The sequence below is a fragment of the Rhodosalinus sp. K401 genome, from assembly GCF_041365735.1.
GTDB lineage: Bacteria > Pseudomonadota > Alphaproteobacteria > Rhodobacterales > Rhodobacteraceae > Rhodosalinus.
Genome location: NZ_JBGFSI010000016.1, coordinates 1 through 55,145, shown reverse-complemented (window position 1 = coordinate 55,145; position 55,145 = coordinate 1). Strand labels below are relative to the sequence as shown.

The 55,145-nt window shown below is 71.4% G+C and carries 54 protein-coding genes (1 of these 54 running past the window's edge); 12 read left to right on the top strand and 42 right to left on the bottom strand.

Annotated elements, in window-relative coordinates:
* The 11 genes from AB6A66_RS15075 to AB6A66_RS15025 form a co-directional block, all read right to left on the bottom strand.
* Window positions 1-809: the 5' end (the start) of an Ig-like domain-containing protein gene (locus tag AB6A66_RS15075; RefSeq protein ID WP_371056533.1), read on the bottom strand. 11,746 nt of this gene lie to the left of the window's left edge; 809 of the gene's 12,555 nt are visible here — the first part of the coding sequence; its start codon is at window positions 807-809; the stop codon falls past the left edge of the window.
* A 570-nt stretch (window positions 810-1,379) separates the two neighbouring features.
* Complete coding sequence (locus AB6A66_RS15070; RefSeq protein ID WP_371056532.1) at window positions 1,380-2,696, bottom strand: acetyl-CoA carboxylase biotin carboxylase subunit family protein; 1,317 nt, start codon at window positions 2,694-2,696, stop codon at window positions 1,380-1,382.
* Between the two features lie 174 nt (window positions 2,697-2,870).
* Window positions 2,871-3,998, bottom strand: coding sequence for an NAD(P)/FAD-dependent oxidoreductase (locus AB6A66_RS15065; protein WP_371056531.1), 1,128 nt, complete (start codon window positions 3,996-3,998; stop codon window positions 2,871-2,873).
* Entirely contained in the window at window positions 3,995-5,014 is a 1,020-nt protein-coding gene (locus AB6A66_RS15060; RefSeq protein ID WP_371056530.1) for a histone deacetylase family protein, read from the bottom strand. The genes AB6A66_RS15065 and AB6A66_RS15060 overlap by 4 nt, the downstream gene beginning before the upstream one ends.
* The gene (locus AB6A66_RS15055; RefSeq protein WP_371056529.1) at window positions 5,011-5,478 is read right to left on the bottom strand and encodes a GNAT family N-acetyltransferase; all 468 of its coding nucleotides are present in this window, start codon (window positions 5,476-5,478) and stop codon (window positions 5,011-5,013) included. Before AB6A66_RS15055 ends, AB6A66_RS15060 begins: the two co-directional genes overlap by 4 nt.
* Window position 5,479: 1 nt before the next feature.
* The gene (locus AB6A66_RS15050; RefSeq protein WP_371036359.1) at window positions 5,480-6,406 is read right to left on the bottom strand and encodes a 3-keto-5-aminohexanoate cleavage protein; all 927 of its coding nucleotides are present in this window, start codon (window positions 6,404-6,406) and stop codon (window positions 5,480-5,482) included.
* On the bottom strand, window positions 6,406-7,749 hold the full coding sequence (locus AB6A66_RS15045) for an aspartate aminotransferase family protein (protein ID WP_371056528.1): 1,344 nt from the start codon (window positions 7,747-7,749) through the stop codon (window positions 6,406-6,408). Before AB6A66_RS15045 ends, AB6A66_RS15050 begins: the two co-directional genes overlap by 1 nt.
* 4 nt (window positions 7,750-7,753) lie before the next feature.
* A complete protein-coding gene (locus AB6A66_RS15040) occupies window positions 7,754-8,833 on the bottom strand; it encodes an ABC transporter ATP-binding protein (RefSeq protein WP_371056527.1) in 1,080 nt (359 codons plus the stop codon).
* A 172-nt stretch (window positions 8,834-9,005) separates the two neighbouring features.
* The gene (locus AB6A66_RS15035) at window positions 9,006-10,148 is read right to left on the bottom strand and encodes a PotD/PotF family extracellular solute-binding protein (protein WP_371056537.1); all 1,143 of its coding nucleotides are present in this window, start codon (window positions 10,146-10,148) and stop codon (window positions 9,006-9,008) included.
* Between the two features lie 52 nt (window positions 10,149-10,200).
* Window positions 10,201-10,995, bottom strand: coding sequence for an ABC transporter permease (locus tag AB6A66_RS15030; RefSeq protein ID WP_371056526.1), 795 nt, complete (start codon window positions 10,993-10,995; stop codon window positions 10,201-10,203).
* A complete protein-coding gene (locus AB6A66_RS15025; RefSeq protein WP_371036363.1) occupies window positions 10,995-11,861 on the bottom strand; it encodes an ABC transporter permease in 867 nt (288 codons plus the stop codon). The genes AB6A66_RS15030 and AB6A66_RS15025 overlap by 1 nt, the downstream gene beginning before the upstream one ends.
* A 103-nt stretch (window positions 11,862-11,964) precedes the next feature.
* On the opposite strand from AB6A66_RS15025, the gene AB6A66_RS15020 reads away from it, so the two are divergent.
* Window positions 11,965-12,933, top strand: a complete 969-nt coding sequence (locus AB6A66_RS15020) for a LysR family transcriptional regulator (RefSeq protein WP_371056525.1) — start codon at window positions 11,965-11,967, stop codon at window positions 12,931-12,933.
* Window positions 12,934-12,968: 35 nt separating this feature from the next.
* Here the strand turns inward: AB6A66_RS15020 and AB6A66_RS15015 are convergent, their stop codons facing one another.
* The 9 genes from AB6A66_RS15015 to AB6A66_RS14975 all read right to left on the bottom strand — a co-directional run bounded on the left by AB6A66_RS15015 (window position 12,969) and on the right by AB6A66_RS14975 (window position 20,326).
* A complete protein-coding gene (locus AB6A66_RS15015; protein ID WP_371056524.1) occupies window positions 12,969-13,961 on the bottom strand; it encodes a hypothetical protein in 993 nt (330 codons plus the stop codon).
* Window positions 13,942-15,372 (bottom strand): MBOAT family protein, encoded by a 1,431-nt coding sequence (locus AB6A66_RS15010; protein ID WP_371056523.1) that lies wholly within the window; start codon window positions 15,370-15,372, stop codon window positions 13,942-13,944. Before AB6A66_RS15010 ends, AB6A66_RS15015 begins: the two co-directional genes overlap by 20 nt.
* 21 nt (window positions 15,373-15,393) lie before the next feature.
* Entirely contained in the window at window positions 15,394-15,933 is a 540-nt protein-coding gene (locus AB6A66_RS15005; RefSeq protein WP_371056522.1) for a hypothetical protein, read from the bottom strand.
* 25 nt (window positions 15,934-15,958) lie between these two features.
* The gene (locus tag AB6A66_RS15000; protein ID WP_371056521.1) at window positions 15,959-16,516 is read right to left on the bottom strand and encodes a hypothetical protein; all 558 of its coding nucleotides are present in this window, start codon (window positions 16,514-16,516) and stop codon (window positions 15,959-15,961) included.
* On the bottom strand, window positions 16,513-16,809 hold the full coding sequence (locus AB6A66_RS14995; protein ID WP_371056520.1) for a type II toxin-antitoxin system MqsA family antitoxin: 297 nt from the start codon (window positions 16,807-16,809) through the stop codon (window positions 16,513-16,515). Before AB6A66_RS14995 ends, AB6A66_RS15000 begins: the two co-directional genes overlap by 4 nt.
* Window positions 16,796-17,764, bottom strand: a complete 969-nt coding sequence (locus AB6A66_RS14990) for an alpha-ketoacid dehydrogenase subunit beta (protein ID WP_371056519.1) — start codon at window positions 17,762-17,764, stop codon at window positions 16,796-16,798. Before AB6A66_RS14990 ends, AB6A66_RS14995 begins: the two co-directional genes overlap by 14 nt.
* A gap of 26 nt (window positions 17,765-17,790) precedes the next feature.
* A complete protein-coding gene (locus tag AB6A66_RS14985) occupies window positions 17,791-19,008 on the bottom strand; it encodes a thiamine pyrophosphate-dependent dehydrogenase E1 component subunit alpha (RefSeq protein WP_371056518.1) in 1,218 nt (405 codons plus the stop codon).
* Between the two features lie 104 nt (window positions 19,009-19,112).
* Entirely contained in the window at window positions 19,113-19,895 is a 783-nt protein-coding gene (locus AB6A66_RS14980) for a Crp/Fnr family transcriptional regulator (RefSeq protein ID WP_371056517.1), read from the bottom strand.
* The gene (locus AB6A66_RS14975) at window positions 19,892-20,326 is read right to left on the bottom strand and encodes a host attachment protein (protein WP_371056516.1); all 435 of its coding nucleotides are present in this window, start codon (window positions 20,324-20,326) and stop codon (window positions 19,892-19,894) included. Before AB6A66_RS14975 ends, AB6A66_RS14980 begins: the two co-directional genes overlap by 4 nt.
* Before the next feature lie 289 nt (window positions 20,327-20,615).
* Here AB6A66_RS14975 and AB6A66_RS14970 point away from each other — a divergent pair, with 289 nt between their 5' ends.
* From AB6A66_RS14970 to AB6A66_RS14960, 3 genes are all read left to right on the top strand, one after another.
* Window positions 20,616-21,290, top strand: a complete 675-nt coding sequence (locus tag AB6A66_RS14970) for a Crp/Fnr family transcriptional regulator (RefSeq protein WP_371056515.1) — start codon at window positions 20,616-20,618, stop codon at window positions 21,288-21,290.
* A 77-nt stretch (window positions 21,291-21,367) separates the two neighbouring features.
* On the top strand, window positions 21,368-24,298 hold the full coding sequence (locus AB6A66_RS14965; protein ID WP_371056514.1) for a cation-translocating P-type ATPase: 2,931 nt from the start codon (window positions 21,368-21,370) through the stop codon (window positions 24,296-24,298).
* Window positions 24,283-25,431 carry a methionine adenosyltransferase domain-containing protein gene (locus AB6A66_RS14960; protein WP_371036376.1) on the top strand — a complete coding sequence of 383 codons (1,149 nt, stop codon included), beginning with the start codon at window positions 24,283-24,285 and terminating at the stop codon, window positions 25,429-25,431. The genes AB6A66_RS14965 and AB6A66_RS14960 overlap by 16 nt, the downstream gene beginning before the upstream one ends.
* Here AB6A66_RS14960 and AB6A66_RS14955 read toward each other — a convergent pair.
* The 12 genes from AB6A66_RS14955 to AB6A66_RS14900 form a co-directional block, all read right to left on the bottom strand.
* Complete coding sequence (locus AB6A66_RS14955; RefSeq protein WP_371056513.1) at window positions 25,428-25,913, bottom strand: hypothetical protein; 486 nt, start codon at window positions 25,911-25,913, stop codon at window positions 25,428-25,430. The two genes, AB6A66_RS14960 and AB6A66_RS14955, sit on opposite strands and share 4 nt — an antisense overlap.
* Window positions 25,900-26,184, bottom strand: a complete 285-nt coding sequence (locus AB6A66_RS14950; protein ID WP_371036378.1) for a DUF5132 domain-containing protein — start codon at window positions 26,182-26,184, stop codon at window positions 25,900-25,902. Before AB6A66_RS14950 ends, AB6A66_RS14955 begins: the two co-directional genes overlap by 14 nt.
* Window positions 26,185-26,302: 118 nt before the next feature.
* Window positions 26,303-27,106 (bottom strand): hypothetical protein, encoded by an 804-nt coding sequence (locus tag AB6A66_RS14945; RefSeq protein ID WP_371056512.1) that lies wholly within the window; start codon window positions 27,104-27,106, stop codon window positions 26,303-26,305.
* Window positions 27,107-27,140: 34 nt separating this feature from the next.
* Window positions 27,141-27,488: a hypothetical protein gene (locus tag AB6A66_RS14940; protein WP_371056511.1), complete on the bottom strand. Its 348-nt coding sequence runs from the start codon at window positions 27,486-27,488 to the stop codon at window positions 27,141-27,143.
* A 96-nt stretch (window positions 27,489-27,584) separates the two neighbouring features.
* Window positions 27,585-28,610, bottom strand: a complete 1,026-nt coding sequence (locus AB6A66_RS14935; protein ID WP_371056510.1) for a hypothetical protein — start codon at window positions 28,608-28,610, stop codon at window positions 27,585-27,587.
* Between the two features lie 20 nt (window positions 28,611-28,630).
* Window positions 28,631-30,685: a dynamin family protein gene (locus AB6A66_RS14930; protein ID WP_371056509.1), complete on the bottom strand. Its 2,055-nt coding sequence runs from the start codon at window positions 30,683-30,685 to the stop codon at window positions 28,631-28,633.
* Between the two features lie 96 nt (window positions 30,686-30,781).
* A complete protein-coding gene (locus AB6A66_RS14925; RefSeq protein WP_371056508.1) occupies window positions 30,782-31,987 on the bottom strand; it encodes a hypothetical protein in 1,206 nt (401 codons plus the stop codon).
* Window positions 31,984-32,910, bottom strand: a complete 927-nt coding sequence (locus AB6A66_RS14920) for a PP2C family serine/threonine-protein phosphatase (protein ID WP_371056507.1) — start codon at window positions 32,908-32,910, stop codon at window positions 31,984-31,986. The genes AB6A66_RS14925 and AB6A66_RS14920 overlap by 4 nt, the downstream gene beginning before the upstream one ends.
* Window positions 32,894-33,736 carry an FHA domain-containing protein gene (locus AB6A66_RS14915; protein WP_371056506.1) on the bottom strand — a complete coding sequence of 281 codons (843 nt, stop codon included), beginning with the start codon at window positions 33,734-33,736 and terminating at the stop codon, window positions 32,894-32,896. Before AB6A66_RS14915 ends, AB6A66_RS14920 begins: the two co-directional genes overlap by 17 nt.
* The gene (locus tag AB6A66_RS14910; protein ID WP_371056505.1) at window positions 33,733-35,091 is read right to left on the bottom strand and encodes a serine/threonine-protein kinase; all 1,359 of its coding nucleotides are present in this window, start codon (window positions 35,089-35,091) and stop codon (window positions 33,733-33,735) included. The genes AB6A66_RS14915 and AB6A66_RS14910 overlap by 4 nt, the downstream gene beginning before the upstream one ends.
* Before the next feature lie 159 nt (window positions 35,092-35,250).
* Complete coding sequence (locus tag AB6A66_RS14905) at window positions 35,251-35,910, bottom strand: hypothetical protein (protein ID WP_371056504.1); 660 nt, start codon at window positions 35,908-35,910, stop codon at window positions 35,251-35,253.
* Window positions 35,907-38,372: a Lon protease family protein gene (locus tag AB6A66_RS14900; RefSeq protein ID WP_371056503.1), complete on the bottom strand. Its 2,466-nt coding sequence runs from the start codon at window positions 38,370-38,372 to the stop codon at window positions 35,907-35,909. The genes AB6A66_RS14905 and AB6A66_RS14900 overlap by 4 nt, the downstream gene beginning before the upstream one ends.
* A gap of 155 nt (window positions 38,373-38,527) precedes the next feature.
* On the opposite strand from AB6A66_RS14900, the gene AB6A66_RS14895 reads away from it, so the two are divergent.
* Window positions 38,528-39,355: a bifunctional allantoicase/(S)-ureidoglycine aminohydrolase gene (locus tag AB6A66_RS14895; protein ID WP_371056502.1), complete on the top strand. Its 828-nt coding sequence runs from the start codon at window positions 38,528-38,530 to the stop codon at window positions 39,353-39,355.
* Here the strand turns inward: AB6A66_RS14895 and AB6A66_RS14890 are convergent.
* Complete coding sequence (locus AB6A66_RS14890; RefSeq protein WP_371056501.1) at window positions 39,342-39,830, bottom strand: ureidoglycolate lyase; 489 nt, start codon at window positions 39,828-39,830, stop codon at window positions 39,342-39,344. The two genes, AB6A66_RS14895 and AB6A66_RS14890, sit on opposite strands and share 14 nt — an antisense overlap.
* On the bottom strand, window positions 39,827-41,236 hold the full coding sequence (puuE, locus tag AB6A66_RS14885) for an allantoinase PuuE (protein ID WP_371056500.1): 1,410 nt from the start codon (window positions 41,234-41,236) through the stop codon (window positions 39,827-39,829). The genes AB6A66_RS14890 and puuE overlap by 4 nt, the downstream gene beginning before the upstream one ends.
* Window positions 41,237-41,309: 73 nt before the next feature.
* On the opposite strand from puuE, the gene uraH reads away from it, so the two are divergent.
* Both uraH and AB6A66_RS14875 read left to right on the top strand, forming a co-directional pair.
* Complete coding sequence (gene uraH / locus AB6A66_RS14880) at window positions 41,310-41,666, top strand: hydroxyisourate hydrolase (protein ID WP_371036392.1); 357 nt, start codon at window positions 41,310-41,312, stop codon at window positions 41,664-41,666.
* 122 nt (window positions 41,667-41,788) lie between these two features.
* Complete coding sequence (locus AB6A66_RS14875; protein WP_371056499.1) at window positions 41,789-43,021, top strand: urate hydroxylase PuuD; 1,233 nt, start codon at window positions 41,789-41,791, stop codon at window positions 43,019-43,021.
* A gap of 23 nt (window positions 43,022-43,044) precedes the next feature.
* Here the strand turns inward: AB6A66_RS14875 and ureG are convergent, their stop codons facing one another.
* The 8 genes from ureG to AB6A66_RS14835 are packed head-to-tail and all read right to left on the bottom strand — an operon-like array spanning window position 43,045 to window position 48,106.
* Window positions 43,045-43,680 carry an urease accessory protein UreG gene (gene ureG / locus AB6A66_RS14870; protein WP_371036394.1) on the bottom strand — a complete coding sequence of 212 codons (636 nt, stop codon included), beginning with the start codon at window positions 43,678-43,680 and terminating at the stop codon, window positions 43,045-43,047.
* Entirely contained in the window at window positions 43,677-44,333 is a 657-nt protein-coding gene (locus AB6A66_RS14865) for an urease accessory protein UreF (RefSeq protein ID WP_371036395.1), read from the bottom strand. Before AB6A66_RS14865 ends, ureG begins: the two co-directional genes overlap by 4 nt.
* Window positions 44,323-44,772 (bottom strand): urease accessory protein UreE, encoded by a 450-nt coding sequence (locus AB6A66_RS14860; RefSeq protein ID WP_371036396.1) that lies wholly within the window; start codon window positions 44,770-44,772, stop codon window positions 44,323-44,325. The genes AB6A66_RS14865 and AB6A66_RS14860 overlap by 11 nt, the downstream gene beginning before the upstream one ends.
* 9 nt (window positions 44,773-44,781) lie before the next feature.
* Window positions 44,782-46,491, bottom strand: a complete 1,710-nt coding sequence (gene ureC, locus AB6A66_RS14855; RefSeq protein WP_371056498.1) for an urease subunit alpha — start codon at window positions 46,489-46,491, stop codon at window positions 44,782-44,784.
* Complete coding sequence (locus AB6A66_RS14850; protein WP_371056497.1) at window positions 46,491-46,796, bottom strand: urease subunit beta; 306 nt, start codon at window positions 46,794-46,796, stop codon at window positions 46,491-46,493. Before AB6A66_RS14850 ends, ureC begins: the two co-directional genes overlap by 1 nt.
* Entirely contained in the window at window positions 46,793-46,960 is a 168-nt protein-coding gene (locus AB6A66_RS14845) for a hypothetical protein (protein WP_371056496.1), read from the bottom strand. Before AB6A66_RS14845 ends, AB6A66_RS14850 begins: the two co-directional genes overlap by 4 nt.
* Before the next feature lie 16 nt (window positions 46,961-46,976).
* Entirely contained in the window at window positions 46,977-47,279 is a 303-nt protein-coding gene (locus AB6A66_RS14840; protein WP_371036400.1) for an urease subunit gamma, read from the bottom strand.
* A 2-nt stretch (window positions 47,280-47,281) separates the two neighbouring features.
* The gene (locus AB6A66_RS14835) at window positions 47,282-48,106 is read right to left on the bottom strand and encodes an urease accessory protein UreD (protein ID WP_371056495.1); all 825 of its coding nucleotides are present in this window, start codon (window positions 48,104-48,106) and stop codon (window positions 47,282-47,284) included.
* A 408-nt stretch (window positions 48,107-48,514) separates the two neighbouring features.
* Here AB6A66_RS14835 and AB6A66_RS14830 point away from each other — a divergent pair, with 408 nt between their 5' ends.
* The 5 genes from AB6A66_RS14830 (at window position 48,515) to xdhB (ending at window position 55,124) form a co-directional block, all read left to right on the top strand.
* The gene (locus AB6A66_RS14830) at window positions 48,515-49,519 is read left to right on the top strand and encodes an ABC transporter substrate-binding protein (RefSeq protein ID WP_371056494.1); all 1,005 of its coding nucleotides are present in this window, start codon (window positions 48,515-48,517) and stop codon (window positions 49,517-49,519) included.
* A 60-nt stretch (window positions 49,520-49,579) separates the two neighbouring features.
* Window positions 49,580-50,383, top strand: a complete 804-nt coding sequence (locus AB6A66_RS14825; RefSeq protein ID WP_371056493.1) for an ABC transporter ATP-binding protein — start codon at window positions 49,580-49,582, stop codon at window positions 50,381-50,383.
* On the top strand, window positions 50,380-51,147 hold the full coding sequence (locus AB6A66_RS14820; RefSeq protein ID WP_371056492.1) for an ABC transporter permease: 768 nt from the start codon (window positions 50,380-50,382) through the stop codon (window positions 51,145-51,147). Before AB6A66_RS14825 ends, AB6A66_RS14820 begins: the two co-directional genes overlap by 4 nt.
* A gap of 174 nt (window positions 51,148-51,321) precedes the next feature.
* Window positions 51,322-52,755 carry a xanthine dehydrogenase small subunit gene (gene xdhA, locus AB6A66_RS14815; protein WP_371056536.1) on the top strand — a complete coding sequence of 478 codons (1,434 nt, stop codon included), beginning with the start codon at window positions 51,322-51,324 and terminating at the stop codon, window positions 52,753-52,755.
* On the top strand, window positions 52,752-55,124 hold the full coding sequence (gene xdhB, locus AB6A66_RS14810; protein WP_371056491.1) for a xanthine dehydrogenase molybdopterin binding subunit: 2,373 nt from the start codon (window positions 52,752-52,754) through the stop codon (window positions 55,122-55,124). Before xdhA ends, xdhB begins: the two co-directional genes overlap by 4 nt.
* Window positions 55,125-55,145 lie beyond the last annotated feature (21 nt).

Here is a 55,145-nt window from a genome sequence, read left to right as displayed (position 1 = left end):
CCGACAAGGCGCACCACGTCCGTGCCGGCGCCACCGTAGAGGTCATCGCTGGCATCGAGATCGCCCGAGGCCGGGTCCACGAAGAAGAAATCCTGGCCCGCGCCGCCGATCACTCGATCCGTGCCGCCCCCGACGCGGTAGAGAACCGTGTCCGCCAGAACGCCGCTCGCATTCACGACCTCGTCGCCTGGACCGGTGGCCGTGACGCTGATCTGACCGGTGTCGCCCAGCCCGTCTACCAGTTCGACGGTCGCGCCGGCCCCCAGTTCGAACACGTCGATACCGCTCACGTTGGCGAGATCGGCGGCGGTCAGCGTCATGCCCGGGTCGAGCTGGAACGTGTCGCTGCCTGCGCCCCCGGCGATCGTGTCGCCCGAGGTGATATCGCCGCCTGCGATCTGGAACAGCTCGGCCACCGCGCCACCGGCGTAGCTGTCGTCACCGAGCCCGAGGTTGACGCGAAGCTGGATCGAAGGCGCCGACACGGCGCTGGAATCGATGACGTCGTTCCCGTCGCTTGCCAGCAGGCTGAAGGCCGGCGCGTCGGCAGACGCCACGAACGCGTCCGGCAGGGTGAGTTCCGTGGGGGCCGTGAGGACCACGCGCTCGAACCCGGCGACATTGGCGAAATCGTCGGCGACGAGAACGCCCCCGTCCGTAAAGCGCAGGCGATCGACGTCCTGCGGGCTGGACGAGCCGGTGAGCACATCCGCATTCGACAGGTTTTCGATCGTTCCGAAAACGACATTGACCTCGCCGGTCACGCCAGTGAAGAAATCCGCCCCGGACGTCAGTTCAAAAGATGCCATATCGTGCCCGCTCCCGGTTTCGACCCGCACCGCGAGGGACCGCGGCGCCTTTCAATTCGCGTCGGCCGGTCAGAAGGAGGATTTCGGAAAAAGGCTCGGCGCCGTCCCGGAAGGAACACGCTTTGAGTGTGCCCGATTCACTGCCCTTCACACCGCGTGGCTTCAGCCATTCTCGCCGGAGACCTGCCTCAAAATTATTTTTACCATTTGTTAACGATTTCTCAACCTTGTTGTGGGCCGCCGGGAGCAAATCATCACAACTTGAGCAGATTTTTGAATAGCTTCAATGCGATGTCCGATTTCGGCGCGCATCGAAATCGGCATCTTTCGCGAGAAGTCTACGTGGAAAGATAACCTGAAATTGCATTTACTTTTCAAAAATATATCGAAAAGAGAATTCCACGCCCCAAGCGGACCGGACATGTCATTTCCATGAGGGGCACTCCCACGCGGACGCACGGCTTGCCGAATGATGGCGAGCACCGAATCCGGCCAGGATCGCAGGGACGGCGCCGGGCTGCGTTTCCCGGGCTGCCGGTCAGCGCGACAGACGAGCTCCGACCGCCGCGCTCAATGCCCTTCCTTTCCGGTTTCCGCCGTACGGATGTCCATCGCGTCGAAAAGCTCTTCGAAGTCGGCGTGCAAGGCTTCGCGGCTCGACGCGCCCAGGAATATGGCCGCGAGTTCGTGGCTGTATTCGTCACGGTGCTTCAACTCGCCCAGCCGCAAGCCTTCTTGCACATAAAGCTGGATCCGCGCGCCGGGAAAACGCTCCTCGAGGGCGCGGATCTCGTCTTCGCCGGGCGCGTGCGTCACGACCTCGTCGTCGGAATGGCCGTAAAACCGCGGCATGAACTTGGCGGCGTAACGGAATTCACCGCGACGGGCGGGGTAATCGGGCTTTCGCCCCAGCGCCACGTCGAGCATGACCTCCTTGTGGGGCACACCCTCCACCATGTCGAAGATCGGGCTGTGCGACTTGGAAATGCGCGCGTTGATTTCCAGCAGCGACAGGCTGTCCTCTTCCTCGTGGTAGAAATACTCGATGTTGAACGGCGAATTGTCGAGGCCGATGGCCGCGACGACCTCCGCGGCCGAGGCGCGCATGCGCGCTTTCACCGGCTCGGGAAGCGCGGAGGGATACTCGTACCGCTCCAGGCTGGACCGGTTCGGCCCCCGGATCGAATCCACGATCCCGTAGATCTCCGTCTCGCCCCGAAACACGTAGCCCTCGAGTGTGCATTGCGCGCCCTGTGAAATGATTTCCTCGGCGATGCACTGCGCCGCGCCCGCCTCGGCGATCTCGGCGGGCAAATCGGCATATCCCATCAGCACCTCGAGCGGCTCCGCGAACCGCGAGATTCCCGACCGCGTCTGCGCGAGCGCGTGGGCGTAGTCCTCCCGGTTCTCGACCCGAAATCCGAGGATCGAGGAATGGGCGACGACCGGCTTCAGCCAGAACGGATAGTCGAGCGGCGGCGCGTCCGGGTCCGCCTCGAAGGGATCGACGCGCGCGAAACGCGGCACCTGCCGCGGCACGGCGTTTCGCTGGACGCTCCGGCTCCAGTACTTGTGCTGGCAGCGCAGGACGCTTTCGAGGCTGGGGCCCGGGAGACCGAATTCCCGCCGCAGGATCGGCATCATCACGATGGACGGGAAATCCCAGTAACTCACGATGGCGTCGATCGAGCCGTCGAAATCGCGCAGCACGCCCCGCGCCTTTTCGAGCAAGGCTTCCATGTCGAAACGCTCGGCATGGGTGATTTCGTCGAAATCGAAAAGCGTGTGGAACGCGTAATCGTCCGCATGACGCACGTTTTTCAGAAGGCGGAGATTGAACGGGTCTAGCCCCGCGACGAAAACGTTCCTGCGTCGATCGTCGTCCATAGGCCCTCACCCCACCCTTTGCAGAACGGCTGAAAAGGTCTCACACGCGGGCAACCGGGTCAAATCGGCCGGGCGCAAGGGCGCGATGGCCGCCCAGGGCCGGGCCATCGACGCGGGCGCCACTCCGGCGCCCCCCCGCGCTCTCTCTTCGAAGGCCCCACGTTGCGGCGCGGCTCAGCCCTCGGGCGCGTGGCGTGCGCCCGCCGCTGCAAGCCGCGCGGGCGCCAGCGCGGCCAGGAGCGCGGGATCGGGCGCGGCGCCGCCGCCGGTCACGAGATGGCGGGCGATCGCGGCGAGGGCGGGCGCGGTCTGCACCCCGTAGCCCCCCTGCCCCGCGAGCCAGAAGAATGCCTCCGCGTCCGCGGCGAAACCCGCCGCCGGCGTGCGGTCGGGCAGGAAGCTGCGCAGCCCGGCCCAGCTGCGCTCCACCCGCTCCACCGCCTCAGTCACCGCCTGTTCGTAGCGCCAGAGCCCCTCGGCCAGCACCATGTCGTCGGGCCAGGCATCGTGCGGGTCCACCGGGTCCTCGTCCGCCGGCGAGACCATGAGCCGGCCGGCATCGGGCTTCGCGTACCAGGTCTCGGTGGCAGAGCCGAAGAGCGGCCAGCGCGCCACGTCACGACCGCCGGGCGGCGGCAGGATCGCCGCCGAGCGCCGGTGCGGCACGAGGCCCAAGGGCGCCACGCCCGCCAGACGCGCCACCTCGTCCGCCCAGGCCCCGGCGGCGTTGACGATCACCGCGGCGCGCTCCGCGCCTTGCCGGGTCTCCACCCGCCACGCGCCGCCCTCCCGCGCGATGGCCGTCACGGGCGCGCCGGTCACGATCCGCCCACCCCGCGCCCGCAGCAGACGGGCATAACCCTGGAGCGCGCGATCCACGTCGATGTCGCGGGCGTCGGGCTCCAGCGCGGCGGCCTCCACCGGGCCGGGATCGAGGATCGGCACGAGCTCCGCCGCCTCCTGCGCGCTCAGCCGCTCGATCCCGTCCGCCTCCGCGCAGTAGTCGGCGAAGGCGTGGGCCTCCCCCGCATAGGCCAGCGTCAGCGCGCCGCGCGCGGACAGAAGCGGCGTGTCGGAGAGCTCGGAGGCTTCGGCATAGACCGGCTCGGCCAGCGCGTTGAGCGCGCGGAGCGTCGCGTTGCCGTAGTTGCGGATGAAGATCGCCGCCGAGCGGCCGGTGGAATGGTAGCCGAGCGCGGGCTCGGACTCGAGAAGCGTCACCCGCGCCTCCCGGGCGATCTCGGCCGCTGCGCTCACCCCGGCGATGCCGCCGCCGATGACGATGACGTCGGGCGCGCTCATGCCGCGGCGCCGGAGAGCGCGGCGGTCAGGTTGGGCCCGAGATCGGGCGAGAGATAGCCGCCCTCCTGCACGTAGAGCTGCGGGCGCCCGAGCGCGGCGATGGCGCCGGTGATCCGCCCGAAGCCCTCCGTGGTGACGGCGAGGCCCTGGAACGGGTCGTTCACATGGGCGTCGAGCCCGAGCGCCACCACCACCACGTCCGCCCCGAAGGCGTCGATCCGCGCGAGCGCGGTGTCGAGCGCGGCCAGGTAGCCCGCGTCGTCCGTGCCCCGCGGCAGCGCCAGGTTGAGGTTCGCGCCGAGCCCCGCGCCCTCGCCCCGTTCCTGCGGATAGCCCCAGAAGAACGGGTAGAAGCGTTCGGGATGGGCGTGGATCGAGACGGTGAGCACGTCGCCCCGCGCATAGAAGATCCCCTGCGTGCCGTTGCCGTGATGCACGTCCACGTCGAGGATCGCCGGGCGGCGCCCCGCGCGCAGCAGGTGCTCGGCGGCGATGGCCGCGTTGTTGAGGAAACAGAACCCGCCCGCGAGGTCGCGGTAGGCGTGGTGGCCCGGCGGGCGCGAGAGCGCGTAGACGGCGCGCGCGCCCCCCAGCACGAGATCGGCCGCCGAAAGCGCCGTCTGCACCGACCAGTAGGCCGCCTCCCAGGTGTGCTCGGCGATCGGGCAGGCCGTGTCCGCCTGGTGCCAGCCCGCCTGCCCCACCGCCGATTTCGGGTAGCCGTCGGCCCGGCTCGCCGGGTGGATGTTGGGGATGACCTCCTCGCCCGCGCCCTCGATACGCCGCCAGCGCGGGTAGATGGTGCGCAGGAAATGCAGGTATTCCGGCGAGTGCACCGCCGCGAGCGGCCCCATCCCGTGATCCGCCGGCGCCTCGAAGACGCAGCCCGCCGCCTCCGCCGCCGCCTTCAGCCGGGCGATGCGCTCGGGCTGCTCGGGGCTCGGCAGACGGGTGCCGTTCGCCATGAAGAATTTCGGGTCGTGCCGCCACTGGCGGTCGTCGAAAACGGCTTTCATCTTTCTCCCTCCAGCGCCGCGAAACCGGCCTCGCTCAGCATCATGCGGGTCTGCCCCGTCACGGGCGCGAAGCCGAGCCTCTCGTAGAAGGCCCGCGCCGCGCGGCTGTACTCGTAGACCGCGAGGGTGAGGAAGAGCGCCTCCCACTCGCGGCGCGCATCCGCCGCCGCCGCGGCCAGCAGGCGCCGCCCCAGCCCCCGGCCGCGCGCGCCCTCCGCCACCCAGAGATCGGAGACGTAGAGCCCCGCCCCGCCGGCCACGGTGGAGAAGACCGGCGAATAGAGCGCGAGGCCCGACGGCACGTCGCCGGCGATCTGGGCGCGCGCCACGCCGCGCGAGAGCGCGGCGGCAAGCTCCGCCTCCCCGGCGCGGTGATCATCGCCCAGATCGGCCGAGAGGCGGGCGAGCGCCTCGGAAAGCGCCGGCATGTCGTCGGGCCCTGCGGTGCGGATCGAAACCGTCATGTCAGATCGCCGTCGCCGCCGCGCCCTTGAGACCCAGAATCTCGCGCGCCTCGTCTGGGCTGGCGGGCGTGCGGCCGAGCTCTTCCACGATGCGGCGCACCTTGGCCACCTGCTGGGCGTTGCTCTGCGCAAGCTCGCCCGGCCCGATGGTCAGGCTGTCCTCGAGCCCCACGCGCACATGCCCGCCCATGGCGGCAGCCTTCGCCGCGAAGGGCATCTGGTAGCGCCCGGCGGCCAGCACCGAGAAGGCGTAGTCAGAGCCGAAGAGCTTGTCGGCGATGCGCTTCATGTGGATCAGGTTCTCGGGGTCGGCGCCGATCCCGCCGAGGACGCCGAAGACGAACTGGATGAAGAAGGGCGGCGCCACAAGCCCGCGATCGGCGAAATGGCGCAGCATGTAGAGATGGCCCACGTCGTAGCACTCGAACTCGAAGCGTGCGCCGCGCTCCTGCCCGAGCGCGGTGAGGATGCGCGCGATGTCGCGCGGCGTGTTCCTGAAGACGAGGTCGTCGGAGCCCTCCAGGAACGGCTTCTCCCAGTCGTGGATCCACTCTTCCACCCGCTCGGCCATGGGATAGAGGGCGAAGTTCATCGTGCCCATGTTGAGCGAACACATCTCGGGGCGCGCCTCCATCGGCGCGGCGAGCCGCTCTTCGAGGGACATGACCGCGCTGCCCCCGGTGGAGAGGTTCAGCACCGCGTCGGTGGCCGCGGCGATGCGCGGCAGGAAGGCGCGGAAATGGGCGGGATCGGCCGAGGGCTGCCCCGTTTCGGGATCACGGGCGTGCAGGTGCAGGATCGCCGCGCCGGCCTCCGCGGCCTCCACCGCCTGCGCCGCGATCTCCTCGGGCGTCACCGGCAGGTAGGGCGACATGGAGGGCGTGTGGATCGAGCCCGTGATCGCGCAGGTGATCAGGATCGGCGGCATCAGGCCACCGCCGCCATCTCGGCGCTGAACTCCGCGAGCGTCTCGTCGAGAAGCCCCGCGATCTCGTCGATCTGCGCCTCGGTGACGATGAGGGGCGGCGCGACGATGATGTGATCCCCGGCGTAGCCGCCGCGCGTGCGGCGCGAATAGACGATGAGCCCCCGCGCATAGGCCAGCTCTACGAAGCGGTGAAACGCCGCCCGGCCGGGCGGCAGGGGGGCCATCGACTGCCGGTCGGCCACGAACTCGAAGGCGGTGAGCAGCCCCTTGCCGCGCACGTCGCCGATGAGCGGGTAACGCTGGCGGAGCGCCTCGAGCCGCTCCATGAGGCGCGCGCCCATGCGCTCGGCGTTCTCCACGAGGCCCTGGCGCTCGATCTCCTCGATCACGGCGAGGCCCGCGGCACAGGCGAGCGGGTTGCCGGCATAGGTGTAGCCGTGCAGGAACCCGCCCGCGTCGAGCACGGGCTCGACCAGCCGCGCGCCGGCAGCCATCGCGCCCAAGGGCACGTAGCCCGCCGCGAAGCCCTTGGAGAGCACCATGATGTCGGGCGTGATCCCCCAGTGCTCGGCGGCGGTGAAGCGCCCGGTGCGCCCCGCGCCCGTCATCACCTCGTCGAAGATCAGCAGGATGCCGTAATGCCGGCAGATCTCGGCCACCCGCTCCATGTAGCCCGCCGGCGGCACCAGCGCGCCCGTGGAGGCCCCGCCCACCGGCTCCACGATGAAGGCGAGCACGCTTTCGGGGCCTTCCTCCTCGATCTTCGCCGCCAGCATGTCGGCATAGTGCCGCCCCGTGGCCGGGTCGGCGGGGTCCAGCCCGTCGAGATAGGCGCGCGGCGCGGGCACGCGCGGCATCATCCGCATCATCGGCTCGAACGGGTCGGTCAGTGCGTCGTAGCCCGTCACCGCGAGCGCCCCGAGCGTGGAGCCGTGATAGGACGGGAAGCGCGAGATCACCTTCCAGCGGCCGCCCTGCCCCGTGGCGAGCGCCCATTGGCGGGCGAGCTTCAGCGCGCTTTCCACGGCCTCGGATCCGCCGGAGACGAAGAACACGCGGTCCAGCTCGCCCGGGAGAAGCGCGGCGGTCCTGCGCGCCAGCGCCTCGCTCGCCTCGGTCTCGAAATGCAGCCGGTAGCCGAAGGTGGACCGCTCCATCTGCGCGCGCATGGCGGCCAGCACGTTCGGGTTGGAATGGCCGATGTTGCAGACCATCGCGCCTGACGAGCCGTCGATGTAGCGCTTGCCGTCCACGTCCCACATGTAGATGCCGCGCGCCTGGTCGAGCACCGGGCGGCGCTGACGGCCCTGGTAGAAGAGATGCGATGGCGGACGCTCGGTCATGGGCCTACCCCTCCGGCAGCGCCGCGCAGTCGCGCGGACGCAGGTGCAGCGTGACGGCATCTCCCTCGGCGAAGGGATGCTCGTCGATCATGTTGATGGCTTGCAATTGGCGCTCCCCGGCGCGCACGAAATAGCGCACCGCCTGGCCCTGGTAATCCACCGTCTCGACGGTGGCGTCAACGCAGGCCGCACCCTCCCGCGTCGCGCCGCGCGGGGCGAGTGTCAGCTTTTCGGCCCGGATCACCAGCTTGGCCGCGCCCGCGTTCCCGACATGGGGCGCCTTCCCGGCGGGCACGGGGATGCGGCCGAAGACCGCCTCCTCCAGCACCACGGCGCCGCCCTCGCGGCCGGCGACCCGGGCGGGCAGGATGTTCGAGGCGCCGAGGAAACGGGCCACGAACTCGCTCGCGGGGGTGTTGTAGACCTCCTCGGGGGTGCCCACCTGCTCGACCCGGCCGTCCGACATCACCACGATCCGGTCGGACATCGCCAGCGCCTCGGACTGGTCGTGGGTCACGAAGACCGTGGTGACGTTGATCTGGTCCTGGATGCGCTTGAGTTCCACGCGCATGTCCTCGCGCAGGTTGGCGTCGAGCGCCGAGAGCGGCTCGTCGAGAAGCAGCACGTCGGGCTCGATCACGATGGCGCGGGCGAGCGCGATGCGCTGCTGCTGCCCGCCCGACAGCGCCTTGGGGTAGCGATCCCTCACCTGCGGCAGCTGCACGAGGTCGAGCGCCCGCTGCACCCGCCCCGCGATCTCGGATTTCGGCACGTCGCGGTATTTCAAACCGAAAGCCACGTTCTCGGCCACGGTCTTGTGTGGGAAAAGCGCGTAGTTCTGGAAGACGAGCCCGAGGTTGCGCTTGTGGATCGGCACGTCGTTCATGCGCCTGCCGCCGATCAGGATCTCGCCCTCGGAGGGGTCGAGAAGCCCGGCGATCATGCGCAGGTTCGTCGTCTTGCCGCAGCCCGACGGCCCGAGAAGCGTGACGAAGGCGCCCTCCTCAATCTCGAGGTTGGTCGGATGGACGGCGGTGAAGCTGCCGAAACGCTTCGCGATGTTGCTGAGCTGGACAGAGCTCATTCAGACAACCTCCTTGCATCGGGGGCGGCCGCGCGCCCCCGGAAATCCGGCCCGGGCACCCGGCCTGCCGCGCGTCCCTTGCCGCCCGGGCCCGGCGCGGCGCCGCGTCATGCGCACCGATTCCGCGACCCTTCGACCGGCGCGGCCCCGTCGCCGGGACCGCGCCCTGTCCTCAATACCCGCGCTGCACGCGGCTGAACTGCTTGGACCACTCCGCCTCGTTGCCGTTCCAGTATTCCGGATCGGCGAAGGTGAGGCCCGAGAGCGTGCCCGTCGGGTCGTAGGCCGGCAGCGTCGGGATCTTGTCGCCGAGATCCACCTTGGTCCCGTCGAGTGCGGGCGGATAGTTCTGCCCCTCGGCCACCGCGATCGAGGTCTCGGGCGCCAGCATGAAGTTCAGAAGCTCCTCGCAGGCCGAGACCGGCGAGCCCTTGATCACGAAAAGACACTCCTGCCAGCCGAACCCGCTCGGCGGGTCGTAATAGCCGATGTCGTGGCCCTGCTCCTGCAGCGCGGCGATGCGGCCCGACCAGCCCTCGGTGACGTAGATCTCCTCCTCGGCGAGAAGGCTCATCAGTTCCGCGCCCGAGCCCCAGTATTTCAGCGCGAGGTCGCGGTGCTGGCGGATCGCGTCCCAGACGGCGTCCATGTCCTGGATGTCGTTCGGGTCCTGCCCGGTCTGAAGCGCCCCGTACCAGATCCGCGTGCGCCAGTCCGACCAGCCGCCGATCTTGCCCTCGTAGGCCGCGTCGATCAGGATGCGCGCGCCCTTCTCCTGCATTTCCTCGTCGGAGATGTGCTTGCGGTTATAGGCAAGCCCCGTGGTCCCGTAATTGTAGGGCACCGCAGACAGCGCGTCGGGCGTGATCGCGCGGTAGGGCTCGACGAGCCGCGTCATCACCAGCTCGAAGTTGGGGATGTTCGCCAGGTCGAGCTCGGTCGTCAGGTCGAAGTTCCGGTACCGCGCGTAGTCGAACACGCCCGAGAGGTGGGCGATGTTGTACTCGCCCGGCTGGCTCGCGCGCACCTGGGCGAGATACTCGTCCCCGCCCGAGAAGGTGCCGTCCACCACCTCGATGCCGGTCTTGCCGGTGTAGGGGTCGAAGGCGTGTTCGCGGAACGCCTCCGACACCACGCCGCCCCAGCCGTCGAAGCGGATCTGGCTCACGTCCTGGGCATGGGCGTAGCGGGCGAAGGGCGTCTGCATCCCGTAGGCCAGCCCCGCCGCGCCGATGAGGCCGAGAAAGCCCCGGCGGTCGATGTCGCCGTTCCGGTAACGCTCCAGCAGTCGTTCGTAACGCGTTGTATCGTCTATTTTCCTGGTCATCTTCATCTCCTTGTCGGTCTGGGGTTGGGGGCGGCGGTTTTCACCCGCCGCTTCTGGTTGCGAGGGCCCGCGCCAGTGCCAGCCCCAGAAGGGGCAGGCCCACCGTCATGAGGATCATGACCGTGCCGAGCGCGTTGATCTCGGGAGAAATTGAATTCCGCAGCATCGAGAAGATCTGCGTGGGGACCGTCTCGACGCCGCCCGGCTTCCAGAACAGCGTGCCGGTGATGTCGTCGAAGCTGATGGTGAAGGCGAAGAGCGCGCCGGCCAGCACCGCCGGCAGCATGAGCGGCAGGGTGATCTCGAAGAAGGTCTGCACCGGCGAGGCGCCGAGCGACATCGCGGCCTCCTCCACGTCGCGGCGGATCGCCACCAGACGCGCCTGCACCACGAGGATCACGAAGGGCAGCGTGAAGATCACGTGCCCCAGAAGGAGCATCGTGAAGCTCTTGCCCAGTTCCAGGAAGTTCAGGAAGAGCAGCAGCGCCACGGCAAGCACCACCTCGGGCACGAGGATGGGCGCGATCAGGAGCGTCGTGATCATGTTCGCCGCCGGCACCCGGTAGCGCACCAGCGCGAGCGAGGCGAGCACGCCGAGGGTGGTGGAGATGATCGCCGTCAGCAGCCCAAGCGCGATGGAGGTGCGGAAGGCGCGCAGGATCGCCTCGTTCTGCGCCAGTTCCACGAACCAGCGAAACGAAAAGCCCGTCATGGGAAAGCTGCCGAACTGGCTCGCGTTGAAGCTGAGCAGCACCACCACCGCCACCGGCAGGAACATGAAGCCGTAGACCAGAAGCGTCCAGAAACGCACGAGATTCCAGCCGAGCCCCCCCATCAGCCGAGCCCCTTGGCCAGTTGCGCCATGCCGAGATAGCGGTTGTAGATCAGCACCAGCGCGCCCAGTACGATCAGCAGCATGAGCGAGAGCGCGGAGCCCAGCGGCCAGTTGAGCTGGGTGATGATCGCCTCGTAGACGAGGTTGGCGAACATCGCATCACGCGGCCCGCCCAGCACCATCGGCGTGATGTAGGTGCCCGCGCCCAGCACGAAGCACAGCAGCCCGCCCGCCGCGAGGCCAGGGAGCGAGAGCGGCAGCGTGACCTGCAGGAAGGCCTGCCACCGGGTGGCCCCGAGCGAGGTCGCCGCGTCCTCGAGGTTGGTGTCGATCCCGTCGAGGCTCACGAACACGTTGAGCACCATGAAGGGCAGCAGGAAGTGCACGAGGCCCAGGATCACGGTGGTCTCGTTGTAAAGCATCTGCACCGGCTCCGCGGTGATCCCGAGGGTCATCAGCAGCCAGTTCAACGCGCCGGAGACGCCCAGGATGTTGATCCAGCTCATCGTGCGGATGATGTAGCTGATCCAGAAGGGAAGGATCAGGAGAAGCAGAAGGATCGCCTTGTTTCCCTTTGACCTCGCGATGAAATAGGCCGCCGGATAGCCCATGAGCGCGCATACGAGCGTCGTGATCCCGGCGATCTTCAGCGTGCCCAGCAGGATGTCGCGGTAGAACGCATCGGTCAGCGCCTCCTGCCAGTTCGCGAGCGAAAGCGCCGGAATGTCCGCGCCCGTCGCCGAGCTCAGCCAGAAGGAATAGACCACGATGAAGAGAAGCGGCACGAACAGCAGGAAGGTGACCGCCGTCAGTGCGGGCGACAGCAGGATCCAGGGCTGGCGGGCTTCGCGGGCCTCGACGGACATGCACAGTCCTCGAAATGACGATTTCGAGCGAAGCTTGACCCCTCGTCCGGGTATAGATCAAATAGTTAACGAGAATTGTCATTATTGATAGGGTCTATGATCTATGGATCTGCCCGACGATCGCCGCGCGCCCGAGCGCACCATGCGAGAGCTGGACTGGAACCTCCTGCGCACCTTCGTCGTGCTGTCGGAATCGCGATCGGTGACGGAGGCCGCGAACCGGCTGCGACTGGCGCAGCCCTCCGTTTCGGCGGCGCTGAAGCGGCTGGAGGCGCGCATCGGCAAGCGCCTCATCGACCGTGGCCCGGGACGGTTCCGCCTGACCGAGGCGGGCGAGCGTCTCAAGCGCGAGGCGGTGGACATCCAGGGCTCGATCCTGCGCATCGCCACGCTCATGCGCGAGCTTCCCGACGAGATCAGCGGCCATGTCCGCCTCGCCGTGGCCAGCCACGTGGTCTGCCCGCTCTTCGACCGGGTGCTCGCGGAATTTCACGCGTGCCACCCCAAGGCCACGCTTTCCATCGACGTGCACACCAGCGCCGAGGCCGTCGCGCGGGTCACCGACAAGAGCGCGACGCTCGCCGTCTGCCTCGTGCGCGAGCGCAACCCGCGGCTTGAATACAGCCGGCTATATCGCGAATATTTTGGCCTTTTCTGCGGCCCGTCGCATCCGCTTTTCGGGCGAGAGGGCCTTGCCGTCGGCGATCTGGCGGGGCAGGACGCGGTCAGCTTCGAGACCGACCGGCTGGGCGACGTGCTCCGCCCGGTGACGCTCATGCGCGCCGAGGCGCGGATCGGCGAGCGGGTGATCGGCGTCTCCAGCCACCTCGAGGAGGTGCGGCGGATGATCGTCGCGGGGCTCGGCGTGGGCTCGCTTCCCGTGCACGTCGCGGCGCGCGACATGGCCGACGGGCTGCTCTGGCAGCTGCCGCCCTACGAGGCTCTGCCCGCCATCGACGTGCACGTGGTGTGGAACCCCAGGACACGCATGAACCGCGCCGAGTCCTCCTTTCTAAAGCTGTTGCAGGCGGCCATCGAAACCACGCCGATCGAGGCGCGGACCTACCGCTGAGGCGGCGCGTCGCGGGACTGGCCGTGCGGCCCGCCCTACCCGCCCTCCGTCTCGGGCGGATCGCTGAGCAGCTCCCGCAAGTGCCTGTCGTAAAGCGCCTCGACGCCCGCGCGGTTCAGGTGGTCGGTGTCGAAGTAGAATTCCGGCACATCGAGCGCGGCGGACAGATCCACAAGCGGCACGCCCGCCGCGTCGAGGGTCCGCGACAGCGCCGCCTCGAACGCCGGGGGGCGCGGTGCAGCGGCGCGGAACGCCTCGGGCACGGGCAGGCGCAGCACCACGACCCGCGTGCCCGCCGATCCGAGCCTGTCGAGAAGACGGGCGAAATCCTCCAGCGCCGGTCGCGCCTGCGCGAGTTCCGCGCCATCGGGGTAAAGGAACTCCATCCGCGCCCGCACGGCGTGGCGCGAGGGGCGGTGCACGCGGTCGAACGCGGCCTCCCCCTCCCAGCCCTGCGCCGGGAAGCGCTCCGGCGGGTTCAGCTTCGAAAACCCGGTGAGATAGTCGAGCAGCGCGCGGGGATCGACACCCTCCGCCCTCACCGCCCCCGCCAGCAGCGCGACGGTCGAGGCCCGCAGCGGCGTCAGGCGCAGCAGGGCGCGATCCTCGATACGCCCCGCGTTCCAGCGCCGATCGAAGAAGGCGAAATCGTCCAGCACGTAAAGCGCGCGTGCAGGCGCCACGTCACGGAGGGCCTGATCGGCCACCATCCGCATGTAAAGCGGCCCGGCCCCCGTTTCGGCGAGGATCAGCATCCGTTGTCCGGTGTCCTCCTCGAGCCGCCGCGGCACCTCTCCCCAGTCGAGGGGCAGCGCGTGCGACGCGCCGAGGACGACCCAGTCCGCTGCCGCGCCCCGCGCGGCCAGCAGCCGCTGGAACGGCGCCTCCGCGCCGGCCCGGGCCACGCGGAATTCGGCGATCACGGCGGCGGCGGCGTAAAGTGCGAGGAACCCTGCCGCAAAGAGCCCGAGCCCTGCCCAGCTCGGTCGGGCACGCTTGAGGTTTTGATCAGAACTGCATGTAGACAAAGCTTTCTCCCTGCCAGCGGCCAATCAGCACGAGGGCGAAGAGCGCGGCGTACCACCCTGCCCAGCGCAAGGCGCGCGGCGCCCTCGCAAGGCGCAGGCGGATGGCGCGGCTTTCCTGCGCGGCCTCGCACAAGAGCAGCCCCGCCACGAGCGCGGCGAGAAAACCGTGCTCGGCGGTGAAGGGGTAGCGCACGACGAGCCCGGGAAGCTCCGGCAGCGCCGCCCAGATGCGCCGGGCCACGGTCACGCCGTCGGAAAGCCCGCCCGCACGGAAGAAGATCCAGCTCACGAGAACGAGGTGGAAGACGACGATCGCCGCGAGGATCGCGTGGACCCGCGCCCAGGGCGACCCCTCGAGCCGCGCGGCCAGGCGCGCGCGCCAGGGCGCGAGCCCGCGCTCGGCACAGAGATAGATGCCGTTCAGCGCCCCCCACACGACGAAGCCCGCGCCGATCCCGTAGCCGAGCCCCGCGTGCCAGACCCCGCTGACGACGAAGACGACCATGATCGCCGCATAGACCCGCAGCGGGCCCGCCCGCCGGCCCAGAAGCGGGCGGAAGAGATAGTCGCGGAACCATTGCGACAGCGAGATGTGCCAGCGCTCCGACCAGAACGTGCCGATGGAAGTGGCGAAATACGCGCGGCGGAAATTGCGGTTGAGCTCGATCCCGAAAAGCCGCGAACTGCCCCGCGCGATATCGGTGTAGCCCGAGAAGTCGCAGTAGATCTGGAATGCGAAGAAGTAGGTTGCGAGCAGAAGCTCCATCGGCACCGCGTAGGCGGGCGCGGCGTAGGCGCGATCCACGAAGGGCGCGAGGTTGTCGGCCACCACGACCTTTTTCACCAGCCCCCAGACGATGAGTTGCGCCGCGCCCGCCACGAGCGCGGGATGCAGGCGCGGCGCCTGGGCCAACTGCGCGGCGAAGGGCTTCGCCCGCTCGATCGGGCCGGCGAGGATCTTCGGGAACCAGGCGAGCAGAAGAAGCTCCTGCCCCGGCGTCGCGCCGAGCGCCCGCGCCTGCCGGTAGCGGTCCGCCAGCAGCGCGATGGCCGTGAAGGCGTAGAAGGAGAAGCCCGGCGGCGCCTCGAGCCCCAGTTCGAGCGGCAGGCCGAGCGCCGCGACGGCCGCGTCGTGATACTTGAGCGCCCACATGAGGGCCAGGATCGCGCCCACCCCGGCCCAGAGCGCCGCCCCCCGCCTCGCCGCGTCTTCCCGGGCAAGCCGCCGGCCCGCCGCCAGCGCGACCGCCGCCACCGCGCCCAGCGCGACGAGGTGCGACAGCCCGAAGGAGGCGTAGAAGCCAAGGCTCGCCAGGACCAGCACGGGCAGCCGGGCGCGGCCCGGCAGCGCCCAGGCGGCGAGCGCGACGGCCGGAAGAAAGATCAGGTAGCCGAGGGAGGTGAACAGCATCCCCGCCCCCGGCCCCGCGCCTCAGTAGGAGGCGCCGCCCGCGCGCAACTCGCGGGGGATGAGGTCGATCGGGATGCCCGCATTGACCACCAGGTACTCCGCGAGCAGCCGGCGGTCGGCCTCGGTCATCTCGATCTCGATGTGGCTGGGCGAGTTCATGGTGCCGAGCCACGCCTCGACGGTGCGGTCCTGCGTGACCGTGACCGTGATGATGTGACAGGACTGGCAGAGCGCGAGCGCGAGGTCGCGCCCGTCGCGCGGCATCTCGCCCCCGGGGTCGAAGGGCGCGCGCGCGGCGAGATACTGGGCGAGCGTCTCGGTCTGCCACTGGTCGAGGTCCGTATCCCCGAGGCGGGCCATCCACGCGTCCTCGTGGGCGTCCTCGGTCGCCACGGCCCGTGCGAGTCCCTCCGGCGCGTTTCCGTCGAGAAGCCCCGCGAGCAGCGTCCGCCCGCCATCGGGGATGAAGGAGAAGATGTCGTCCTCCTGGGCAAGCGCCAGCCCGGCGGCGAGCCCCGCGACGGCGGTGGCGGAGAAGGCGAGGTATCTCGGCGGTCTCATGGGCGCATCTCCCTCGGGTCTGGGCTCAGAAACGGAGTTCGGGCGGCACGTCGCCGACCTTCATCGGCATGTTGAGCGCCGAGTAGGTCGCGAAGGTGGCGCGCTCCGTCTCCGTCATCGGTATCTCGAGGTGGAAGGGCGCCTTGAAGGTGCTCTTCCACCCTTCCACGTCGCGGTCATGCGTCAGGTAGCCGGTGAACATGGAATGGCAGAACTGGCACTGCGCGACGGCGAGGTCCTTCCCGTCGGGCGGCAGGAGCGCGGGATCGCCGCTGTCCGCCAGACGCTCCAGCACGTCGGTCCCGACGGGAAAATTCAGCTCGGCATAGGCGGCGAAGGTCCGGGCGGCGACATCCTCGATGTCCGGGGCCCGCGACCGCGCCCACGCCGTCCAGGCGTCCGCGTCGGCCTCGCGCCCCGCGGTCCTCGCCAGCAGGGCCGGATCGTCCCCGCCCAGCCGCTCGGCGAGGATCGTCCGGCCGCCGGGCGGCATGAAGCCGAACGTGTCGCCCCCTTGGGCGAAGGCCGCCGCGCCCGCCAGCGCGACAGCCAGCGCCGCGGCGCGGGGTCCGGAACCTGTCATCCCCCGCCCCCCTCATCCGGCGCGAGGCGGAAGACCGGCACGGAAAGATGCCGCGCCGCGCGCGCCTCGGGAAATCCCGAGCCGCGCAGCCTGTCGAGCCGCATCGCCGTCTCGTCGTCGTAGAAACGCTCGTTGCAGCCGGTGCAGACGAGCGCGGGCACGTCCTCGACCACCACGAGGCGCTCGCCCTCCCAAAGCGCGGTCTGCACCCTTGTCTCTTCCAGGTGGCCGCCCCGGCACAGGTCGCACACCGGGGCGGCGGGCAGGTCGGCGCGCGCCTCAGAGAAGGGCACGGGCCGCCTCCACCACGTTTTCGGGGCCCGGCCGCATCCACAGGAACATCTCCGGCGAGGCGGGCGGCGGCGCGTCTGGGAAGGCCACGCGCTTGACCTTCACCCCGTCCACGTTCTCCACCGCGCGCGCGATCACCTCCGCGCCCGGGCAGAGCGTGTAGTAGGACTGGTCCACCGTAAGCAGCCGCCTGGTCTTGGCGACCGAGGTCACGATGGTCTCGGTGTCCATCTGGTTGAGCGCGCGCAGGTCGATCACCTCCACGCTCGCGCCCTCGCCGGTCAGCGTCTCGGCGGCCTTGAGCGCGGTGCGCATCCCCGCGCCCGAACTCACGATGGTCAGGTCGCTTCCCTCCATCCGCACGGCGGCCTTGTCGAGCGGCACCTCGAACGCCTCGTCCGGCACCTCCTCGGTGAGCGTCCGCAGCCCCGCCGGGTAGAGGTAGACGACCGGGTCGGGCGAGCGCAGCGCGGCGTGCATCAGCCCCTTGGCGTCATGGGGCGTGGACGGGATCACCGTGCGCACGCCGGGGATGTGCATGTAGTAGCTGTCCTCCTCGTAGCAGGAGTGCTGCTGTCCGAAGCCCGGCGTCTGTCCGGTCATCTCGATGATCCAGACCACCGGCACCGAGGCCCGTCCGCCCGTCTTGTGGCGCAGCTTGCTGGCCACGTTCTGGATCACCTCGAAGGGCATGCACGCGCCCTGGTAGGGGATGTAGGTGGCCGATTTCGACCCCGCGAGGCCCGCGCCGATCACCGCCGAGGCCATCCAGTTCTCGTCGATGCCGGTGTTGACCACGCGCTTTCGCCCGAACTCGGTCTCCAGGTTGATCACCGGCTGGCCCGGGTTCGAGGCCACCGGCGGGGTCAGTTCGAAGATCCAGGTCATCGCCGGGTCTTCGCGCATCTCGTGCTGCACGGCCTCGAGGACCGAATACATCCAGCTTTTCTGTGCCATCTTGGTATCCTCCGGTCAGCGGGCCATCATCCGAATTGACGGGCGGGCACGGTGCCTTCGGCAAACACGTGCTTGAGCCCGTCCTCGGGGTTGCAAAGCGGCTGCGAGAGCCCCCATTCGAAGGCGGCCTCGATCTCGGCCTTGACCTCCTTCTCGATATCGGCCGCGCCGGCCTCGTCGGTCACGCCCCAGTCCACCAGCACCCGGCGGCAGATATCCACCGGATCGCGCTGCATCCATTCGCGCAGCTCGCGCTCGGGCCGGAAGGAGGTGATCGCCAGCGGGTCGTATCCGAAGGCGCCGAGTTCTCCCTCCTTGGCGCCGGGCGCGCCCCAGTGGTTGTAGTAGCGGTAGGTCTTGGCCTCGATGAAGCTTGGCCCACCGCCGGCGCGCGCGCGCTCCACGGCCTCTTTCGCCGCGTTGTAGACCTGCATCACGTCCTGCCCGTCCACCGTGCGCGACGGGATGCCGTAGGCGGCCGCGGCCGAGGCGATGTCCTCGTGCGGGCACGACAGCGAGTAATGCGCGTACTGGTGATAGAGGTTGTTCTCGCACACGTAGATGAGCGGCAGGTCCAGAAGCTTCGCGTTGTTGAGGGTGGAGTGGAAATGCGGCGCGGCGTAATTGCCGTCGCCGGCGAAGACCACCGCGACCTGGTCGGATCCCCGCGCGCGGAACGCGAAGGCCGAGCCGCTGGCGATCACCGGCGCGGGACCGATCATGCCGTCGGCGCCGGCGAAGCCCACATCGGGGTCGGCGATGTGCATCTCGGCGCCGTAGCCGCCGTTCATGCCGGTGGCGCGAAAGTCCATCTCGGCGACCATCTTCGGAATGTCGACGCCCTTGGCGATGGCGTGCCCCGAGGGCCGGTGCGACGAGTAGACGAGGTCGAGCTGGTCGCGCGGGCCCGAATTGCGCAGGTTGGCGCAGACGCCGGTCGCCACGGCCTCCTGGCCCGCGTAGAAGTGATTGTAGCCGCGATAATCTGGGTTCGTCAGCATCTGGTCGGCCTGCGTGCGCTCATGCCAGCGGATGCGCAGGATCGTGCGATACATGTCGATCAGCTTTTCGTCCGGCAGGTCGTGGGCGTAGTAGGGCACCTCCATCTGGCCCCAGGCCCGGCGGCCGACCGAAACGGCGGCCCCCGTCAGGGCGGCGAGTTTCAGGAAGCCGCGCCGCGAGTTCGACGCGGGCACATCCTCGCATCCGGTCTCCGCGACCGGGGTATCGGCAGTGTCGTGCATGGTTTTCCTCCCGAGTTCGGCGCGGATGCCCCGCGCCCCGCGGTCGCCGGACTCCTCCCTTCCGGGACCGCTTGAGGGCAGGATACGCCCGGCCCGGCGCCGAATCATTGATGGCGCACAACGCTCCGGTCGCCGCGCGGGCCGATCACCTGCCACGGCGCGGGGCCCGGGGCGCCCTCCGCGCCGGCCGGGTCGAGCCGCGCGAGCCGCCTGAGGCCCGCGATGTCGGGGATCCGGTAGCGGTGGCGGGCAAGCGTCTCGACCAGCCCCTCGTCGGCGAGCCCCCTGACCACGCGACTCACCGTTTCGACGGTGGTGTCGGACATGTCCGCCCAGTCGCCGCGCGACACCCGCATCGTCACGCGCAGACTGCCGTCGGGCAGACGGTCCACCGGCATGCACTCGGTCGCCTGAACGAGAAACGCGATGACCCGTTCCCGGCTCGTCAGCCGGCCGCGCAGCCAGATCGCGTCCTGCAGGCGTCGCAGATGCGCGGCGGCGTTGTCGAGGATCCGGTGCCGCAGCGCGGTGTCCCGCCCGAAGGCCGCGCGGAAGGCGGCGCCCGAGATCTCGCAGACCTCGGTGTCGCTCGCCGCCTCGACCGAAAAGCCCAGCGCGCGCCCGGGAAAGGCCGGCACCACGTCTCCCGCCGCGAGGAGCGCCATCACCACCCGGTCGCCGTCGCACCCGAAGCGCAACATGCGCAGATAGCCGCGCCGCAGCAGGAAGAGACGTTCCGGCATCTCCCCTTCGTGGACGAGGGTCTCGCCCTTGGCGAGATGGCGCACGCGCACGCCGCTCAACGCGGCGAACCGGCAGTCCCCGCCCTTGCGCAGCTCGCATGTCCCACAAACCCGCTTGGACGGCAGTGTGGCGATATCGGTCATGGTCTCTCTCCGCTGATGCGATGACTCTCGAAAGATTGCAGAACCGTCGCGCGCAGCGTCGTTTCTGGCAGGATCACGAGGTTGCGCGGCTCTTCCAGAATGACGGTGGACCAGAGCGCGGGCGGTGCGGCGGCGCGCAGCGCCGACAGCATCCGTGGTTCGGCGAAAACGGCCAGCCGGGTGAAATCCCCGGCCACGCGATGGGTGTCGAGAAACCGCAGAAGCGTGCGCGCGAATTGCGCGACGTCTTCCTCGGGCCCGGCTGCGGTGCCCGGCGCGGCGCCGGACAGCGCGGCGCGCATGCCGCGCGCCTGCGGCCGCTCCACGAGTTCCGTCGGCGGGTCGGCATCACCGCCGCCACGCTCGAGGCCGCGAAGGATGCGCGCGCGCACGCAATCCGACACCAACGCCCAGATCCGAAACGCAACCATTCCCCCTCCCGCGAATGATCGGGCCTCGATCCGAGCATGAACCTTCCGTAACGTCATTGACTGCCGTCAACCGATCCGCATTGTGCGATAATCGGAAAGTGCTGCGTCCCGGACGGTAGCCGTGCTACCTTTGTCGTCTGGCGTGCAGTGACCACCGCGCGGTGGCATGGGGGACCTTATGATCGAAACGAAGCCTGCCAGGCAGGACGGGCCCAGGGACGGTTGCGGCCTGAGCGCCATGCCCTTGTTCCGCGCGCTTCCCGCAACCGTGCGGACGGAGCTGGCCGCCATGGCCAAGCCCATCCGCTACGCCCGCGACGAGACGGTCTTTCCCGCCCATGTGCCGCAGGATCACGTGGGCTGCGTCACCCGGGGCGTGCTGAGGCTGGAGAAGCTGCTTTCCGACGGACAGCAGCAGATCATCGGCATCCTCGTGGCCTCCGACATGTTCGGCCGGATGTTCGACGGGCCCCTCGGCTACGCGATCGAGGCCGCCACCGACGCCGAGGTCTGCCTGTTCCGCCGCGGGCCGTTCGAGGATCTGCTGGGACGGTCGCCGGAACTCGAGAAGCTGGTGATCCTCAACATCCTGAACGAGGTGGACGCGGCGCTCGAATGGGTGGGCGTGCTCGCCAACCGCAAGGTTTCGGCCCGGGCGGCCTCCTTCCTGCTGATGCTCTGCCGCCGCTGGGCCGCGCAGACCGGCGCGCTCTCGCTCGACCACGGGCGGATCGAGGTGAACGTGCCGCTCCGCCGGCACGACCTCGCGCTTTTCCTCGGCACTCGCCCCGAGACGCTGAGCCGCGCCTTCCATAGCCTGGCAGAGGACGGCTTCATCGCCATGCACTCCCCCTACCTGTTCGAGATCCGCGACCTCGACGGGCTGACACGGCTTTCGGGGCAGGACTATCTCTCGGACACCGACCCGCTTCTGCAACTGGCGCGCGCCGCGTCGAACAGCTGAACGCGGCGGGCGCCTTGACCGGCGTCAAGGCCGCGGGTCACATCACCGGGCATCAACGGCCCATGGGATCCTGCGCCGTGCAGACCGCCGCCTCCGAGGGGATCACGCTTGCCCACCGCACGCGCGGCGGCCGGATCCGCCTGCGCGTGCCCCCCCTGCCCGACCACGCGCGCAGCATGGCCCGCCTTGGCGCGGCGCTCGCCGCCGACCCGCGCGTCGAGGAGGTGCGCGCGCGGGCCGCGACCGGCAGCGTCATCCTGCGCGCGCCCGCGCTGACGAGCGACGCGGCGGTCCTGTCGCTTGCGCGGGAGGCGCTCGGCCGCGCCCTCTCGCCGGACGCGCCGGCCCCCTCTCGCGGCGCGCCGCGGCCGGAACGGGCGGCGCGGAACTGGCACGCCGAGCCCGCCGAGGACGTGCTGGCAAGTCTCGGCACGGACCCGGACCGGGGCCTCGGCGACACGCAGGCCGAACGGCGCCGCGCCCGCCACGGCCCGAACGTGCTGCCGCAGGACGAGCGGCAATCGCAGTTGACCCTCTTCGCGCAACAGTTCAACAGCCTGCCGGTCGCCATGCTCACCGTCTCGTCGGTGTTTTCCATCGCCACGGGCGGGGTCGCGGACGCGGTGGCCACGCTGTCGGTCGTGGGCGTCAACGCCGTCTTCGGCTTCGTCACGGAAGGACAGGCCGAGGCCGCGATCCACAAGCTCATGGACACCTCACAGGAGGAGGTGAGCGCGATCCGCGGCGGCCGGCGGCTGCGCATCGGCGCCGCGCATCTCGTTCCCGGCGACATCGTGGAGGTGCGCGCGGGCACGCAACTGGCCGCCGACATGCGCCTTCTCGCGGCCGAGAACCTGCGGGTGGACGAATCCGCGCTGACCGGGGAAACGCTTCCCGTCTCGAAGGATCCCGCCGCGCGGGTCGAGGCCGATGCGCCGGTGGGCGCGCGCGCCACCCTGCTGCATGGCGGCACGCTGGTGGCCGAGGGGTCGGGCCGCGCGGTCGTCGTGGAAACCGGCGCGCACACCGCGGCGGCGCGGATCTCGCTCCTGAGCAGCGGCGCGCAACGGCCCCGCGCCCCCGTCGAGGAAGAGCTCGAACGGCTGAGCGGCACGCTCGCGAAGCTTTCGCTGCTCGCCTGCGGGGCGTTCTTCGGCATAGGCTGGGCGCGCGGCATGGCGCTGTCGGCGATCCTGAAGGACGCGCTCGCGCTCGCCGTGGCGGCCGTGCCCGAGGGGCTGCCGGTCGTGGCCACCACCACGATGTCGCTGGGGCTGCGGCGGATGGAGAGGAAGGGCATCCTCGTGCGCCAGATGGACGCGGTGGAGACGCTGGGCGCGCTTCAGGTCATCTGCCTCGACAAGACGGGCACGCTGACACGCAACCGTCTCACGGTCTGCGAGGGGGCGGCGGGCCTTCGGCGGACCGAAGAACTTGCGGATCCCGCGCTCGCCACGCTGGCCGAGGTGGCCGCGCTCAACAACGACGCAGAGCCCGGCGCCGATGGGGCCCGGGGCTCCTCGGGAACCGAGCGCGCGCTCCTCGATTTCGCCGCCGCCCACGGCGTCGACGCGGCGGCGCTGCGCGCCGCGTCCCCGCGCGACGGCGTGGTCGAGCGCACGCTGAGCCGGCCATGGATGGCCACGACCCACGGCGACGGGACGGGCTGTTTCCTGGTGAAGGGATCGCCCGACGCGGTGCTGGCCATGTGCGACAGCTACCTCGAGGATGGCGAGCACTGCGCCCTCGACGAGGAGACGCGCGCGCGGGTCCGGCAACTCAACGACGAGATCGCGGCGCGGCCCGCGCGGGTACTGGGCTTCGCGCGCGGGCCGGTTCCCGACGATCCGGAGAGCCCCGCGGGCCTGACCTGGCTCGGCCTTCTGGGCATGTCGGACCCGGTCCGCGAGGGTGCGAAGGACTTCATCGCGGCGATGCACGGCGCGGGCCTGCGCACCATCATGATCACCGGCGACCAGGTCGCCACCGCCGAGGCCATCGCCCGCGAACTCGACCTGGCCGCGGGCGAGGCGCTCCGCATCGTGGACGCGCCGCGGCTGGGCGATCTCTCGCCCGAGGTGCTGGCCGGCATCGCACGCCGGACCCATGTCTTCTCGCGGGTGAGCGCGCAGCACAAGCTCGCCATCGTCAAGGCGTTGCAAAGCTCGGGCCAGGTGGTCGCGATGACGGGCGACGGGGTGAACGACGGGCCGGCGCTCAAGGCCGCCGACATCGGCATCGCCATGGGCGCCACCGGCACCGACCTCGCCCGCGAGGTCGCGAACGTCGTCATCCGCGACGACGAGCTGCGCACGCTGGAGGACGCCATCGCGCAGGGCCGTTCGGTCTACCGCAACATTCGCCGCGCGCTGGAGTTCCTGATCACCACCAACATGTCCGAGATCGCCGTCGGGCTGGTGGAGGCCGCCCACGGCCCGAACGAGCTCGAGACGCCGATGGAGCTTCTCTGGATCAACCTCGTCAGCGACGTGCTGCCGGGCCTCGGCCTCGCGCTCGCGGACCCGGACCCGGACGTGATGCGCCGCCCGCCCCGCGCGCCGGGAGAGCCGATCATCCCCGAGCGCGATTTCCGCCGCATGGGCCTCGATGGCGGGACCATCGCCGCGTCCGCGCTGGTGTCGCATTTCGTGGGGCTCGCCCGCTACGGGCCGGGGCCGAAAACGCGGGGGATGACCTTCCTGTCGCTGTCGCTCGGGCAGCTTCTCTACACCATGATGTGCCAGCGCTCGGACGTCCGAGAGCTTCGGCCCGACAAGCTTCTGGAGAACCGCGCGCTCGACGGGGCGGTGCTCGTCTCCTCGGGGCTCGCGGTGCTGCCCTTCTTCGTGCCGCCGCTCCGGCGGCTTCTCGGTGTCGCGCCCATCGGGCTTTCGGACAGCGCGATCGCGCTCACCGGCGCGGTGGCGCCGGCCGCGGCGGTCCTTGCCCGGCGCGGCGTGCGCATCGACCTCGACACGGTGGAGGGACGCCCATGCGGGACTTCGTGATGACCTCGGATTCGGTGACGGCCGGGCATCCGGACAAGCTTTGCGACCGGATCAGCGACGCGGTGGTGGACGCCTGGCTCTGCCACGGGCTGCGCGCGGGCGTCGCGGCGGAATGCGCCGTGGCCTCCGGCGTGGTGTTCCTGTCCGTCCGGTCGGGCGCGGGCGCGCCGGTGGATCCGGCCGCCATCGCGCGCAAGGTGGTCGCGGAGGCGGGCTATGGCGATGATGCCGAGGACGGCGATGCCCCGACCGTGGTCCTCGAGATGCGCGAGGACGATACGCTCTCGCCCGACCGCGTGACCGAGGCCGTCTCGCGCCACATGGTCACCGCCTTCGGCTACGCGGTGGCGGGGGCGCCCGCGGCGATGCCCGCCCCCATCGAGGCCGCCCACCGGATCACCGCCGCGCTCGATGCCGCGCGCAAGGACGGGCGCCTGCCCTGGCTGAGCCCCGACGCGCAGGCGCAGGTGGCGGTGCGCCATGCCGATCGCCGGGCGGCGGAGGTGACCGCCATCGCGCTCAACGTCGCGCTGGCCGAGGCGATGTCCCACGCCACCGTGCGCGAGGCGCTCGAGGCCGAGATCGTGGGCCCCGCCCTCGACGGGCTCGGGGTGGGCCGCATGCGGGACATGCGCTTCTCGCTCACCGTGCACCCTGGCCGGGGCGGTCCCTCGGCCCACTCCGGCCTGACCGGGCGCAAGACCGGCGACGACACCTACGGCGCCTTCATCCGCCACGGCGGCTCGGCGCTGAGCGGCAAGGACCCGTCGCGCGTGGACCGCATCGCCGCCTACGCCGCGCGCCACGCCGCCCGCGCCGTCACCGCGGCGGGGCTGGCGCGGGAATGCGAGGTGCAGCTCTCCTACATGCCGGGCGACTCCGCCCCCCATGACCTGGAGGTGGACAGCCACGGCTCCGGCGCCTTGCCCGACGCCGAGATCGCGCGCAGGCTCGCCCGCGCCATCGACTTCCGCGTGGGCGCGATCCAGGAGCGCTTCGGCCTCTGGGAGCTGCCGGGCCGCCATGACGGCAGCTTCTACCAGCGCCTCGCGGCGCACGGGCACATGGGGCGCGAGCGCCTCGGCGCACCGTGGGAGGACACGGACGCCGCCGCGTCGCTGGCGCGCGGCTAGCCGCGCTTGCCGCGTTCGAGAAGCGAGAAGGCCGTCATGGCGAGCGTCGTGGCCGGGCCCGCCACCCGCCCGCGCGCCAGCTGAACGATCGCCGCGCCCAGAAGCGCGACCGCCAGCGTGCTGCGCAGATCGAGCGCGCCCTCCGTCCGGCGCGCGAGTTCCATGTCGGTCCGCGCAAGGCCGAGCTGCATGACCTGCCCCACCGCCACCGGCCTCGGCGCATCGACGATCCGGACGAGGTCCGATCCCGCCAGGGCCTCCAGCACCTCCCCGGCCGGGGCCAGCGTCTCGATGATGACGCTGCCGGTCCGCGGGCGCACCAGCGCGCGCGCCACCCCCGTCAGGTCGGCCAGCCCGTCGGCGAAGGCCGCAAGCGCCGCCCCCTGGGGCACCGGCGACTGGAAGCGCAGGCGCAGGCGGCGGCCGGAGCGGTGCACGAGGCAGAGGCGGGGCGGTCGGGCCGTGCCCTCAGTCGGCGTCATCGGCAGCGCCCGGGGCGGCCGTGCCGGCCGCCTCCTGCGCGGCGGCGTGGCGCTCGGCCTCCATTTCCTCGCGGATCTCCGCGGCGATGTCCTCGAAGTGCTCGAACGCCTCCGCCCCCGCCTTGCGGAACTCGTCATAGGCGACGGTTCCGGTGCGCAGCGCGGCCCGCGCCAGCGGCTTGCTCGCGCGGCCGACCGCCGGGGCGACGCCGGGGATCAGCATGACGGCGCCGACCGCGACCGTCGCGCCGAGAAGGAAAGACTTGTTCATGTCGGACGCCCGCTCCATCTGCGATCGTCGCGAATGCTACACGCTGCGCCGGCGCGACAAAAGTCCCCGGCGCGGCAGAGGCGGAAAAATCCGCGCCCCCCGCTTCCGGCCCCCGCGGTCAGGTGGCGCGCACGCTCTGCCAGAGCCGCATGGCCGGCGCGAGGCCCGCGTCGTCCAGCAGGGCGATCAGCATGTCGCCGCCCTGCCCCGCCACGGCGAGATGCCCGCCGGCCGGCGCGGGCAGGCCGAAAAGCAGAAGCCCCTCCTCCCGAAGCTCCGCGGCGGGCGGTGTTTCGCCGCCCACCAGCCCTTCGAGCGCCGTCTCGCTCCAGCCGGTCAGCGTCTCGATCAGCGCCCCGTCGCCCTTGAGCACCGTGATCTGCGCGCCGCTCGCGCGGAAGGCGGCCCGCAGATGCGCCTCGAGCCCCTCCACGAGCGCCGCCAGCGCATCCCCGCCGGCCCGTTTCGGCGCGAGCGCCGTGCCGACGCCCAGCGCCTCGGCAAGGCGCGCGGCCGAGATCCCGGTCTCGCCCGTCTCGGTGCCGTCGCCGCGCGGCGCGGAGGAAACCCGCAGCCGCGACGCGCCGCCCGCAAGACCGCTCAGCAGCGCGGCGAGGGCTTCGAGGTGATCCTCCTCCGCGCCGGAAAGCGGCGTCCCGGCGAGCGCCTCGGCCTCAGGGCCCAGACCGTCCGGCAAGGGCGGAACGAGCCGCAAGAGACGCCGCCCCGACGCCTCGCAGAGAAGCCGGCCACGCCCCTCGAAATCGAAGGCGATCACGCGGCCGAGGACGGTGGCGTCGATCTGCCGGACGATGACGGCGAGCGCGTCCTCGGGGGCCGAAAGCGCATGTTCCCGCGCGGGCGCCACCCCTTCGGAGGCCACCCGCCGCAGCACGGCGCGCAGATCGTCGAGCCCGTTCAAGGGCGCGCCCCCCGGCCCATGGGTCCGGACCCGCTCATCCCGCCCCCGCGAACGCGGCGCGCCCCGCCTCGAGAAGCCGCTCGGGCGGGACGCCCGGCGCGCAGAGGCAGCACAGCGCCTCGCCCGGCTCGGCGGGATCGCGGAAAAAGGCGCGGCAGGTCACCGGGGTCAGCACCACGGCGGTGTCGGGCTCCGCCCCCTCGAACGCGCCCGCGCCGGAAAGGAGCCGGGCCGCCTCGGCGCACAGCGCGTCGAGGTTCTCCTGCGGGTGTTTCAGCGCGGCGTCGGCGGCGAGCACGGTCCCCGAGAAAACGTCGGCGAACACCGCGAGTTCGCATTCGGGCAGATCGGCGCGCAGCTGGGCGAGATCATCGGCGGTCATCGGCGGGCCTGTCCGGGTCTGTGGATGCCCGCCGTTCTGCGTCAGCGCGCCCGCGGATACAAGCCCCGCGTGCGCGCCGCCCGGGCCGCGCCCCCGTCAGAAGAGCGACGGCGCCTTCTCGCCCGGCCCCGGGCGTGCGCGGCGGCGGCCGCCGCCCGATGGCGGCGCCACGCGGCGCGGCAGCACTGCGGCGTCGGCCGGTGCCGGCTCTCCGGGGCGTTCGGGCTGCGCCTCGTCCTCGTCGGGGCCCGCGGCGTCGGTGTCGGGCGCCCCGGCGCTCTCCTGCGGCGGCTGCCCGCTCTGGCGGGCGCGCAGGCGATCGGCGATCTTTTCGGGTGCCGCGGCCTCCGCGCCCGCCGACCCGGTCTCGGCCGGGGCCGCCGAGGGAAGGCGCGGCGCGCCCTTCGGACGCCGGGCGACCTGCTCGACGAGATCCTCCAGAAGCTCCACCAGCGCATCGGTGAAGGCCGCCGCGCCGCTTTCCTCCCAGAGCTCGGGATCGCCCTCGGCCTCCAGCGCCTCGGTAAGCGAGATCGGGTAGACGGCGTGGAAACAACCCTCGACCGCGCGCTCCACCCGGCGGAAGACGCGCGTCCGGTCGGTCTCGGACAGGATCTTGTCCATCCGCGTGACGAGCAGCAGGCTCTTCTCCTGCAATTCGAGCGGCACCTCCTCCCAGACCGCGGCCTCGGACTGGCGCCAGGCCTGGGTGGCCGGCGTGCACCAGATCACCGCATCCGCCTCCTCGAGCACGGCCTGCCAGACTTCGGGATCCATGTTCGGGTCCGAGGTGCCGGGCGCGTCGATGAGGTCGCAAAGCCCGAGGATGCCCGCGCGCAGGAAGACGCGCACGGCGCGCGTGTCCTCCACGCCGACGCGGCTGAGGCCCTCGGCGTCGAGCCTGACATGCTCGCCCGCATGGGTGATGCGGAAGGGCGCACCGTCGCCTTCGCTGTACCACACCGGGGGCAGCTGGGTGGCGATCACCTTCACGGGCGAGACGGCCTGCTCCATCAGCAGGTTCGCCAGCGTGCTCTTGCCGGAACTGAATTCGCCCATCAGCACGATGCGGGGCTTGCGGCCGCTCACGGGCAGGCTCTGGATCTCGCTGGTCTCGGACATGGGTCGCGCCCTCCTCCGGGTCAGGTGTTGTCGAAGGCTGCCAGCACCGACAGCGTGGATTTCAGCGTGTCCCAGCGCTGCTGGCCGCCGCCGATCTGCGCGCGCAGCTCGCCCGCGTCGAGATCGGCGCGCTCGGCCAGGTCCATGAGGACCGCGCGCTGGCCCGACAGGAATTCCGCGAGCGCCGCCTCGATCCCCCGCGCGTAGGCGGCCGCGTGATCGGTCTCGAGCGCCTGCACGACGGGCAGCGTCTCGGCGTGGATGAGATCGGTGAACTCGCGCGCGAAGGACGCGTAGCTGCGCCGCCGCCGCCACCAGCGGGTCCACCAGTTGCCCTTGAGGTCGAGCGCGATGGTCTGACCCAGAAGCACCGGCGCGGGGGCGGCGGGCACCGGCGGCGCCTCGAGCGCGAAACTCTTCTCGGGGATGGAGAAGGCGCGCAGGTAGAGATCGCAGATCTCCGATGTGGTGCGGTAGAACACGTCCTCGCCGATCTTCGAGGCCGCGCGCGCGTAGACCCGATAGCCGGAGCGCAGAAGCAGGCGCAGCCCGCTCGGCTCGTAGATCCAGACCTTCTTTTCGCCGTGCTTCTCCAGGTGCTGGATGAGCGAGGCGACCGCACGGTCGAGGAAGGTGCGGTGCGTGCCGGCCGCGCGCCCGCGGAAGTCGTCGAGCGCGGCGTCGAGGCGGCTGCGCAGCTCTTCCAGCCGTTCGGCCTCGATCCGGTCGATCTCGGCGCCGATCCGGTCCGGGTCGATCGGCGTGACGGACGCGCCCTCCGCGCCGCGCGAGACGACGCTGCGCGAGGCGGAAAGACCGTTCGCGAGGTTGCGCGCCGCGCGCGCGATCTTCGCCTCGAGCTCCGCGCCGGGGCCGCTGTCGGCGCGTTCGGCGATGGCCTTGCCGAGCGCGGGCAAGCCCGACAGGCTCCAGATCATCGAGTCGACGGACGGGTCGGCGTTCTCGGCGGACACCTCCGACTGCGCCCAGTTGAGCAGCGCCTCGCCGCTCGCGCCCTTGAGCCCGTCATAGCGGCCGCTCAGCGCGTGGTTGGCCCAGAAGGCGCTGCCGAAGATGATCTGCGCCTCGGCCGGGCCGCCATGGCTCTGCAGCGTGGCCCGGATGCTGTCGCGGATCTCCGGCACCTCCCGCCCCGGGTCGGCCAGCTCGTCGATGCGGTTCACGAAGATGACGACCTCGCGCGACTTGATGTTCGAGATCAGCCGGATCAGCGCCATGTCCACCGACGACAGCGCCTGATGCGCCGACAGCACCACCACGCAGATCCGGCTTTCGCGGATCGCGTGGATGGTGATCTGCTCGCGGATCATGAAGGTGTCGTTCACGCCCGGCGTGTCGCGGATGCACAGCTTCATCGGCAGCTCGGGCTGACCGAAATGCAGGTCCGCGGCCTTGGTGATGTCGGCGAAACGGCCCTGCCGGTCCTCCGGGCTGGCGTCGAGATCGTCGCCGAGGCAGACGTAACGCTGGACGAGCTCCTCGTCGAAATAGCCGTAGTCATGCTCCTGCCCGAGCAGCATCTCGAACTTCCGGCCGAGCCTGCGGCGCGATTTCTCGCGCATCTCCTCGAGCTGCTGTCGGACCTTCTCGATCTCCTGCTCGGCGCCGGCGCGGCGGGCCAGCTCGCCCACGCGGCCGCCGCGCTCCAGCAGCCGGCCCCACTCCTCCTCGCTGAAGAAACGGAACCGCGCCGAATTGCCCACCGCGGTCTGGCGCGGGTCCATGTGCAGGGAGGTGACCACCGAGGTCCACGGATTGACGTCGGCCGGCAGAAGGCCCGGCCAGCCGATCATCGCGTTGACGAGCGAGGTCTTGCCCGCCTTCACCTGCCCGATCATCGTCACGCTCGGCTCGAACTCGCGCAGCCGCTTGCGCATCCGCTGCGCGGCGATGTCGATCGCGCGATCGCCGGCCTCGCCGATATCGGCGATGGCCCGGTCGAGGGTCTCGATCCGGCCGGCGAGGCCCGAGAACCCGGCATAGGTGGCCGACAGGAGGCCCGATTTCGGCGGCACACGCTCGGCAGGGTCGAGGCGGAGTTTTTCGGCAGTCATGTCAAACGGTCCCCCGGGGGATGGCGGCGCGGCCCGGCGGGGGCCACGCGGCGTGGTCAGGTCGGCGCGGCGCGCCGGCGATGGGGCGCAGCGGGGTCATGCCGCGAGTTCCTGCGCGAACTCCTCGCGCAGTTGCAGAAGAAGCGTCGCGGCCTCGCGGGCCTGCTCCTCGCCGCCCTCGAGCTGGAGCAGCACGGCAAGCTCGCTCGCCTCGATCACCGCGCGGTGCAGCGCGGCGCCCGAGACGTCGTCGGGCGCGTCGGCCTCCAGCAGGTCGGCCAGGCGCTCGGTGGTCTCCGTGCAATGGGCCAGCACGTCGCCGGCCCAGCCGCCCTGCGCCTCGGCGTCGGCGAGGCGTTCGAGAAGCGCGCGGGCGCGGGCGCGGAGGTAGAGAAAGGGGCGCGACAGGCGCATCACGTCGGCCGGGCGGCGCGGTTCGGCCACGGCCGCGCCCGGATCGGCGGGCGGGGACCCCGCGTCGGCGGGACGGTTCGGCGCGGGGGCGCTGTCGTCTTCGGCGTCCGCGGTCTCGGCGGCGGGCCTCGGCTCGAAGCGGTTCAGGAACAGCATCGCGGCGTCCAGATCCTCGGCCAGCGCGTGGTCGATGTCGCGCGCGAGGCGCGCGAAAAGCGCCTCCATGCCCGCCAGCGTCCCGGCCGTGCCGTCAGCCGCCGGCGCGACGGGGTAGCGTCCGTCGAAGCCGGCCTCGGCCCAGCCTTCGACGGCGGGCGCGTCCGGGTCGGTCTGCACCAGAAGCGCGTGATGCTTGAGCGCCTCGGGCCCGTCGCGCCAGAACGCCCGCTCCTCCTCGCCGAAGCGCCGCGTGCACCAGAGCGCCAGATCGGTGCGCGGCGCACACCAGCGCAGCGCCGCGCGCATGTCGCGCGGCGTGCCCTCGGCCGCCACCAGAAGAAAGGACATGCGGCGCAGCGCGGGCAGCGGCGCCTCGATCCGCAGGAAGACCGCGCCCTTGGCCAGAAGCGCCGCGTCGGGCAGCCCGTCGCGTGTCAGCGTCGCGCCGTCCGCGAGCGTGGCCGTGGTCCGCGCCGCCTCGCCGAAGGCAAGCTGGCAGGTCGGCGGCACCGTGTCGCCGGCCGCGATCGCATGTCCGGCAAACGCATCGAGAAGCCGGCGCTTTCCCGCCCCCGGCAGGCCCAGGATCGCCACGCGGACGGGACGGCGCAGCGCGTCGATGATGCGCCCGCAGCGATCCGCGGCACGCGGCGGCAGGGCGCGCGCGTCGCGTGCCGCCTCCAGCCGGGCCAGCGCGCCGGCCGCGTCGATGCGCGGGGCGACCGTCACGTCGACCTCCGCTGGCGCGCGCCGCCGACAAGCTGGCGCAGGGCGCCGAAGGCGCTGGCCGCCGCCGCGCCGGGCGCGAAGCGGCCATCGGCCCCGGGAAGAAAGGGCGCCATGCCCCGGCGCGAGGGCGTCTGCGCGTCCGAAACCCGGATGACGACCAGCGCGACGTTGTCCTGGTCGGGATCGTCGAGCGCGGCCACGCCGTCGAGCAACGCCGCGGCGATCGCGTCGCTCGACTGCGCGGAATGACGCCCGAGAATGCCCGCGATCGTGGCGTCGTCGAGGAATTGCAGACCGTCGCTGGCCATCAGCACCACGTCGCCCTGCACAAGCGGAAGCGGCTCTGCCGGGCAGTCCATCCGCTCGATCGCCTCTCCCATCAGCACCGCTGACAGGCAATTGCGCTGCGGGTGGCAGCGCGCCACCTCGGCGTCCATCAGCCCCTCGCTCACCATCAGGTCGATCTGCGCCGCCAGGGAGTGGTCCTCGTTGAGCCGCGAGAGGGCTCCGTCGCGAAAGAGGTAGAGCGGCGAGTCGCCCACCGACGCCCAGTGCAGGCAGCCGCCCTGCACCACGGTGGCCACGACGGTCCCGCCCATCCCGTCGCGGTCGCTCCGGGCGTCGCCATGGGCGCGGACGCTTTCGTTCGCGCCCTCCACCGCGTGACGCAGGATGGCCGGGGTGGCGTCGCGGAAGCGGTCGGCCTCGGCGCCGTGCAGCATGAGTTCGCTGAAGACCTCCGTGACGATGAGACGGCTCGCCAGGTCGCCCGCGGCATGGCCGCCCATGCCGTCCGACAGCACGGCGATGCCGATCTCCCCGCCTTGGGGAAAGCCCGTGATCACGGCATCCTCCTGCCGCTCCCGGCGCCCCTGAGACAGCGCCGAGGCGGTATCGAGAAGCAGTTCAGCGGCCTGCAGCATCGGCCTGCCCGTCCGTTTCGCCCAACTCCCAACGGAAGCCGGGACCGCACAGGGCGACGAAGCGCAGCACCGTCTTGCCCACGCGGATCAGGTCGCCATCCTCCAGATCCTCGGTGGCGAGCACGGGGTTGCCATTGCGCCGCACGATGTTCGACTTGCCGCCGTGACCGACGAAGAAGCGGTTCTGCTCGTCGTCGTAGGCGACCGCCGCGTGGTGATCGCGCGAGATGCTGGTATCGCCGAAATCGAGCTGGATGGTCTGCCCGTCGCCCCGCCCGATGGTCGACACGCCCGCGGCGACCGAGAAGGAGGCCCCGCGGCCGGGCCCTTCCACCACGACGAGCCAGCCGGCCGGGAACTCGGCGGTGGGCGCGCGCGCGACGGGCGGCTGCGCGAAGACATCCTTCGGCAACTCCTCGCCGTGAAAGCCCAAAAGCCGGGTCTTGACCCGTCCGGCGCGCGCGGTCCGGCCGGGCGCCACGGCCGGGGCGGGCGCCTCGGGGGCCGCATCCTCCCGGTCGGGGTCCGGCTCCGGCTCGAGATCCCAGATCTTCGGCGCGGCGGTCTCGGCGTCGTCGGCGCCGTCCTGCGCGGGCGCCTCGGGCGCGGGCGGCGCGGTGCGGGCCCCGGCGATCTGGACGAGCTCCTCGGCGACGTCGCGCCCGGGCGTGTCGCCGCCGTTCTCCGCCGTCGCCCCGCCCTCGGCGCGGCGCGGGCGCTCGGCCGCGATCTCGGCGAAATCCCGGACATAGGGCACGTCTTCGGAACTGTCCTCCTGGCGCGCCCGGGGGCGCTTGCGCACGATCACGTCTCGGAGCTGCCTCATCTCTGTCTCTGCGCCTCTCTGTAATTGCCGGGACGGGTTCGGGGCCGCCGCCACAGGAACCGGGCCGCGCCCGAAAGCAGCCGTGGCAGCAGCCGCGGCGCCGGGGCGGCGGCGGGCGGCGCGGCCGCGGGCCCGCGGCTGGCGGCAGGCCGCGCCTCCGCCTCCGGATAAAGATCCTCGAAGGAGACGGGATCGCGGCGCGGACGGATCCGCGACGGGAAGTCGGACATCCGCGAGCCGACCGGCACGGTCAGCGGCTCGCCCGGCGCCCGCGCCGCGACCGCCTCCCGGGCCGCGGCCTCCGTGGCCGATGGCGCGGTCCTGTCGTCCTCTTCGATCGCCTGAAGGGACTGCGTGACGAGCATGGAGATCTTGTGCTCCATGTCCTTGTCCTTCTGCGCCTGGGCGCGCAGCATGGCCTCGCGGCGCTCGGTGTCCACCATCTCGCGCCACTCCTCGGCGCTGTCGAGGCGATCCTTGGGAAAGACGCTCAGGCACTGGTTGAGCGCGGTGAGGAAATAGGCGTCGTAGCCCTTCGTGCCGTTGCCGAGGGGGACATAGGGGTCGAGGCGGTTCTCGGCCGTCGCGGCAAGCCGCAGGTGGCTGTTCGGCGGCGGACGGCCGTTGATGAGATGGTAGAAGGTGGCGGCAAGGGCGTAGAGATCGCTCGAGCGGCCCTGGTAGCTGCCCGCGAGGTAGTATTCCTGCGGCGAGTAGCCGTCCTTCACCGTGTGCACCTTGGACAGGATCCGGCTGGCGCGGCTCGCGCTTTCGCGCGCCGCGCCGAAGTCGATCAGCACCGGACTGTTGTCGGGATCGAGCAGGATGTTGTCGGGCGAGATGTCGCGGTGCAGGATCCCGCGCTCGTGGATGTAGGCCACGGCGTCGAGCAACTGGATCAGCAGCCGCTTTATCGTCCGGGGCGTCAGCAGGTCCCGCTCCTCCTCCATGATCTGGAGAAGGTCCCGCCCCTCGATGAAATCGAGCGCCATGTAGGCGGTGCCGTTGTCCTTGAAGATCTGGTGCACGCCCACGATGTTCGGATGCTCGAGCGCGGAAAGCGCGCGCGCCTCGCGCTCGAACAGCTCGATGATCTTGTCGAAATCGGACTGGTAGGAGCGCGAGCGCAGCCGCACGTTGTCGCTCTTGCGGCAGCACATGGCGCCGGGAAAGCACTCCTTGATCACGACCTTCCGGCCCAGGCTGTCGCGCGCAAGATAGGTGATCCCGAACCCGCCGGAGTTCAGGTAGCTGTCGATGGTGTACTGGCCGCCGCACAGCTCGGTCCCGGGGCGCAGCGCGTCCCCGAACTCTTCTGCCGGATCGACGGCGATGTCTTCGGTCTGCTCGGTCACGTCCTCGTCCTCGTCCTTGACGCAAGGCAGGATGCGAACCCTCCTTAGACAGGAGGATTGCGGCCATTGAGGCGCGAGAAAGTGTCTGAAAGGTGTCGTGTTTCGGGTGAATCTTCGTCGCCGTTCCGGGCGGGGCGAAGCGCGCCGCGGGGCGCCGCGTCAGCCCGCGCGCGGCGCCGCCAGCAGCACGGGACCCCGCGCCGCGTCAAGAAGGGCGCGCAGCCCCGCGCGGCCCAGCGCCAGCGCGTCGGCCCGGTCGATCACGAGGCAGGCGACGCTCATCCGGCCGAGCCGCGCGCGACCGGCCGCGTCGAGCCCCGATTCGACGAGATCCGCGCCCATCCGGCCGGCCAGGTCGGCCGCCAGCGGGTAGAGCGGCCCGGGCGCGTTCCCTCGTGCCGACACGAGCACCACGCGCCCGGCGGCCGCGGTGTCCGCGCCCTGCCCGATCACCACGAGATCCCAGTCCGCCGCCGCGCCCAGAAGCCCCTCCGCCAGCTCGGCCTCCCGCCGCTCGAAACTCCAGCCGGTGCCGGCCTGCGCGGCGAAGGCGCGCAGCGCCGCCTCGAAGGCGCGCGCGTCGCCGGACGCAAGGCGCGCGAAGGCCGCCCGGCCCGGCGCAGGCGACAGCTCTCCGCCGAAACTCACCAGCCTCTGCCCCGGCAGCTCGGCCAGGCGGCCCGGCAGCGGATCGGCCAAGAGGAGCCCGCCCACCCGGCCGAGCGCGCGCCCCCGCAGCAGTTCGGCCAGGCGCAGGGCGCGCCGCGCCTCCGCGAAGCTGCCCGCCCCGACGAGAAGCCGCGGCGCGGGGGCGCTCATGGCGCGCCCTCCCCGTCCGGTCCCCCGGCGCCCGGATGCGACGGCGCCCGCACGAAGGCGCGCCGCGCCTCGGCGAAGCGGCGCAGCGCCGCGTCCACGCGCCCGTTGACGCTCTCGGGCGGGAATTCCCCGTCCTCGCCGCGCGTGCCCGCGGGCGTTCCGGTCAGGATCCCGACCCCCTCGTCGATGTGCGACACCGGGATCACGCGGAACCCGCCCGCGCGCACCGCCTCCACCACCTCGTCGCGCAGCATCAGGTGGGCCACGTTCGCCTCGGGGATGAGCACGCCCTGCCGCCCCGTCAGGCCGCGCGCGGCGCAGGTCTCGAAGAAGCCCTCGATCTTCTCGTTCACCCCGCCGATGGGCTGAACCTCGCCCTTCTGGTTGATCGAGCCCGTCACGGCGAGGCCCTGGTCGATCGGCAACCCCGCAAGCGCCGACAGCAGCGCGTAAAGCTCCGCGGAGGAGGCGCTGTCGCCGTCGACGCCGCCATAGCTCTGCTCGAAGACGAGGCTCGCATGAAGCGAGAAGGGCAGATCGCGCGCGTAGGTGCCCGTGAGGTAGCCCGACAGGATCATCACGCCCTTGGAATGCAGCGGGCCGCCAAGCTCCACTTCGCGCTCGATGTCCACGAGCTTGCCCGCGCCCAGGCGCACCCGCGCGGTGATCCGCGAGGGCCGGCCGAAGGCGTAGTCGCCCAGCCCGATGACCGACAACCCGTTGATCTGCCCGACCTCCGCGCCCGCGGTGTCGATGAGCACGGTGCCGCGGCGGATCGCCTCCTGCATCCGGTCGCGGAGGCGCGAGGCGCGGCGCTCGCGCGCCGTGACCGCGGCCGCGATGTCCCCGGCGCCGATCTCTTCTCCGCCCCGCGCGCCGGCGTAATGGTCGGCCTCCTGCATCAGGTTGCCCAGCGCCTCGAGCCGCAGGCTGAGCTTTTCCGTGTCGCCCGCAAGGCGGGCCGCCTCGTCGGCGAGACGCGCGACGCCCGCCGCCGTGAGCGCGCGCAGCCCCGCCGCGCGCGCCTGCGATCCGAAAAGCCGCGCGAAGCCCATCAGCGTCTCGTCGTCGCGGTCCGCGACATCGTCGAAATCGGCCTGAAGCTTGAAAAGACGTGCGAAATCCGGATCGAGCATCACCAGCAGCGCATGGAGCATCCGGTCGCCCACCAGCGCCACCCGAAGGTCGAGCGGGATCGGGTCGGGCTCGAGCGAGGTGGTGGAGACGAGGCTCATCCGCTCGCCGAGCGAGGAGATGGTGATCTCGCCGTTGCGCAGGCAGCGTTTGAGCCCGTCCCAGGCGTAGGGCTCGGACAGGATGCGCCGCGCGTCGAGCACGAGAAAGCCGCCGTTGGCGCGGTGCAGCGCGCCGGGCTTGATCATAGTGAAGTTCGTGACGAGGGAGCCCATATGCGTGGCGTGCTCGATCCGCCCGACCACGCGGTCGAGCGTCGGCAGCGCCTCGTGCTCGAGCGGCGCGCCGGTCTCGGTCTCGGCCTCCTGCCCCACCATGACGTTGACGGCGTAGCGGCCGAAGACCGGGTCCATGTGCGCCTTGCCCACGGTGTCGGGGAACGGGGCGTCCTTCGACTGCGCGGCGCGGCGCAGGAAGAGCTCGGCGTTGGCCACGATGTCCTCGCGCAGCTCGGCCACGAAATCCTGGATGTCCGGAATGGTGTCGAAGGCTTCGGCCACCTCGGCCACGCGCGCGTCCACCACGCGCTTGGCCATCGCCGCGTTCAGCGCCTCCACCCGTTCGCGGTGGCGCTTGGCGCGGCGCGGCGCCTCGCGCAGCACGACCGCCAGCTCCTCCTGAAGGCGCGCGATCTTGGCGTCGATCTCGGCGCGCTCCTCCTCGTCGAGTTTGCGGTAGTCGTCGGGTTTGACGAGCTCGCCGTCGCGCAGCGCGCTCAGCATGAAGCCCATCGGCGTGCGCAGGAGCGCGATGTCCTCGGCGCGGGCGCGCTCGGCGAACTCCTCGAGCGAGGACTCCTCTTCCTCGCTGAACTCCTGCTCGATGGCGCGGCGCTGGCTCTGGTAGTCATCGGACTCGAAAAGCGCGGGCAGATCACTGGCCAGATCGTCCACGAGGTCCTGCATCGCCGCGCGGAGGGGGATCGCCACGCCGGCGGGCAGCCCGATCGCGCGCGGCTTGTGCTCGGCCTCGAAGTTGTTGACGTAGACCCAGTCCTTCGGGCGCGGCCGATCGGCGGCCGCCTCGCCCAGGATCCGCATGAGCGCGCTGTGGCGCCCCGTGCCCTCGGGCCCGAGGGCGAAGACGTTGAAATCCCGGTGCGGGATCGCGCCGGCAAGGCGGATCGCGTCGAGCGCGCGCTCCTGCCCGATCAGGTCGGCCGGCCCGTCGAGCTCGGCCGTGCTGGCGAAGGGGAACGCGGACGGGTCGCAGCGTGTCTGCAACCTCTCCGCGGGCAGCCCTTCGGGTCCGCTTGCTGTCGCTGCCATCGCCGCCTCCCCGCCGTCGCTGCGCCCACCTGAACATCACGGCGCGGGCGGGGCCTTGACTTGCGTCAACGCCCCTGGCGCGCGAGGGACGTGACAGCCGCGCCGTTTCGTCCGACAAAGGCGCGAGAGGCCAGAAGCTGAAGGACCGCGAGCGCATGACCGACAGGCGATACGCCGCCCCGCCGGGCGGGCATCCCGGCCAGGGCGATCTTCTGACCGGCCGGGCCGTCTTCACCGAGGCCTACGCCGTCATCCCGGCCGGCGTGCAGCGCGACATCGTGGCAAGCCGCCTGCCCTTCTGGCGGGAAACGCGCGCCTGGGTGCTGGCCCGCCCGATGAGCGGCTTCGCCGAGAGTTTCGCGCAATATGCGCTGGAGGTCGCCCCCGGCGGCGGCTCCGACCGCCCCGAACCCGACCCCGAGGCCGAGGCCGCGCTTTTCGTCACCGGCGGGACGGCGGCGCTCTCCTTCGCGGGGGCCACGCACCGGCTCGCGCCCGGGAGCTTCGCCTTCCTGCCGCCCGGCACGCAGTGGCGGCTGCGCAACGAGGGCGGCGAACCGGCCCGCCTGCAATGGATCCGCAAGCGCCACCAGGCCGTCGAGGGGCTGGACCTTCCCGCCCCCTTCGTCACCAGCGAGGCCGAGATCGCGCCCGACCCGATGCCCGGCACCGAGGGGGGCTGGGCCACGACCCGCTTCATGGACCCGGACGACCTGCGCCACGACATGCACGTGACGATCGTGACGCTCGAGCCCGGCGCGGCGATTCCCTTCCTCGAGACCCATGTGATGGAGCACGGGCTCTACGTGCTGGAGGGCAAGGGCGTCTACCGGCTCAACCGCGACTGGGTGGAGGTGGAGGCGGGCGATTTCATGTGGCTCCGCGCCTTCTGCCCGCAGGCCTGCTATGCCGGGGGGCCGGGGCCCTTCCGCTACCTTCTCTACAAGGACGTGAACCGCCACCCGCCGCTCAGCCCGCCGTGATCCGCCAGGGCGTGGCGAAGACATGCTCCTCGAGGTTCGCGCCGGGGCCGATCCGGTCCACCACGGCGAAGAGCCCCTGCGCGGCGAGCGGCGCCAGAACCCCGTGCCAGGTGCCGCGCAGGTAGTTCACGCCCTGCCCCGGCCGCGTCAGGAACGCCAGCGGCCGGCCCGGGCGCCCGCCCTCGTCCGGCGCCACCACGACGAGGAAGGGATCGGCGGTCATCGGCAGGAAGGCCTGGCTGCCATCGGGATGGCGCTCCACGAGGTCGAGCTCCAGCGGCAGCGCGCGGGGCTCGGCGCGAAAGAGGCTGATCCCCGCCCGCCCGTCGCCGAAATCGAGCCGCGCGCGGTCGTGGAAGCGCCTGCACCGCCCGGCATTGATGAGCTGGTCGGGCGCGCCCGCGGCCTCCAGCACGTCGCCGAAGGGTGCGAAGGCCGCCGCGTCGAGGGGGCGCGCCACGATCTCCCGGCTCATCCGAGCGCCTCCCGCAGCCGAAGCTCGGCGATCCGCTCCACCTGCCGGCAGGCTTCCGCGACCTCGGCCTCGCGGTCGTTGGCCAGCCGCCGCTCGAAGGCCGCGAGGATGCCCGCCTTGTCGTGATCGCGCACGGCGATGATGAAGGGAAACCCGAACTTCTCGGTGTAAGCCGCGTTGAAAGAAGTGAATTTTTCCCGCTCCGCGTCGGTGAGCGCGTCGAGCCCGGCCGCGGCCTGCTCCGCCGCGCTCGCCTCGGTGAGCCGCCGCGCCACAGCGAGCCGCCCAGCGAGGTCGGGATGCGCGCGGAGCACGCCCAGCCGCTCCTTCTCCGAGGCGCTGCGGAAGACGCGCGCCAGCGCCGCGTGAACCCCGCGCGCCGTGTCGTGAGTGGGGCCCAGCTCCAGCGCCCAGGCGCGCTCCGCGATCCAGGGGGAGTGCTCGAAGATGCCGCCGAAGGCCGCCACGAAGGCGTCGCGGTCCATCTCGGAGGGACGCGCGCGGCCCGTGGGCGGGTGCTCCCGCGCCCAGTGCTCGGCGATCTGGAGCCGCGTGGCGAACCAGACGCCGTCATGGCCGCGCATGTGGTCGAGCGCGCGGGCGAGCGCAGCGGCCCGGCCCGGCCGCCCTGCGAGGCGGCAATGCAGCCCGATGGACAGCATCTTCGGCGCCCCGGCCGATCCTTCGGCGTAGAGCGTGTCGAAGGCGTCCGTCACGTAGCGCTCGAACTCCGCGCCCGAGCCGAACCCGGCCGGCACGGCGAAGCGCATGTCGTTCACGTCGAGCGTGTAGGGCACGACGAGCTGATCGCGCCCGCCGGTGCGGATCCAGTAGGGCAGATCGTCGGCGTAGCTGTCGGCGACATAGGCGAAGCCGCCCTCCTCGGCGGCAAGGCGAACGGTGTTCATCGAGGAGCGCCCGGTGTACCAGCCGCGCGGGCGCGCGCCGACGACCTCGGCGTGCAGGCGGATGGCCTCGGCCATCTGCGCGCGCTCCTCTTCTTCGGGCATCGCGCGGTGCTCGATCCACTTGAGCCCGTGGCTCGCGATCTCCCAGCCGGCGTCCTTCATCGCCGCCACCTGCTCGGGCGCGCGGGCGAGCGCCGTGGCCACCCCGAAGACGGTGACGGGCAGGCCGGCCAGCATCCGGTGGAGCCGCCAGAACCCGGCCCGCGCGCCGTATTCGTAGATCGACTCCATGTTCCAGTGGCGCTCGCCCGGCCAGGGCTCGGCGCCCGAGATTTCCGACAGGAAGGCCTCGGAGGCCGCGTCGCCGTGCAGGATGCAGTTCTCGCCGCCCTCCTCGTAGTTGAGCACGATCTGCACCGCCACCCGCGCGGCCCCGGGCCAGCGCGGGTCGGGGGGCGTGGGGCCGTGGCCTGTCATGTCGCGGGGGTAGCGCTGCACCTCGGTCCTCCTGCTTGACGGGACGCGCGCGGGATGAGACCGGAAAGCGAGACGGAAGAAAAGGGGGCGCGCCATGGCGGGCTATCTCACGACCCATGTGCTGGACACCGCGGCGGGCCGCCCGGCGGCGGGGATTGCGATCGCGCTTTACCGGATCGAGAACGGCACGCGCCGCGAGGTGGCCCGCGCCACCACCAACGCCGACGGCCGGACGGACGGGCCTATCCTGCCCGAAAAGGATTTCGAGACAGGCGTTTACGAGCTGGTCTTCGCCGCCGGGGACTACCTGCGCGCACAAGGCGCGGCCGCCGCGGAGCCGCTCTTCCTCGACGAGGTGCCGATCCGCTTCGGCATGGCGGATCGCGCGGCGCATTACCATGTGCCCCTCCTGCTGTCGCCCTACGGCTATTCCACCTATCGCGGCAGCTAGGCGCCGCGCCGCGGCCCGATCCTTCGGCAGGCGCGGTCCCGCGGCCCGCGGGCGGCGCGGCTGGTCTTTCCTCCCGCGCGCGGCGGCGCTATGCCGGGGCGGTGCCCACCGGAGGCTTCGCCATGCTCGATTTCGCCATCTTCTGGGACTGGATCGCCTTCGCCGTGCGCTGGCTGCACGTCGTCACCGCGATGGTCTGGATCGGCACCTCGTTCTATTTCATCGCGCTCGATCTCGGGCTGGTGCGACGGCCCGGCATGCCCGAGGGCGTGACCGGCGAGGAATGGCAGGTGCATGGCGGCGGCTTCTACCACATCGAGAAATACGCCGTGGCGCCCGAGCGGCTGCCCGAGGAACTCACCTGGTTCAAGTGGGAAAGCTACGCCACCTGGCTGTCGGGCGCGGCGCTCCTGATGATCCTCTACTGGGCGGGGGCGGAACTTTACCTGATCGATCCCGCGAAGGCGGATCTCTCGGTCTTCCAGGCGGTGCTGCTCTCGGCGGGCTCCATCGCGCTCGGCTGGCTGATCTACGACGGGCTCTGCCGGTCGCCCCTCGGCCACCGGCCCGTGGTGCTGATGCTGGTGCTCTTCGGGGTCATCGTGGCGATGTCGTGGGGCCTCAACCAGGTCTTCACGGGGCGCGCGGCGCTTCTGCATCTCGGCGCCTTCACCGCGACGATCATGACGGCGAACGTCTTCCTCGTGATCATGCCGAACCAGCGCATCGTCGTGGGCGACCTCAAGGCCGGGCGCGTGCCGGATCCCGAATACGGGCGGATCGCCAAGCTCCGCTCCACCCACAACAACTACCTCACCCTGCCGGTCATCTTCCTGATGCTGTCGAACCACTACCCGCTGGCCTTCGGCACGCCCCATGCCTGGGCGATCGGGGCGCTCGTCTTCCTGATGGGGGTGACGATCCGGCACTACTTCAACACCCTGCACGCCCGTAAGGGCCGCCCGAACTGGACATGGGCGGCGACGGCGATCCTTTTCCTCGCGATCATGTGGCTCTCCGCCCTGCCCGGCCGCGGCCCCGCGCCCGCGGAGGCCGCGCTGCCCGAGACCGGCGCCGCGGCGCGCTTCGCCGCCGCCGAGGGGTTCGGGACGGCCCACGGCATCGTGCTCGCCCGCTGCTCCATGTGCCACGCGCGCGAGCCGCTCTGGCAGGGGCTGCACTGGGCGCCCAAGGGTGTCGCGCTCGAGACCGAGGCGGACGTCGCGCGCCAGGCCCGCGCGATCTTCCTGCAGGCCGGGGCGAGCCACGCCATGCCGCCCGGCAACCTCACCTACATGACCGGGGAGGAGCGGCAGGCCCTCTCCGAATGGTATCGCGCCGGCGCGGGCGGCTGACGCGGCCCGCAGCGCGCCCGGCCCTAGCGCGCCGCGCGCAGCGGGCGCGGCGCGAGCCCGCCCAGTTCCCGCAGATGCGCCACCGCCTCCGCCACACCCTCGCCCTGGCGCAGCGCGGCGAAGACGGTGGGCCGGCCCTGCCGGTTCTCGGCGGCGTCCCGGCGCATCTCCTCGAGATCGACGCCCACATGGGGCGCGAGGTCCGTCTTGTTGATGACCAGCAGATCCGAGCGCATCAGCGCCGGCCCCTTCTTGCGCGGGATGTCCTGCCCCATGGCGACGTCGATCATGTAGATCGTCAGATCCGCGAGCTCAGGGCTGAAATTGGCCGCGAGGTTGTCGCCGCCCGACTCGATCAGCACGATCTCGAGGCCCGGATGACGGGCGGAGAGCTCGGCCACGGCGGCGAGGTTGATCGAGGCGTCCTCGCGGATCGCGGTGTGCGGGCAGCCGCCCGTCTCCACCCCGATCACCCGGTCCCCGGGGAGAACCTGCATCCGCAGAAGCGCCTCGGCGTCCTCCCGCGTGTAGATGTCGTTGGTGATGACGCCGATGGAGTGATCGGGCGCGAGGGCGCGGGCCAGCGCGGCGGTGAGCGTCGTCTTGCCCGCGCCCACCGGGCCCCCGATTCCGACGCGAAGGGGGCCGTTCATGGTCATGAGCGGAAAAGCCTCGTCTCGAGAGTTTCGTGGCGCATGGAGGCGATGTCGGCCGCCCATGCGATGGAGGACAGATCGTCGGGCCCGAGCGCGCCCGCCTCCCGCGCGAGCCGCGCGCAAAGCGGCGCGGCCCCGGCGAGCGCCTGTTGCGCCTCGGTCTGGCCGAGGGGCACGAGACGCTGCGCCGCACCGGCGAGCGCGGTGGCGAAGGCGTGGAGGTAGAGCCGCAGCGTCTCTTCCCCGGGCAGGCCCATGAGGCGCGCGGCGCGCCCCACCGCCACGGGCTGGGCCATCGGCGCGAGGTCGAGCCCCCAGACGGCGGCGGTGGTGCGGGCGAAGGCCGCGCCCTGCTCCACGGTCTCGGCGCGACGCTCGGCCGAGGGCGCGAAGGCGCGGGCCGTGGCGTCGGCCTCCCGCACCTCCGCGGGGGTCTCCGCGCGCCAGCCTTCCATCAGGAACACCGCGTCAGCGCGCCCCGCCCCATGCTCCAGCACGTCGGCGAGCCAGGCCGCGAAGCTCTCCCGGTCGCGCACCCGCCCCTCGGCGATCTCGGTCTCGAGCCCGTGGGACCAGGCGAAGCCGCCCGTGGGATAGGCCGGCGAGAGCCACTGCGCGAGGGTAAGGAGCGCATCCGCCCCGGGCTCAGTGAGCATGGGCGTGGGTCCTGCCGTGGCCGTAGGCGCCGCCCTCGGGGGTGAAGGGCGCCTCGGCCTCCTCGATCCGGGCGCCGAGGCGGTCCAGCATGTCGCGGAGCACGTGATCGCGCCGGATGAAGAGCCGCCCAGGCGCCACCTGGCAGGGCGTGTGACGGTTCCCGATATGCCAGGCCAGCCGCGGCAGGTCGCCCGTGACCTCGTAAAGCGGCTCGGGCGCGGCCACGACCTCGACGAGCCGCCCGTCGGAAAGCTCCAGCGCGTCGCCATGCTCCAGCGAGACGGTGTGCGGCAGATCGACGAGAAACGGCACACCGTCCCGCGTCTCCAGCCGCTTGCGGCGCAGGAAGCGCGACTCGTAGTCGAGCCGTACCCACTCCGCGGGCCCGTGCCATTCGCCCTTGCGATGGAGCGTCTGCGCGATGGGAAGCTCGGTCATGTCATTGCCTCAGAACAGGAAATAGCGTTGCGCCATGGGCAGCACCTCGGCCGGCGCGCAGGTCAGAAGCTCCCCGTCGGCGCGCACCTCGTAGGTCTCCGGGTCCACCTCCATCTTCGGCAGCGCGTCGTTGAGGATCAGGTCGCGCTTCGTCACGGCGCGGATGCCGTGGACCGCGACGGTCTCCTTGGCCAGCCCCAGCGTGTCACGGATGCCGGCCGCCTGCGCCGCCTGGCTCACGAAGGTGACGGCCGAGCGCTCCACCGAGCGGCCATAGGCGCCCCACATGGGCCGCGAATAGACCGGCTGCGGCGTGGGGATGGAGGCGTTCGGATCGCCCATCTGGGCCATCGCGATGGTGCCGCCGATCAGCACCAGATCGGGCTTCACCCCGAAGAAGGCGGGCGACCAGAGCACGAGGTCGGCGCGCTTGCCCGCCTCCACGCTGCCGATCTCGTGGGCGAGGCCGTGCGCGATTGCGGGGTTGATGGTGTATTTGGCGATGTAGCGGCGGACGCGGAAATTGTCGTTCTCGCCGGTCTCGTCGCCAAGCCGCCCGCGCTGTTTCTTCATCTTGTCGGCGGTCTGCCAGGTCCGCAGGATCACCTCGCCCACCCGGCCCATCGCCTGGCTGTCCGAGCCCATCACCGAAAACGCGCCCATGTCGTGGAGGATATCCTCGGCCGCGATGGTCTCGCGCCGGATCCGGCTCTCGGCGAAGGCCACGTCCTCGGGGATCGACTTGTCGAGGTGGTGGCAGACCATCAGCATGTCGAGATGCTCTTCGATTGTGTTGACCGTGAAGGGCCGCGTCGGGTTCGTGGACGAGGGCAGGATATGCGCCTCGCCGCAGATGCGGATGATGTCGGGCGCGTGGCCCCCGCCCGCGCCCTCGGTGTGGTAGGCGTGGATCGTGCGCCCCTTCATCGCGGCGAGGGTGTGTTCGACGAACCCGCTCTCGTTGAGCGTGTCGGTGTGGATCATCACCTGGATGTCGTGGTCGTCCGCGACCGAGAGGCAGCAGTCGATCGCCGCCGGCGTCGTGCCCCAGTCCTCGTGCAGCTTGAGCGCAGAGGCGCCCGCCTCCACCTGCTCCACCAGCGCCTGCGGCAGCGAGGCGTTGCCCTTGCCGGCGAAGGCCAGGTTCATCGCGAAGGCGTCGGCCGCCTGCAGCATCCGCCCGATGTGCCAGGACCCCGGCGTGCAGGTGGTGGCCATGGTGCCCGTCGCCGGCCCCGTGCCGCCGCCCAGCATCGTGGTGATGCCGGAATGCAGCGCGTCCTCCACCTGCTGCGGACAGATGAAGTGGACATGGCTGTCGAAGCCGCCGGCGGTCAGGATCTTGCCCTCGCCGGCGATGACCTCCGTCCCCGGCCCCACGACGATGTCGACGCCCGGCTGGATGTCGGGATTGCCGGCCTTGCCGATCTTCGCGATCCGCCCGTCCTTCAGCCCCACATCGGCCTTGGTGATGCCGGTGTGATCGACGATCAGCGCGTTGGTGACGACCGTGTCGACCGCGCCGTCGGCGCGGGTCGCCTGGCTCTGGCCCATGCCGTCGCGGATCACCTTGCCACCGCCGAATTTCACCTCTTCCCCGTAGGTTGTAAGGTCTTTCTCAACTTCGACGACAAGATCGGTGTCGGCAAGGCGCAGGCGGTCGCCCGTCGTGGGGCCGAACATCGCGGCATACTCGGCGCGGGAAATCCGTGCGGGCATCAGAGCGCCCCCATGACCTGGCCGTTGAACCCGAAGATGCGCAGCGCGCCCGCCACCGGCACCAGCGCGACCTCGCGGCGCTGCCCGGGCTCGAAGCGCACGGCCGAGCCCGCGGGAATGTCGAGGCGCAGGCCCCGCGCCGCCGCGCGGTCGAACTCGAGCGCGGGGTTGGCTTCCGCGAAATGGTAGTGGCTGCCCACCTGCACCGGGCGGTCCCCGGTGTTGGCCACCATCAACGTGACCGCCTCGCGGCCTTCGTTGAGCGTCAGCATGCCCTCGGCGGGGAAGACCTCCCCGGGGATCATCGCCGCCACCCCGCCCAGGCGAGGAGCGCCGCGGCAGCGAGCGCGAGAAGCGCCACGACCCAGAGCCAGCCCGCCCCGTCATGCGGGTGCAGGTGGGGCCCCGGATGGGCGGCCGCCGGCGCGGCGGCAATAAGGAGGAGCGGAACGGCCGTGAGGTATCTCATGGGCGAAGTCCTTTCTTCAGCGGATGGGGTTGTGGACGGTCACGAGCTTGGTGCCGTCGGGAAAGGTGGCCTCGACCTGCACGTCGGGGATCATCTCGGGCACGCCCTCCATGCACATCTCGCGGGTGACGACCTGCGCGCCCGCCTCCATCATGTCGGCCACCGAGCGCCCCTCGCGGGCGCCCTCCACCACCGCGTCGGTGATGAGCGCCACGGCCTCGGGGTGGTTGAGCTTCACGCCGCGGGCAAGGCGCCGCCGCGCCACCTCGGCGGCCATGGCCACCATCAACTTGTCCCGTTCGCGGGGGGTGAGGAGCATCGTCAGAGCCTCCAGGCCTTGGGAAGACTGTCGCCGGTCAGCCGGTCGAGCGCGGGCAGGAGCGCGCGGCGCAACGCGTGAGACTCGGGCGCGAGAACCCGCGCGGCCAGAAGGCCGTCCTCGACCAGGCTCGCCCCGCCCGAGGCCCCGAACGCCGCGCGCAGCGGACCGAGTTGCGCCGCCGCGTCGGGCCCCGCGTAGACCAGGGCCGCCATCGCGCCCGCGCCCGCCGCCACGCCCGGACGCGCAAGCAGTTCCGCCGCGCAGCCCTCGAGGCGCACCGCGTCGAGCCAGGCGAGCCGCCCGTCGCGCCGGATCTCGATCCGGTCGCGAAAGCGCAGCTCCCGAAGACGCTCCCCCATGGCCGCTCGCCCGAAGACCAGCGACTCCACCAGGAGGAGCCGCGCGTCGCCGGCAAGATCGACGTGCAGCCGCCGCGCCAGCGCCGCGCCGTCGTAAAGGATCGTCTCCTGCGGCAGCCAGGAGAGCCGCGCGCCCGGCCCCGCCGCGAGGCGCACGTCGAGCCGCGCCTCGCTGCCCGGCTCGGCGCGGTAGGCCCGCTCCGCCGCCTGGGTCGACAGCGTGATCGTCGCGCCCGCGCCGGCCGTGGCCTCCACCGCGACGCGATCGCCGCCGGTCAGCCCGCCCGCCGTGTTCACGAGGCAGACCTCCACGCCCCGCGCGCCCCGCGGAAAGAGCGCGCGCAGCGAGCCTTGCGCGCGCAGCGCCTCGAGCCGACCGCCCCCCGGGCCCGCCTTCGCCGACACCCGCAGCGCGCCCTGCGCCCGCGGCTGGACGGGCAGGGTTTCACGCTTGTCGAAGGGCATGGGTCATCGCCTTGGGCTTCCCGGGGTCGCGATCGCGTCGCCCCTCTTTCAACAGCCATGACACCCGGCCGGCAGCGCCGTGCGCCGCTCACACCGGCTGCGGCACGCCCTGCCGCCTGCTTCATGAGCGGTTTGAGCCGCGTTGCTCATTTTCACGCCACCCCGCGAACGCGTCCCGGGCGATACCGGCCGGGGGCGGCGGGACGCGGTCCTTGCACAGCCGGACACGCAGGCGCAGGAAATTTCTGCCCCGGGATTAAGCGAATCGCCCAAATCTGTATCGTTGCCCGGCCAGCCGGCGGCTCTGACGCCTGCGCGCCAGCGCGGGGCATGGCCAAGACCGGCGGGACGACACAGACGGACGGGTGCACCCACGAACGTCCGCCAACGACAACAGGGAGACCAGACGTGTTCCATCGCCCGATCCTCGCCGCCGCCGCCTTCGCGGCTTTCGCAGGCGCCGCCACGGCGCAGACCGCCATGCCCTTCGCGCTTGACTGGAAGTTCGAAGGCCCCGCCGCGCCCTACTTCGTCGCCATCGACAAGGGGTATTTCGCCGACGCGGGGCTCGAGGTCGAGATCACCGCCGGCCAGGGCTCGCTCGACGCCATCCCGAAGGTCGCGACCGGCGCCTTCCCGGTGGGCTTCGCCGACATCAACAGCCTCATCAAGTTCCTCGACCAGAACCCGGGCGCGCCGGTGACCGCCGTGATGATGGTCTACGACAAGCCGCCCTTCGCGGTGGTCGGCCGCAAGAGCCAGGGCGTCGAGGCGCCCAAGGATCTCGAGGGGCGCGTCCTGGGCGCGCCGCCGCCCGACGGCGCCTGGGCGCAGTTCCCGATCTTCGCCGCCGAGAACGATCTCGACATGGACGCGATCACCGTGGAGCCGGTGGGCTTTCCCACGCGCGAACCCATGCTCGCCGAGGGAGAGGTGGACGCGGTGACGGGCTTTTCCTTCTCGTCCTTCCTGAACCTCGTGCGCCTCGGCGTGCCCGAAGAGGACATCTCGACCATCCTGATGGCCGATCACGGCGTCGCGCTTTACGGCAACGCGGTCATCGTCAACACCGAGTTCGCCGCCGCGAACCCGGCGGCGGTCGAAGGCTTCCTCGAAGCGGTCGCCATGGGCTGGAAGGACGCCATCGCGGAGCCGGCCGCGGCGATCGAGAGCCTCGTGGCGCGCAATCCCGCCGCGGACGCCGCGCTCGAGGAACGCCGCCTCGCACTCGCCATCGACGCCAACGTGGTCACCGACTATACCGCAGCGAACGGCATGGGCACCGTGGATCCCGACCGCATGGCCACGGCGCTGGAGCAGATCGCGCTGACCTACGAGTTCCAGAACGCGCCCGACGCGTCGCTCTACTTCACCGACGCCTACCTGCCCGAGGGCGGCTTCCCGCTCGACTGACGCGACCGCGCGCGGGCCGCAAGAGGCCCGCGCGCCACACACGAGACCACGAGCAGGCCATTGGAAAACCTGATAGACATCCGCGGCGTGCGCCATGCCTACCGCACCGAGGACGGGCCGCTGCCGGTCCTCGACGGGCTCGACATCACTGTGAACGAGGGCGGCTTCGTCGCCGTGGTGGGCCCGTCGGGCTGCGGCAAGTCCACGCTCACGCGGCTGATCGCGGGGCTGATGATCCCCGACGCGGGCGAGGTGCGCGTGCACGGCACGCCCATCACCGGGCCGCGCTCCAACGTGGGCATGGCGTTCCAGAACCCGGTTCTGCTGGAGTGGCGCACGATCCTGAAGAACGTGCTGCTGCCCCTGGAGATCGTGAAGACGCCGCTCTCGCGCGCCGAGCAGGAGGCGCGGGCGCGCCGTCTCCTGTCACTCGTGGGGCTCGAGGGCTTCGAGGACAAGCGCCCCTCCGAGCTTTCGGGCGGCATGCGCCAGCGCGCCTCGCTCTGCCGCGCGCTCATCCACCAGCCCGAGGTGCTGATCCTCGACGAACCCTTCGGCGCGCTCGACGCCTTCACCCGCGAGGATCTCTGGCAGACCATGCACGCGCTCAAGGAAAAGGAACCCTTCACCGGCGTGCTCATCACCCACGACCTGCGCGAATCGATCTTCCTCGCGGACCGGGTGGTGGTGCTCTCGGGCCGCCCGGCACGCACGCAATACGTGCTCGACCTGCCGCAGGCCGGCCCACGCGACCTCGATCACCTCTACACGGCAGAGGCGGCGGACATGCTTGCAGAGCTGCGCCACCAGATCGAGATCGCCCAGGGCCGCGCCGGCACCGACACGCCCGAGGCCGCGCAATGACCCGGGGCCTGCGCCGGGCCGCGGCGCCGCTCGTCGCCATCCTGGTGTTTCTCGTTCTCTGGGAAGCGGCCGTCTGGGCCAATGGCTGGCCCGACTACAAGATGGCCTCGCCCTCCGACCTCGTGCCCGCCTACGCGAAGTACTGGGACCTCTTCGTGATCATGGGCTGGCAGACGCTCTGGCGCACGGTGCTGGGGCTCCTGCTCGCGGTAATGGTGGGCGTGGCGCTCGGCATGGTGATGGGCTTCTCGCGCATGATGCGCGACGCGCTCTACCCGCTGCTGGTGGGGTTCAACGCGATCCCGAAGGCCACCGTGGTGCCCATCGTCGCGCTCATCTTCGTGGGCGCACACGACTTCAACACCGTGCTCATCGCCTTCATGATCTCCTTCTTCCCGATCGCGGTCTCGGTCTCCATCGGCCTGTCAACGCTCGAGCCCGAATACCGCGACATCCTGCGCTCGCTCGGCGCCTCGCAGTCGAAGATCTTCTGGAAGATCGCCCTGCCGAAGACCCTGCCGGAGTTCTTCGGCGCGCTGAAGGTCTCGGTGACGCTCGCCTTCATCGGCACCAACCTGATGGAGATCGTCTCGCCCCATGGCCGCGGCCTGGGCGCGCTGTTCGATTCCGGCAAGACGAATTCCGACTACCCGCTGATGTTCGCGGTGCTCATCGCCCTCGCGGTTCTGGGGATCCTTCTCTACTACGTCGTCGTGGCGCTCGAGCGGATCTTCGCGGGCTGGGCCGAGCGCGCGCCGACCTGACACCCCGTCCCGCCGCGCCGGTCCGCGGCGCCCGCGCGCCCGGCTTGCCCGACGCCCTTGAAAAGGCAGCGCGCACGCGGCAGCATGCCACACGGCGCACGGAACAGCCGGCCCCTTCTACGCCGCATCGAAGGGGGCGCCCCGGCCCAAGGGTAACGCGGCGACTTGACCGACATGCGAACAGCCTTCCTGCTCAACGGCACCCCCGTGGAGACCGAGGCCCATCCGACCGAGACGCTCCTCGACTGGCTGCGCCGCCGTGGCCTGACCGGAACGAAGGAGGGCTGCAACGAGGGCGACTGCGGCGCTTGTACCGTCATGGTGACCGACGCCGCGACCGGCCCGAGGGCCCTCAACGCCTGCATCCTCTTCCTGCCCCAGCTCCACGGCAAGGCCGTGCGCACGGTGGAGGGCCTCGCCGGGCCGGACGGTGCGCCCCACCCCGCCCAGACGGCGATGGTGGCGCATCACGGCAGCCAGTGCGGCTTCTGCACGCCGGGCTTCGTGGTCGCCATGGCCGCCGCGCACGCCCGCGGGCGCACCGACCACGACGACCAGCTCGCCGGAAATCTCTGCCGCTGCACCGGCTACGCGCCGATCCTGCGCGCCGCCCGCGCGATCGAGGATTCGCCCCGCCCCGCCTGGCTCGCCGAGGACAGCGCCGCGGTCGACGCCGACCCGCCCTTCTTCTTGGGCGAAATACTCTCGGGGGGTGAGGCGGCGAAGCCGCCGAGGGGGGCGGACAGCCCCCCTGCCTGCGTCCTGCCGGAAAGCGCCGACGCGCTCGCCGACTGGTATGCCGCCCACCCCGAGGCCACGCTCGTCGCCGGGGCGACGGATGTGGGGCTTTGGGTGACGAAACAGCTCCGCGATCTGGGCCCCGTCGCCTTCCTGCACCGCTGCCGCGACCTGCAGCGGATCGAGGAGACGGAAACAGAGATCCGCATCGGCGCGGGCGTCACCATCGAGCGGCTCCGCACGGCGATGGAGCCCCGCCACCCGGCCTTCGCCGAGATCCTGCGCCGCTACGGCTCCGAGCAGGTGCGCGCGGCCGCCACCATCGGCGGCAACATCGCCAACGGCTCGCCCATCGGCGACGGGCCGCCGCCCCTCATCGCGCTCGGCGCCACGTTGCATCTGCGCAAGGGCGCGGCCCGGCGGAGCCTGCCGCTCGAGGAGTTCTTCCTCGCCTACGGCCGGCAGGACCGCGCGCCGGGCGAGTTCGTGGAGGCGGTCTCGATCCCGCGCCAGCCCGACCTGCTTTTCGCCTGGAAGGTCTCGAAACGCTTCGACCAGGACATCTCGGCGGTCTGCGGCGCCTTCCACCTCGCGCTGGAAGACGGCCGCGTCGCGGCGGCGCGGATCGCCTTCGGGGGCATGGCGGGGATCCCGAAGCGGGCGCGCGCCGTGGAGGCCGCGCTCCTCGGCCAGCCCTTCACCGAGGCGGGCGTCGCCGCCGCCGACGCGGCCTGGGCCGAGGATTTCCGGCCCATCTCCGACATGCGCGCGAGCGCCGGCTACCGGCTCGCGGTGGCGCGGAACCTCCTGCGCCGGGCCGTGCACGCCCATGCCGGCCGCCCAGCCCATGTGCTGGAGGTCACGCCGTGACCGTCGCGCGGCCGCTCCCCCACGACGCCGCGGGCCGCCACGTGGACGGCAGCGCGCGCTACGTGGACGACATCCCCGTCCCGGCCGATTGCCTGCATCTCGCCTTCGGCCTCTCGCCGGCCGCGCGGGGGGCGATCCGGGCGCTCGAGCTCGGCGCGGTGCGCGCCGCGCCGGGCGTGGCGGCGGTGCTGACGGCGGCGGAGCTGCCCTTCGCGAAAGACGTCTCGCCCTCGGCCCATGACGAGCCGCTCCTGGCCGAGGGGCGCGTCCATTACCTGGGCCAGCCCGTCTTCCTCGTCGCCGCGACGAGCCATCTCGCCGCGCGCAAGGCGGCGCGGACGGGCCGCATCGCCATCGACGAGGAGCCGCCCGTGCTCACCCTCGACGCGGCGCTCGCGGCCGGCGCGCGTTTCGAGGAGGGCCCGCGCGTCTATGGCCGCGGCGACGTGGCGGCCGCGCTCGCCGCCGCGCCGATGGTGACGGAAGGCGCGATCGAGATCGGCGGGCAGGAACATTTCTACCTCGAGGGGCAGGCCGCGCTCGCCCTGCCCCAGGAGGGCGGCGACATGGTGGTGCACGCCTCCTCCCAGCACCCGACGGAGATCCAGCACAAGGTGGCCGACGCGCTCGGGCTGCCGATGCATGCCGTGCGGGTCGAGGTGCGGCGCATGGGCGGCGGCTTCGGCGGCAAGGAAAGCCAGGGCAACGCCCTCGCCGTGGCCTGCGCGGTGGCCGCGCGGGCCACCGGCCGGCCCTGCAAGATGCGCTACGACCGGGACGACGATTTCACCATCACCGGCAAGCGCCACGATTTCCGGATCCTCTACCGCGCGGGCCACGACGCGGAGGGGCGGCTTCTCGCCGTCGATTTCGTCCAGCTCGTGCGCTGCGGCTGGGCGCAGGATCTCTCGCTGCCGGTGGCCGACCGGGCGATGCTCCATGCCGACAATGCCTACTGGCTGCCCGCCGTGCGGATCGAGAGCCACCGGCTGCGCACCAACACCCAGTCCGCCACCGCCTTCCGGGGCTTCGGCGGGCCGCAGGGGATGCTCGGCGTGGAGCGGGTGATCGACCACGTGGCCCACCGCGTGGGGCGCGAGGCGGCGGAGGTTAGGCGGATCAACTACTACGCCGAGGCGGACGATGCGGAAGGGGGGCTGTCCGCCCCCCTCGGCGGCTCCGCCGCCTCACCCCCCGAGGGTATTTTCGGCAAGAGGAAGGGACCGCGCGAGGGCCGCGTGACGCCCTACGGCCAGGTGGTCGAGGACTTCATCCTGGGCCGCATGACCGGGCGGCTCCTGGAGACGAGCGACTACGCCGCGCGGCGGGAGGCGATCGCGGCCTGGAACGCCGGGAACGCGGTGATCAAGCGCGGCCTCGCGCTCACGCCCGTCAAGTTCGGCATCTCCTTCACGCTCACCCATCTCAACCAGGCGGGGGCGCTCGTGCATGTCTACCAGGACGGCTCGGTGGCGCTGAACCATGGCGGGACGGAGATGGGCCAGGGGCTCTTCCAGAAGGTGGCGCAGGTGGCGGCCTCCGTCTTCGGCCTGCCGATGGAGGCGGTGCGGATCACCGCGACGGACACGGGCAAGGTGCCCAACACCTCGGCCACCGCCGCCTCCTCCGGATCGGACCTGAACGGCATGGCGGTGAAGCGCGCCTGCGAGGAGATCGCGGGGCGCATGGCCGTCTTCCTGGCCGAGCGCCACCAGGCGCGGCCCGAGGCGGTGCGTTTCCGCGGGGGCCGCGTGGAGGTGGGCGGCGAGAGCTACGCCTTCGCGGAGGCGGCGCGCGCCGCCTGGGAGGGCCGGGTGAGCCTTTCGGCCACGGGCTTCTACCGCACGCCCGACATCTCCTGGGACCGGCTGAAGGGCGAGGGGCGCCCGTTCTACTACTTCGCCTACGGCGTCGCGGCGAGCGAGGTGGCGCTGGACACGCTGACTGGCGAATACAGGATCCTGCGCGCCGACATCCTCCACGATGCGGGGCGGAGCCTGAACCCCGCCCTCGACATCGGCCAGATCGAGGGCGGTTTCGTGCAGGGAGCAGGCTGGCTCACCAGCGAGGAGCTCGTCTGGGACGAGGCCGGGCGGCTCGCGACCCACGCGCCCTCGACCTACAAGATCCCGGCCTTCGCGGACCGGCCGCGCGTCTTCAACGTGGCGCTCCGGGAGGGCGACAACCGGGCGGAGACGGTGCACCGCTCCAAGGCCGTGGGCGAGCCGCCGCTCATGCTCGGCATCTCGGTGCTGATGGCGCTCTCGGACGCGGCGGCGGCCTGCGGGCCCCATTACCCCGCCCTCGACGCGCCGGCCACGCCGGAGCGGGTGCTGGCGGCGGTGGAGCGGGCGCGCCATGGCGCTTGACCGCGCGGCCCTCGCCGCCGC

What these genes read in the sequence shown, in the direction of transcription:
- AB6A66_RS15070 (WP_371056532.1), bottom strand. Translation starts at nt 2,696, where the DNA reads ATGGACGACGATCGACGCAGGAACGTTTTCGTCGCGGGGCTAGACCCG.
- AB6A66_RS15065 (WP_371056531.1), bottom strand. Translation starts at nt 3,998, where the DNA reads ATGAGCGCGCCCGACGTCATCGTCATCGGCGGCGGCATCGCCGGGGTG.
- AB6A66_RS15060 (WP_371056530.1), bottom strand. Translation starts at nt 5,014, where the DNA reads ATGAAAGCCGTTTTCGACGACCGCCAGTGGCGGCACGACCCGAAATTC.
- AB6A66_RS15055 (WP_371056529.1), bottom strand. Translation starts at nt 5,478, where the DNA reads ATGACGGTTTCGATCCGCACCGCAGGGCCCGACGACATGCCGGCGCTT.
- AB6A66_RS15050 (WP_371036359.1), bottom strand. Translation starts at nt 6,406, where the DNA reads ATGCCGCCGATCCTGATCACCTGCGCGATCACGGGCTCGATCCACACG.
- AB6A66_RS15045 (WP_371056528.1), bottom strand. Translation starts at nt 7,749, where the DNA reads ATGACCGAGCGTCCGCCATCGCATCTCTTCTACCAGGGCCGTCAGCGC.
- AB6A66_RS15040 (WP_371056527.1), bottom strand. Translation starts at nt 8,833, where the DNA reads ATGAGCTCTGTCCAGCTCAGCAACATCGCGAAGCGTTTCGGCAGCTTC.
- AB6A66_RS15030 (WP_371056526.1), bottom strand. Translation starts at nt 10,995, where the DNA reads ATGGGGGGGCTCGGCTGGAATCTCGTGCGTTTCTGGACGCTTCTGGTC.
- AB6A66_RS15025 (WP_371036363.1), bottom strand. Translation starts at nt 11,861, where the DNA reads ATGTCCGTCGAGGCCCGCGAAGCCCGCCAGCCCTGGATCCTGCTGTCG.
- AB6A66_RS15020 (WP_371056525.1), top strand. Translation starts at nt 11,965, where the DNA reads ATGGATCTGCCCGACGATCGCCGCGCGCCCGAGCGCACCATGCGAGAG.
- AB6A66_RS15010 (WP_371056523.1), bottom strand. Translation starts at nt 15,372, where the DNA reads ATGCTGTTCACCTCCCTCGGCTACCTGATCTTTCTTCCGGCCGTCGCG.
- AB6A66_RS15005 (WP_371056522.1), bottom strand. Translation starts at nt 15,933, where the DNA reads ATGAGACCGCCGAGATACCTCGCCTTCTCCGCCACCGCCGTCGCGGGG.
- AB6A66_RS15000 (WP_371056521.1), bottom strand. Translation starts at nt 16,516, where the DNA reads ATGACAGGTTCCGGACCCCGCGCCGCGGCGCTGGCTGTCGCGCTGGCG.
- AB6A66_RS14990 (WP_371056519.1), bottom strand. Translation starts at nt 17,764, where the DNA reads ATGGCACAGAAAAGCTGGATGTATTCGGTCCTCGAGGCCGTGCAGCAC.
- AB6A66_RS14985 (WP_371056518.1), bottom strand. Translation starts at nt 19,008, where the DNA reads ATGCACGACACTGCCGATACCCCGGTCGCGGAGACCGGATGCGAGGAT.
- AB6A66_RS14980 (WP_371056517.1), bottom strand. Translation starts at nt 19,895, where the DNA reads ATGACCGATATCGCCACACTGCCGTCCAAGCGGGTTTGTGGGACATGC.
- AB6A66_RS14975 (WP_371056516.1), bottom strand. Translation starts at nt 20,326, where the DNA reads ATGGTTGCGTTTCGGATCTGGGCGTTGGTGTCGGATTGCGTGCGCGCG.
- AB6A66_RS14970 (WP_371056515.1), top strand. Translation starts at nt 20,616, where the DNA reads ATGGCCAAGCCCATCCGCTACGCCCGCGACGAGACGGTCTTTCCCGCC.
- AB6A66_RS14960 (WP_371036376.1), top strand. Translation starts at nt 24,283, where the DNA reads ATGCGGGACTTCGTGATGACCTCGGATTCGGTGACGGCCGGGCATCCG.
- AB6A66_RS14955 (WP_371056513.1), bottom strand. Translation starts at nt 25,913, where the DNA reads ATGACGCCGACTGAGGGCACGGCCCGACCGCCCCGCCTCTGCCTCGTG.
- AB6A66_RS14950 (WP_371036378.1), bottom strand. Translation starts at nt 26,184, where the DNA reads ATGAACAAGTCTTTCCTTCTCGGCGCGACGGTCGCGGTCGGCGCCGTC.
- AB6A66_RS14940 (WP_371056511.1), bottom strand. Translation starts at nt 27,488, where the DNA reads ATGACCGCCGATGATCTCGCCCAGCTGCGCGCCGATCTGCCCGAATGC.
- AB6A66_RS14935 (WP_371056510.1), bottom strand. Translation starts at nt 28,610, where the DNA reads ATGTCCGAGACCAGCGAGATCCAGAGCCTGCCCGTGAGCGGCCGCAAG.
- AB6A66_RS14930 (WP_371056509.1), bottom strand. Translation starts at nt 30,685, where the DNA reads ATGACTGCCGAAAAACTCCGCCTCGACCCTGCCGAGCGTGTGCCGCCG.
- AB6A66_RS14920 (WP_371056507.1), bottom strand. Translation starts at nt 32,910, where the DNA reads ATGCTGCAGGCCGCTGAACTGCTTCTCGATACCGCCTCGGCGCTGTCT.
- AB6A66_RS14915 (WP_371056506.1), bottom strand. Translation starts at nt 33,736, where the DNA reads ATGAGGCAGCTCCGAGACGTGATCGTGCGCAAGCGCCCCCGGGCGCGC.
- AB6A66_RS14905 (WP_371056504.1), bottom strand. Translation starts at nt 35,910, where the DNA reads ATGAGCGCCCCCGCGCCGCGGCTTCTCGTCGGGGCGGGCAGCTTCGCG.
- AB6A66_RS14900 (WP_371056503.1), bottom strand. Translation starts at nt 38,372, where the DNA reads ATGGCAGCGACAGCAAGCGGACCCGAAGGGCTGCCCGCGGAGAGGTTG.
- AB6A66_RS14895 (WP_371056502.1), top strand. Translation starts at nt 38,528, where the DNA reads ATGACCGACAGGCGATACGCCGCCCCGCCGGGCGGGCATCCCGGCCAG.
- AB6A66_RS14890 (WP_371056501.1), bottom strand. Translation starts at nt 39,830, where the DNA reads ATGAGCCGGGAGATCGTGGCGCGCCCCCTCGACGCGGCGGCCTTCGCA.
- uraH (WP_371036392.1), top strand. Translation starts at nt 41,310, where the DNA reads ATGGCGGGCTATCTCACGACCCATGTGCTGGACACCGCGGCGGGCCGC.
- AB6A66_RS14875 (WP_371056499.1), top strand. Translation starts at nt 41,789, where the DNA reads ATGCTCGATTTCGCCATCTTCTGGGACTGGATCGCCTTCGCCGTGCGC.
- ureG (WP_371036394.1), bottom strand. Translation starts at nt 43,680, where the DNA reads ATGACCATGAACGGCCCCCTTCGCGTCGGAATCGGGGGCCCGGTGGGC.
- AB6A66_RS14865 (WP_371036395.1), bottom strand. Translation starts at nt 44,333, where the DNA reads ATGCTCACTGAGCCCGGGGCGGATGCGCTCCTTACCCTCGCGCAGTGG.
- AB6A66_RS14860 (WP_371036396.1), bottom strand. Translation starts at nt 44,772, where the DNA reads ATGACCGAGCTTCCCATCGCGCAGACGCTCCATCGCAAGGGCGAATGG.
- ureC (WP_371056498.1), bottom strand. Translation starts at nt 46,491, where the DNA reads ATGCCCGCACGGATTTCCCGCGCCGAGTATGCCGCGATGTTCGGCCCC.
- AB6A66_RS14850 (WP_371056497.1), bottom strand. Translation starts at nt 46,796, where the DNA reads ATGATCCCCGGGGAGGTCTTCCCCGCCGAGGGCATGCTGACGCTCAAC.
- AB6A66_RS14845 (WP_371056496.1), bottom strand. Translation starts at nt 46,960, where the DNA reads ATGAGATACCTCACGGCCGTTCCGCTCCTCCTTATTGCCGCCGCGCCG.
- AB6A66_RS14840 (WP_371036400.1), bottom strand. Translation starts at nt 47,279, where the DNA reads ATGCTCCTCACCCCCCGCGAACGGGACAAGTTGATGGTGGCCATGGCC.
- AB6A66_RS14835 (WP_371056495.1), bottom strand. Translation starts at nt 48,106, where the DNA reads ATGCCCTTCGACAAGCGTGAAACCCTGCCCGTCCAGCCGCGGGCGCAG.
- AB6A66_RS14820 (WP_371056492.1), top strand. Translation starts at nt 50,380, where the DNA reads ATGACCCGGGGCCTGCGCCGGGCCGCGGCGCCGCTCGTCGCCATCCTG.
- xdhA (WP_371056536.1), top strand. Translation starts at nt 51,322, where the DNA reads ATGCGAACAGCCTTCCTGCTCAACGGCACCCCCGTGGAGACCGAGGCC.